This window comes from Sphingomonas pituitosa NBRC 102491, assembly GCF_001598435.1.
Taxonomy (GTDB): Bacteria; Pseudomonadota; Alphaproteobacteria; order Sphingomonadales; family Sphingomonadaceae; genus Sphingomonas; species Sphingomonas pituitosa.
The window spans coordinates 1-56,882 of record NZ_BCYY01000014.1; the positions used below are offsets into that span (position 1 = coordinate 1).

The window sequence follows — 56,882 nt, forward strand, 5'->3', positions numbered from 1 at the left end:
ACAGGATCATCCCCCTCGGGCACATCGCCCGCGAACTGCTCACGGCCACGGCACGATGACCGCGCAACAAGGAGACGGCCATGTACGCCGCACCCATTCCTGAACCCAATCCCGAATCCGAACTGTCGCTCGCCCAGATCGAGGCGACGATCAGCCAGGTCGCCAGCAATCTCGATGCGCGGTTCGTCTCGGCGGGCGAGGCGCTGGCCCAGGCCTATGCGATCGTCGAGCGGCTGGTGAGTGCGCTCGAAGGCGTGACCAACGCGCTTGGCCGCGACGCGGCGGACGCGGCGGTCGAGAACATGCGCGCCACGGCGGATCGGCTGGAGCGGCTTCCCGCCGTGCAGGCGGCGCGCCAGACGGGGCTGGAAAGCATCGCCGCCGGCGCGCGGCCGCTGGCCCACCATATCTCCCAGGTGAAGCGCACGCTCGATTTCCTTCGCATTTGCGGCCTCAACATCAAGGTGGCGGCCGCCGGCCGCAACGGCTTCGCCGACTTCGCCGACACGATGAACGTCCGGCTCGACGTGGGCGAGGAGGAGATCGGCGGGATCGGCATCGAGATCGAACGGCTTACCGCCAGCATCCCCGCGCTGATCGAGGTCGATCGCCAGCTCGCCGCCGAATGCACCAAGGTGATCCCGCAGGTGCCGCGCAAGCTGGCCGCCGACGCAGAAGCGCTGCAGCGCCACCAGGCCGCCGATGCCGCGCGTGCCGCCCGCATCGCCGCCGTCGGGCGCGAGATCCACGGCCGGGTCGCGACCGCGATCGGCGCGATGCAGATCGGCGACATCACCCGTCAGCGGCTGGAACATGTCGCCACCGGGATTCGCACGCTGATCGCCTGGCGCGACGCCGCCGATCCGGCTGCCGCGATCCCGGTGGTCGGCCATATGGTCGCGCTGTTCGCCGCCCAGGCCTCGGACACGATCGAGGCGTTCCACACCGAATCGCAGCGGCTGGCGGAGAGCCTGCGCGGGATCGCGCCGAGCGCGACCCAGCTGCTGGAGATCAAGGCCGAGGGCGACCGCGAACAGAATGGCGACAACAGCGCCTTTCTCGGCGCGCTGGAAAAGAGCGTCGCCGACGTGGCGCAGGTGACCGCGCGCCTGCGCGACGCCGATGCGCGCGCCCAGACGCTGGGCGGCTCGACGTCGGACAGCGCCGAACGCCTCGCGCAGCGGCTGCGGGTGGTCCACCGGGTGAACCATGACGTGCACCTGATGGCGTGGAACACCGATCTTCGCTGCCACCGCCTCGGCGACGAAGGCAAGGCGCTGGCGATGGTCGCCTCGGAAATCCGAGGATTCGCGACGATGCTGGCGACGATCTCGGCCGAAATCCGGCAGTCGGTCGAATCGCTGGTCAGCGCGGTGACCGCGCTGCGCGACCCCGAGGCCGAGCATGGCGGCGACGCCGCCGAGGCGCTGACCGAGTCACTTGCCTGCATCCGCGACGGCGCCCAGCGCATGCGCACGGGCATGGCCGGGCTGAGCGAGGACGCGGCGGCGGTGTCGCGGATCCTGGAGACCACCACCAGCAATGTCGATTGCGAGGCCGCGTTCGGCGACTCGCTGCGCAGCGTGGTGCTGCAGCTCAAGCTGTTCGGCACGCCCTGCGCGGCCCCCGAAGGCGAAGTCGCGGCGGCGCTGGCCGAACTGCTGGATGGCATGGCGCGCAGCTACACCATGGCGCGCGAACGCGAGATCCACCACCGCTTCGCGCTGCCGGGCGGCGCCGCGTCCACGCCGTCGGCCATGGACGACGATGATGACGATGACGGGCTGTTCTGAGCCCGGCACCGCGCCTCACTTCTTCGGCGTCTCTTCCGTTTCGTTGACGTAATCGACAAAGCTGCCGACCAGCGAATCCCACAGCTCCAGGTTCTTCTGGAACAGCGTCGTGGACATCTGCTGGTCCTCGAAGTTCAGGTCGTACTCGATCGCGGCTTCGCCCTGATCGTCCGAATAGACGCGCGCGAAGCGGTGCTTCTGGTTCCAGGCGTTGGCACGGGCGGGCGACAGCTTGTTGGTCCAGCCCGCGTAGAACTGGATGTCCCCGCAGTTGCGGCCCTTCTCGCAGGTCATGAAGAAGATGGTGAACTTGTAGCCCTGCGCACCACTGCGGATGATAGGATCGCCGTCCTTGTCCTTGCTCAGCTCGGCCTTGTAGCCGGCATCCTGCAGCGCCTTGGCGATCGACTGCGGATCGGTGGACTTCACCTGCGCCTGCGCCGGCACCGCGGCCAGCAGGCCGAGCCCCATCAGCACCACCCTCTTCATGCAATTTCCTTCACTGTGTTACGCGAGCGTCGCCCGTATCGCGGAAGCGCGGTGCCTGCCAAGCCTAGCGTCGCCCCAGCCGGCTGCGCTGCGCCTGCTTGCGCAGCGCGCCCGGCATCCAGCGCGCCGCGAACCACAGCTTGCGCGCCGTCCTGCCGACCCGGGTATGCAGCACCGGGCCATGCACAGCCGCCCATGCCGCTTCGGCAACGTCGCCCACCGGCGAAATCTCCAGCCCCGCGCGCCGCACATTCTCGCGGATCAGCTGGTTGGAGCCGCCGGTCGGCTGGTCGAGCAGCGGCGTGTCGATGAACGCGGGCATCAGCGTGCGCACCTTCACGCCGGCGCCCGCCCATTCGCCGTCCAGTGCCTCGGCCAGCCCGCGCACCGCGAACTTGGTCGCCGAGTAGATCGCCGCCCCCGCCGCGCCATAGATGCCCGCCGCCGAGCTGGTGATCAGCATCACCGATCCCGGGGTCGCCGACAGGAGCGGAAAGCCGACATGCGCGCCGTGCACCACGCCGGTGAAGTTGACCGCGATGCATCGCTCCAGGTCGGCCGGGACGGTGGTGGCGAAAGGGCCGCTGGTGCCGATGCCCGCATTGTTGAACAGCACGTCCAGCCGCCCCCCGCTCGCCTCGGCGAAGGCCGCCAGCGCCGCCACCCACTGGTCGCGGTCGCGGACGTCGAGCAGGTGCGTTGTCGCCGCCCCCGCGGGCAGCATCGCTCTCGTTTCCTCGAGCCCCGCGGCGTTGACGTCCGCCAGCCCGACGCGCCAGCCGCGCTGCGCGAACAGCAGCGCCACCGCCCTGCCGATGCCCGACGCGCCGCCGGTAATGAAGATTGCCTGCTGGGTCATGCACCGCTCCCTGTCGCCGCGCCTTTCGCGACGCGTTGCCCGCATCCTTCCGCACCTTGCTGAGCAACGCCAGCAGGATGTTGCGGCGGTCAGGCCCCGGCGAGCAATTCCTCCACCCAGGCGGGGACGAGCGCGCCGGCCGGCCCCATCCGGCTCTCCTCGAACCAGTGGCTGCCGCCGGAGGGTTCCAGGTTCATCTCCAGCGTCGCCGCGCCGTAGTGCCGCGCGGTCTGGACGAAGCCGGCGGCTGGATAGACCGCACCCGAGGTGCCGATCGAAACGAACAGGTCCGCCGCGGCCAGCGCGGCCTCGATCCGCTCCATCTGGTAGGGCATCTCGCCGAAGAACACGATGTCCGGCCGCAGCGCCAGCATCCCGCAATTCGGGCATTCGGTCTCCGGGGGCAGCGCCTCGGCCCAGCCTTCGCGAATGCCGCAGGCGGCGCACAGCGCCGATCGCAGCTCGCCATGCATGTGGAGCAGGCGGGAGGCACCGGCCCGCTCGTGCAGGTCGTCGACATTCTGCGTGACGATCAGCAGGTCGCCCGGCCACGCCGCGTCGAGCCGCGCCAATGCATGGTGCGCAGCATTGGGTTCCACCGTGTCGAGCGCGGCGCGGCGAAGATCGTAGAAGCGGTGGACCAGCGCCGGGTCGCGCGCCAGCGCCTCGGGCGTGCAGACATCCTCGACGCGGTGCCCCTCCCACAAGCCGCCCGGGCCGCGAAAGGTGGCGATGCCGCTCTCGGCGGAAACGCCGGCGCCGGTGAGAATCACGAGATTGCGAAGCCTGGCCATGCCGGAACCCTAGGCCCGCCACAGCAGCGCCGCAAAGCTTGGTTTCTCTGTACGCCTCAAGGATCGGAGACAAGACCATGGCCGTGCTCGCCTTTGCCCTCCTCGCGATCCTCCCGCCGCAACAGGCGCGCGGCCCCGCCGGGGACGACGACGCGACGGGGCGCGCGTCCCGCCCGCTCACCCGGCAGCGCTGCCCGACCCAAACCAGATCCGACGAGATCATCGTGTGCAGGCGCGACGAACCCGATCGCTACCGCATCGGCCCGACGCTTCCCGCCACCGCCCAGCGGCGCGCGATCGACCCCGCGCTGCGCCTTCCCGGCGGCGGCGAGGTCCGGGCGGAGGCGCAGCAGCACAGCGCCGGCATCGCCTCCGTGCCGGCCGCATTCGTGACGCTGCGGATTCCGCTGGGCTCCAAGAAGAAAAAGCCCGGCGACGCGCAAAAATAGTCTCTGTCGTTTGGCCGCAGGATCGTGCAACAGCGCGGGCCATGACCAGCATCGGCATCTACGGCAGCATGGGGCGGATGGGCCAGGCGATCGCCGCCGCCCTTCCCGATTTCGGCGCCCGCCTGGCAGGCGGCACGGACGTGGGCGACGACCCTGTGGACGTGGCGCGCAAGGCCGATGTGATCGTCGACTTCTCGGCGCCCGCGGCACTGGAGGCCAATCTTGCCGCCGCTCGCGCCGCCCGCACGCCGATCGTGATCGGCACCACCGGCCTTGGCGAGCGCCACCACCGGATGATCGACGCCGCAGCGGCGGAAATCGCCGTGCTGCAGACCGGCAACACCTCGCTGGGCATCGGGCTGCTCTCGCGCCTGGTGCAGGAGGCCGCGGCGCGGCTCGGGCAGGACTGGGACATCGAGATCGTCGAGATGCACCACCGCAACAAGGCCGATGCGCCCTCCGGCACCGCACAGATGCTGGGCGCCGCCGCTGCCGAGGCGATGGGTACCACGCTCGCGGAGGCTGGCGTCAGCGATCGCGCCGGCCTCACCGGTCCGCGTGCCGCCGGCACCATCGGCATGGCGAGCCTGCGCGGCGGATCGGTGATCGGCGATCACACCGTGGTCTTCGCCAGCGACGGCGAGCGGATCGAGCTCACCCACCGCGCCGACGATCGTGCGATCTTCGCCAAGGGTGCGATCCGCGCCGCCTTGTGGCTGCCCGGCCGCGATGCCGGCCGCTACACCATGGCCGAGGTGCTCGGCGTGTGAAGAAGGCGCAGGTCGTCGAGTTCTTCGCGCGGCTGGCGGCGGACAATCCGCACCCCGAGACCGAGCTCGAATCGGTCAACACCTACACCCTGCTCGTGGCCGTGGTGCTCTCCGCCCAGGCGACCGACGCCGGCGTCAACAAGGCGACCCGGGCGCTGTTCGCGCACGTCGACACGCCCGAGAAGATGGTCGCGCTGGGCGAAGCCGGACTGAAGGACCACATCAAGACGATCGGCCTGTTCAACACCAAGGCCAAGAACGTCATCGCGCTTTCCGAGGCGCTGATCCGCGACCATGGCGGTGCAGTGCCGGCCGATCGCGACGCGCTGGAGCAGCTGCCCGGCGTGGGGCGCAAGACGGCCAATGTGGTGATGAACGTGGCGTTCGGGCACGAGACCTTCGCGGTCGACACGCACCTCTTCCGCGTCTGCAACCGCACCGGCCTCGCGCCCGGCAAGACGCCGCTGGCGGTGGAGCTGAAGCTGGAAAAGGTGGTGCCGCAGCCCTTCCGGCTGCACGCGCACCACTGGCTGATCCTGCACGGCCGCTACATCTGCAAGGCGCGCACGCCCGAATGCTGGCGATGCCCGGTGGCCGATTGCTGCGCATTCAAGCCGAAGACCCCGGCACCAAAGGCCAGGAAGGCCGCCGTGCCGGCCTGAGCTTTTGCATCGCGCCCTGCCGAAACGGGCTGGCGTTCGGCCGAATGCTTTGCTAGTCGGCCCTTTCCAGGCACCCGTAGCTCAGCTGGATAGAGCGCTGCCCTCCGAAGGCAGAGGCCACTGGTTCGAATCCAGTCGGGTGCACCAGCTTCCCACATCGATGGCATGCAAGAACCGGCTGGCGTTTCGGCTGAAACTTCCGGCGCGCGGCTCAGGCGAGCGTCGGGCCCTGTTCTGGCGCCGATGCGCCGGGGCAGATCGGCCTTACCCCTCCACCCCATGAAAAATCCCCCGGAGGCATGGCCTCCGGGGGACGGGAGCATAGCGTCGTGCCGTGCGGTTACAGGCGCAGCGAGATGCCAGCGACCAGCTGGCGGCCCAGCAGGTCGTAGCCCATGATCGTGTTGCCGCGCAGCAGGCCGATGCGGCTGCGGCTGTCCGGCACGATCGGCGGGTCGCGATCGAACAGGTTGTTCGCGGCGAGACGGAACGTCATGCGCTTGTTGACGTCGAAGGTCAGTGCCAGATCGAACCAGTCATATGCCTTGATGCCGGGGTACGCATCGCGCTTGTCGGCTTCCGGGAGCGCCGGGATGCCGGTGCTGGCAGGCGCATAGGCCGTCATCGGCATGCCGCTGCGGTGCCGCCAGTTGAGCGACACGCTGGCGACGCGGCTCGGCGCCGTCCAGGTGGTGCGGAACTGGTGCGCCCAGGTCGGCATGCTCTCACCGCAACCGCTACCATAATAGCCGGTGCAGTCGCGCGGCGTGATGTCCGGCGCGCCCTGGCTGCCCACGAGCGTCATCAGCGTGCCGTTGAAGCTCATGTCGAGCGAACCGACGTTGCCCAGGCCGACATTATACTGGCCCTGGAAGTCCCAGCCGTGCGACTTGGACCGATAGCCGTTGGTCGAACCGCGCGAAACCCAGCCGGTCGAGGGGCTGGTCGTCGGCGAGCTGGACAGCGTGCCGTCGGCGTTGCGCTTGATGCCACGGCAATAATAGTCGTTGCCGGTGGTGAGGCAGCCGTTGAGCCAGTCGAGCGGGTTGAAGAACTCGAGCTGATCCTCCAGGTCGATTAGCCAGCGATCGACCGATACCGTGAGGCCCTTGACGAAGCGCGGGGTGAGCACGACGCCGAAGGTCTTGGTGTAGGCCGTTTCAGGCCGCAGCGCGAACCCGCCCTCGCGAACGGTGCAGGCATCGTTCGGGCAGATCAGCGTGGCGCTGTTGTAGAGGTTCGTCGGCAGGCCGGTGTTGGCGCACTGCTGCGCCGAGAAACGCGACGGGACGCGGGGGCCGTTCGGGTTTGCTCCGTCGATCTGCGGAGCGCAAGGATCTGCGTAGAAACCCGTGTTCCAGAAGATGTTGGCTGCATTGGCCGCCGCGCCGACACCCGGTGCCGCCTGCGACTTGTTGTACGAGCCGCGGAAGGTGATGTCCTCGACGGGCGACCAGATGCCCTCGATCTTCCAGGTGCCGAACTTGTTGTCCAGGCGGTTGTACTTGGACAGACGATAGCCGGCGTTCAGCTGGAGCAGATGCGTCCAGGACTGGCGCTCGACCAGCGGGGCCGAGAGCTCGACATTGCCTTCCAGGATCGTCTGGGTAGCGCGGCTGTTAGCGCCGCTACCATTATTCTGGCGGAAGACGTCGTTATAGTCCGTACGATCCATCTCGTCGCGATATTCGGCGCCGACCGCGACGGCGAGGCCTTGTTCTGCGAAGGGCGACGTGATCCCGTACTTGCCGAGATCGCCACTTACGGTGCCGACGAACTGCAAGAGGCGCGGAATGCGCTTGGCGATGCCGCCCGAAGCATCCCCGTAGATATAGCGGTTCAGCGCTGCGTCGTTGTTGAACGGCGCGAATGCATTGAACGGTACACAGCTAGGATCCGCACCGTTGACGACCGAACGGCAGGTCGGGCGACCATTCACATTGACCACATCGAGCGCACGGTTAACCTTCGCGAAATCCGCGAAGGGCTCGTCGATCGTTTCGAGCTGCGCACGCGACAACATGCCTGCTACATCATAGGACCAGACATCGTCCAGAACCCGGCCACGCAGGCCGGCGGTGATGCGATAGCCGGCATTGATGTACTGCTGGCGAACCAGCGGCTGCGAATCGAAGCGATAGCGCAGGTCGAAGGTGCCGTACTGGGTCGCCACGCCCGCATTGGCACCGCAAAGCGTCGTTGCCTGGGACGCCGAAAGGAAGGGGTTGTCGCAGTTCACCCGGTACGGATCCGTACCATAGGCACCAAAATTATAGGTCCGATTGAGGATCGTGTTGTACGACTTGTCGCGATACCATAGTACGTTGCTGTACAGTTCGACATGGTCGTCGAGCTGCGCGGTCAGGAAGCCGCCTGCGTTGACGCGGTGGAACGGGCGCTGGAAGGCATGATCGTCATACGGGTTGGCCGAGGTACCGGCCGGGCCGCTGTTGATCGGAATAAAGGTGCCGTTGCCGCTGGGGTTGTTGACCAGCACCTGCCCGGCGAACGCGCCCGACTGCGGAATGATGGTGCCCGCCGGCGTAAACGACGCGCGCGAACAGCCGAGCGGCGAGGTGCGGCTGCTGGTCACCACTTCGCAGACCGCGTTGGAGCGATCGCGCAGGCGGACCAGGCTCGACTCGCGATAGTCGGCAAAGGCGGAGATGTTGACGCGCCCGTCGAACAGGTTGGTGCCGGCGGCGATGCTGACATCGGCGCGGCCGCCGTCGTTCTTCATGCCCAGCGGCGAATTGAAGCCGGCGCGAGCGGCTGCTTCGGTCACCGCGCTGGCGCGGTTGTTGTGGTTGAAGAAGCTGTAGTTGCCGTCGATGCGGATGCCGGAGAAGTTCTTCTTCATGACGAAGTTGACCACGCCCGCGACCGCGTCCGATCCGTAGACCGAAGAGGCACCGCCGGTCAGCACGTCGATCCGGTCGACCAGCGCGTTCGGGATGATGCCCACATCGACCGAGTTGGCCAGGCCGATGCGCATGCCGTCGATCAGCATCAGCGTGCGCTCATAGCCCAGGCTGCGCAGCTTGATGCGCTGGCGGCCTTCGGAGTCGCTGAAATTCTGCTCGGAATTGACCTGGACCTGCGGCAGGCGGTTGGTCACTTCCTCGATCGTGGTCGCACCCTGCGCGGCGATCTCGGCGGCGGTGGTGGTGGCGATCGGCGCGGCCGAACGGTTGTTCAGCCGAACGATGCGCGTGCCGGTGACGATGATCGGGCCACCCGCGTCGTCCTGGCCCGATTCCGCCAGCTTGGCCGAGGCGACCGGATCGCCGATCGAGACCGGCGGACTGTCATTGGTCTGTGCAGCGGCAGGCACCGCCATCAGCGCGGCCACGCAACAACTGCTGGCCCAAACTCCCCTTAACATCATGAAAAAGTCCCCTCTTGCTGACCAAGAATCCAGGACATCCGGCGTGTCGGGAAACCGCCACGCCCCGGGGGGGAAGCACGGTTAGCGGACCACGGCCGCTTCAGATCCCGACAAGCCTTTCCGGACTTGGTTACCAGAAGGTGTCATGCTGGTTTCGTACCCGCAACATACAGGTTACCGAAAAACGCAATTTGGTTACGATATTTTGCGCGCCGTTGCCAAAAGGTTACAATCTGGTCTTATTTCAATCGATTTACGGGGCGCAGCGCTGCGCCCCGTGGCACCAAATCACCCGGACAGACGGCCGAAAGAAGGAGGCCGATCGGCTTTCTCCGCACCAAATCGAGACGGCCTGGCACCCATGGTGAAGACCAGCTCGCCGCCGCGTGCCAGATCGGCATGGCCGATCCAGTTGCGCGTCCAGGGCTTGCCGTTCCAGGTTACGGATTGGACATAGGGCCGGTCCGCAGCATTGCCGACCGCGCGGATGCGCAGGCTGCGCCCGCCGCCCAGCTGCAGCTCGGCACGGTCGAACAGCGGCGAGCCGAACACATAGACGCCGCTCACCGGATCGACCGGATAGAAGCCGAGCGCGCTGAGGATGAACCAGGCGCTGGTCTGGCCGCAATCATCGTTGCCGATCACGCCGTCCGGATCGGCCTTGTACATCTCGTTGCACAGGCGGCGCACCATCGCCTGGGTCTTCCACGGCGCACCGGCATAGGCATAGAGATAGGCGACGTGCTGGTTGGGCTCGTTGCCATGCGCATACTGGCCGACCAGGCCGGAGATGTCCGGCGGAGCATTCTTGGGCAGCGTCGACGGCGCGGTGAACAGCGCATCGAGCTTCGCCTCGAACCTGGCGTCGCCGCCGAACAGGTCGATCAGCCCGTAGACGTCGTGCTGGTTGAGGAAGGTCGCCTGCCAGCCATTGGCCTCGGTATAGTCGCGCTGCTTGTCGGGGTTGTGGCCCAGCTGGATCGGATCATAGTCCTTCCACCAGCTGCCGTCGGTGAAGCGCGGACGCGCGAAGCCGATCTCGGTGCTGATCACGTTGCGATAGTTCTGCGCGCGCTTGCGCAGCGCCGCCGCATCGTCGTGCGCGCCGGCCGCATCGGCGAGCACGGCCATCGCCCAGTCGTCATAGGCATATTCCTGGGTGCGGCTGACCGACTCCCAGATCTCGTCGGCGGGCACATAGCCGAGATCGTAATAGAAGCCGCGGCCGAGCGTGCTGTCGATGTCCGGGAAGGTGCGGTCGAAGGCGCGCGCGCGGATCTTCGGCCAGGCGGCGGCATAATCGGCCTGGATGCACTTGTTGCGCGCTTCCGCCAGCACCGACACGGCGTGCCAGCCGATCATGCACGCGGTCTCGACGCCCTGGAGCGGCCAGACCGGTGGGCCATAGGGGCTTTGCTGGGTCTGGCGGACGAGATCCTGGGTGAAGCGCGCTGCCATGTCCGGACGGATCAGGGTGAGCAGCGGGTGCAGCGCGCGGTACGTGTCCCACAGCGAATAGGTGCTGTAGGCGGGCGCGTCGCTCGGCGCCTGGTGGACCTGCCGGTCGAGCCCGACATAGCGGCCGTCGCGATCGGTGAAGAGCGTCGGCGACAGCGAGGCGTGGTAGAGCGCGCTGGCCATGATCGTGCGGTGCGCGGGCGAGCCGCCCTCGACGCGGATGCTGTCCAGCTCGCGCGTCCAGCTGCGCGCCGCGGCGGCGCGGGTGGCGTCGAACGCCCAGCCGGGCGCCTCGGCCGCGAGCGCCGCCTTGGCCCCCGCGACGTCGACCGCCGAGATGCCGGTCTTGATCTCGATCGGCGCCGAACCCGCATCGTCGAAGAAGAAGGCGACCTTGAGCCGCTTGCCGGTGACGCCGGTAGCGCCCGCAGGCGCGGGCGCATCGTCGTCGCCGAAGAACTGCACGCGGCTCGGCTTGCGCGACAGCTGCATGGCGAAGTGGATGTGCCGCCCCTTGGCCCAGCGATTGACCTTGCGGCTGCCGGTGAGCAGCCCGTCCGGCGAGAGCGCGAGCGACGCGTCCTCGACCAGCGTGCCCTTGTCCCAGCTGTCGATGATCGCATGGGCGAAATCGATCAGCAGGTACCCCTCGCCGGCCGGGAAAGTGTAGCGATGCTGGCCGGTCCGCTCGGTGACGGTCAGCTCGGCGAGCACGCCCGATTCGAGGCGGACGCGGTAATAGCCGGGCTCGGCATGCTCGTCCGAATAATGCTGGCGATAGCCGCCCTCGGGCTTGTCCAGCGTGCCGGGCGTGAGCTTGAGCGGCCCGCGGCGCGGCACCACCAGCACGTCGAGCATGTCGCCGATGCCGGTGCCCGAGAGGTGGGTATGGGAGAAGCCCATGATCGTGGCATCCCCCTTGTGATAGCCCGAGCAGGAGTCCCAGCGGCTGTTGTCGGTATCCGGTCCCAGCTGGACCATGCCGAAGGGCAGCGCCGGACCGGGGAAGGTATGGCCGTGGCCCCCGGTACCGATGAACAGGTCGGGCCGCGCGGCCTGATAGGCGGCGGACCAGGCGGTGCGCGGAAGGGCTGCGGCAATGGCCGCGGTGCCGCTGCCGAGCAGCAATTGGCGACGTGTGGCGATGGTCATGGGCATCGGCTCCGAAGGATAAGAAGGATTAGTATTGACGGGCGAGCAGCGCAGGCCGTCGCCGCTCGAGGTCGAGGATCAGGTCGCCGAACAGCCCGTTGGTCCAGGCGAACCAGGCGCGGGTGAACTTGGCGGGATCGTCCTTGTGGAAGCTCTCGTGCATGAAGCCGGTGCCGCCATGCGTGGTCTTCAGCCAGGCGAGGCACTGGGCGATCACCGCATCGTCGTCGCTGTTCAGCGCATGGGTGATGATCGACATCGGCCAGATCATGTCGAGCCCGATATGCGGCCCGCCGATTCCCTTCGCGGCCTTGCCCTCGAAATAATAGGGGTTGCGGTCGCTCCAGGCGAGGTCGGCGGTGCGGCGGAACAGCGGATCGTCGCGGCGCGCGGCGTCGATCATCGCCAGGCCCGAGAGGCTGGGGACATTGGCGTCGTCCATGAAGATCCAGTTGCCGAAGCCGTCGATCTCATAGGCCCAGACCGTGCCGCCCCTGCCGTCCGGCACCAGCGCGTGGGCATGCAGCGCCTTCTCGACCTCGTCGGCGAGCGCTTCGGCTTCCCTGGCCGCGGCCTCGTCGCCGCGCGTCTCGCGGTGCAGCTGCGCGACCTTGCGCAGCGCCGAGACCGCGAAGAGGTTGGAGGGGATCAGGAACGGATAGACGCAGGCGTCGTCCGAGGGGCGGAACATCGAGTGGATCAGGCCGATCTTGCGGGTCGGCGCGCCATAGCCGCCCATCGGCACGCTGTCGGTCGGCGCCACCGCCTGGCGCTGGAAGTGATAGGGCCCCGGCCCGTTCTTGCGCTGCTGCACGCGGAAGGTCTCGACCGCGAGCTTGGCACCCTGCGACCAGAGATCGTCGAACGGCGTCTTGTCGCGGGTGTGCGTCCAATAGGCATGCGCGATCCGCATCGTGTAGCAGAGCGAATCGATCTCCCATTTCCGCTCGGCGACGCCGGGCTTCATGTCGGTCACGTCGACCTGCGACCATTCGAGGCTCGACTTGGCCTTGGGATCCTTCTCGAACGCGTTGGCATAGGGATCGACCAGGATGCAGCGCGCCTGGCGCTGGATCAGCCCCTGGAACAGCCGCCGCAGCGCGGGATCCTGGCCCGCGAGATGGACATAGGTCTGCGCCTGCGCCGAGCTGTCGCGCAGCCACATCGCGTTGATGTCACCGGTGATGATGAAGGTGTCCGGCCGGCCGTCGAGCGTGCCGATCTCCACCGTGGTGTCGAGGGTGTTCGGGTAGCAATTCTCGAACAGCCAGGCGAGTTCGGGGTCGGCGATGTGCGCCTTCACCCGGGCGATTTCCGCCTCCACCGCCTTGCTGACGAAGCGGCGCTTGGCCGCCGGCGGGCGCTTGCTGACGAAGCCCGCGGCGGCGCGCGCGGCGCCCGGCAGTGCGGCGGCGGCACCCAGCGCCGCAGCGCCTGCCATCAGCGAACGTCGATCGAAATGCATGCCAGTCTCCCCCGCGCTCACTTGGGCGCGCTCATCGAGAAGGGCGCATCGGCCTTGCGCGCCCCCCAGTTCTTGTTCGGCACCGGCCCCATCACGAAGCGCAGCGTGCCGCCGGCCTGCAGCGCCTCGCGCGACAGCCACGGCTTGGTGTAGGCGCGGCCGTTCAGCGTGGCCGACTGGATATAGACATTCTCGGCGCTGTTGTTGGCCGCCTCGATCGTCAGCAGCTTGCCGCCCGGCATGGTCAGCTGGACGTTGCGGAACAGCGGGCTGCCGATCGCATACTGCCCGACGGTCGGCGTCACCGGATAGAAGCCCAGCGCCGAGAAGACATACCAGGCCGAGGTCTGGCCGTTATCCTCGTCGCCCGGATAGCCGTCCGGCGTCGGGGCATAGAGGCGGCGCATCACGTCGCGCGCGTGGAACTGCGTCTTCCACGGCGCGCCGGCCCAGTCATAGAGATAGATCATGTGCTGGATCGGCTGGTTGCCATGGGCGTACTGCCCCATGTCGACGATCTGCATCTCGCGGATCTCGTGGATCACCTGGCCGTAATAGCTGTCGTCGAAGATCGGCGCGGTGGAGAACACCGAGTCCAGCCGGTCGACGAACTTGGCGTCGCCGCCCATCAGGTCGATCAGGCCCTGCACGTCCTGCATCACCGACCAGCTGTAATGCAGCGCATTGCCCTCGGTGAAGGCATCGCCCCATTTGTAGGGATTGAACGGCGTCGCCCACGATCCGTCCTTGTTGCGGCCGCGCATCCAGCCGCTCTCGGGATCGTAGAGCTTGCGGAAGTTCTGCGCGCGCTCGGCATAGCGGCGGGCATCGTCCTTCTTGCCCAGCGCCGCGGCGAGGCGCGACAGCGAGAAGTCGGCGGTGGCGTATTCCAGGGTGCGCGCAGCATTCTCGTTGATGCCGACATCATAGGGCACATAGCCGAGCTGGTTGTAGAGTTCGGCACCCTCGCGGCCGACCGCGCTCACGACATTGCCGTTCTTGTCCTTCGGCCGCCCCTGGCTGGTCGTCGCGTTCTTGACCATCGCCTCATACAGCGGCTCGATATCGAAGCCGCGCACGCCGCTCAGATACGCATCGGCGATCAGGTTCGCCGAGTTGGAGCCGATCATCACGTCGCGATAGCCGGGGCTCGCCCATTCGGGCAGCCAGCCGCCTTCCTTATAGGTGTTGACCAGGCCCTGCAGGATCTCGGCATCGCGCTCGCGGTACATCAGCGCGAACCACGGGAAGACCGCACGCCACGTGTCCCAGAAGCCGTTGTCGGTGTACATGGGACCAGGATGCACCTGCCCATCATAGGGGCTGTAGTGCACCTGCCGGCCTTGGGCGTCGATCTCGTAGAACATGCGCGGGAATTGCAGCATGCGGTAGAGCGCCGAATAGAAGGTGCGGCGGTTGTCGAGATTGGGGTCGGTCACGCGGACGCGGCCGAGCTCCTTCTCCCACGCCGCCTTGGCCTTGGCCTTGGTCTGCTCGAAGCCGTCGCCGCCGATTTCGCTGGCGAGGTTCCGCTCGGCCTGTTCGGGGCTGATGAACGACGAGGCGACCTTTACCTGGACCTGCTCGCCCGCGCGGGTGGCGAAGCTCACCACCGCGCCGACATGGTTGCCCTCGCGCTGCGCGTCGGCGGTCAGCTGCCAGTTGTCGTCCCAGCTGCGGGTGACGGTGAAGTCATGGTCGAACTCGGCGACGAAATAGTTGCGGAAATTGGCCGGCACGCCGCCATGGTTGTTGCGGACCCAGCCGGAGATGCGGCGGCGCGCGCGGTCGATCGTGACGCTCGATCCGCCGGCGAACGCGTCGAGCACGATGTGCGCGTCGTCGGCCTTGGGGAAGGTGAAGCGGAACTGCGCGGCGCGCGCGGTAGGCGCGACTTCCGCCGTCACGTCATAGTCGGCGAGGTAGACGCGGTAGCTGTACGGGTGGCTCTCCTCGGCCTTGTGGCTGTACCAGGAGGCGCGCTCGGCCTCGCGGATCCGCACCGGGCCGGTCTCCGCCATCAGCGAAAACGCGGCATAGTCGTTCATCCACGGGCTGGGCTGGTGGGTCTGCTTGATGCCGTTGATCTTGTTGTCATGGTACATATAGCCCCAGCCGCTGCCGGGCTTGCCGGTAACCGGCGTCCAGAAGTTCATCCCCCAGGGCACGGCCACCGCGGGATAGGTGTTGCCGTAGGACAGCTCATAGGTGGAATCGGTGCCCATCAGCGGGTTGACCAGATCGACCAGCGCCTCGCCGCGATCGGATTGCTGCGCGACGGCAGGCAGCGTGGCGACGCTGGCGAGAAGCGCGAAGGCGGCGGCGCGGAGCGGCTTGGCGGAGAACAGGGGCACGAGGGTTCCTTTGGCTGGGCGCGTCGTCAATGGGGGCGGCGGCGCAGCGGCTCGGGCGCCACGCCTTCGTTGGTCAGCCGGACCGGCTGGATGCTGCCGTCCGGGTTGAAGGTCATCCGCTCGATCGCGAGTTCGCGGTGCTCGCCCTCCCGGTCGGCCAGCGGGCGGCGGTGATAGGCGATGTACCAGCGATCGGTGCCGGGCACGTTGACTACGGAGTGGTGCCCCGCCCCGCGCGCGATCCTGGGATCTTCCTGGAGGATCGTGCCGCGCGGCGTGAACGGGCCCGTGGGGCTGGACCCGGTGGCATAGGCGACGCGGTAGTCGGAGCCCGTCCATTCGCCTTCGGACCACATCAGGTAATAGACGCCCTTGCGCTGGATGACGAAGGAGCCCTCGACATAGCCCGGCGGGGTGATCTCCTTCCAGGTCGAACCGTCGGGATAGGGCAGCACGCGGCGCAGGTCCTTGCTCAGCCGCACCACGTTGCAGTGCCGCCAGCCGCCATAATAGAGATAGACCTGCCCGTCGCTGTCGCGGAACACGAAGGGGTCGATCGGCTGCGCGCCATTGTGGAAGCCGCCGATCAGCGGCTTGCCGATCGCATCGCGGAACGGCCCGCCGGGCTTGTCGCTGACCGCGAGGCCGATGCCGCCTTCTTCCTTGTCGCTCTGGATGTCGTTGGCGGCGAAGAACATGTAATAGCGCCCCTCCGCCTCGATCACCGAGGGCGCCCAGATCGCATAGGCGGCCCAGGAGATTCGCGTCACGTCGAGGACGTGGGAATGCTTGGTCCAGTGGACGAGATCGGGCGAGGAGAAGGCGTTGAAGAAGGTCTGGTAGGCGTAGGAAGGCCGCACGGTCTTGCGCTGCCGGGCCTTTTCCTGCGCGGGCGTGAAACGGCGCGACCGATCGGGGGCACCGTCATCCGCCGAATAGGTGGGGTAGATCCAGTATTGCCCGTCGAACACCCGGATCTCGGGATCGGCATACCAGCCGCGCACGATCGGGTTGGACGCGGAGGCGGCGAGCGGCGCCAGCAGGGCGAGTAGGGCGAGCGCCCGGCGGAGCTTTGATCGCATGCTGGTCTCCTTGGCCGAAACGATAGCCTGGCGACGGACGAAAAAGGAGGCGGGGCGGCATCGGCCGCCCCGCCCGAGGGGGGGTACGATCAGAACTTGTAGGCCAGGCCCAGATAGGCGCGGCGGCCGGCATATTGGTTGCTGATGAACCGCGCGGTGGTGTCGTTGCCCAGATGCGCGCGCTCTTCCGACTTGGTGAGGTTGATCACCGAGGCGGTCAGCTGGAGATTCTCGAAGAAATTGTACGAGGCGTTGAGGTCGATCTGCTCGTACGGATCCGAATAGACGTTCAGGCCCGACTGGATGCCGCCGACCCGTTCGCCGCGACGATTGTACGAAGCACGCAGCAGCAGCTTCTTGTTCTCGTAGAAGATCGAGCCGTTGATCTGCGTCTTCGCGCTGCCGACCAGCGGGGAATCGCCCACCTTCTTGCCGTTCAGGCTGATCTCGGCAACCGAGGTGTCGTTATAGGTGAAGTTCACCTGCGCACCGAGGCCGAAGGGCAGCGTGTGCTGGGCATAGAGCTCGACGCCCTGCGACACGGCGTTGGATCCGTTCGCCTGGGTAGAATATTGCTGCACGGTCACCGTGTTGCCGGCGACTTCGCTCTGGATATCGAGCACCAGCGGCACGATGAAATCCGACACGTCCTTGCGGAACAGCGTGCCGCCCAGCACCGAGCCGCGGTGGAAATACCATTCCACACCGACGTCGTACTGCCAGGCCTTGAACGGCTTCAGGCCGAAATTACCGCCGCTGCCGAACCAACCGGGCCGTGCGCCGAACTGTGCGCGGTCATAGACATAGGCGTCCGAATTGAAGGTCAGCGAACGCGCGCCGGCGAGATCGCCATAGCCCGGCCGTGCGATCACCTTCGACGCCGCACCGCGGAACAGCAGGTTCGGGGTCGCTTCCCACGAGATGTTGAAGCTCGGCAGGAAGTCCGTGTAGCGCTTCGATTCGTCGTTCTGGCTGAACACCTTCACTTCGCGCTGCGCCTGCGGCAGCACCAGGCAGTTGCCGTCCGGCCCCACCGGCGGCGGGGTGAACGGGTTGCCATTGGTGTTCTGGCAATAGTCGTTCTCGTAATAGATCACGTCGGTCGAGACGCCCGACTGCTTGGTGCTCACCACGCGCAGGCCGATATTGCCGCGGGCGTTGTTCACCTTGAAGTTCGCCTGGGCATAGCCGGCCCAGATCCGCTCCTTGATGTCGTAGCGGTTCTCCGGCTCCGGCACCCGCACCGGGCCGTTATAGGTCTTGTTCAGATAGGCGAGGTAATTGTCCATGTTGAACGCCGGGAAGACGCTCGTCGTGAACCCGCCGGCGATGTTGCCGATCGGCTGGCTCAGGAAGAAGGCCGGCTGGGTGACCGCGGCGCCGGCGGTATCCTGGTAGCGGACCGTGTTGGCGGCATCCGAATACCATTCGAAGCGGCCGGTCTGCCGCTCCACCTTGCCCTCGCGCCACTTCGCGCCGACCTGAATCGAGTCGATGAAGCTGTCGAACCGGCGGGTCAGGTCGACCTGCGCGTATTTCTGCTCGATCGCGCTGTTGGTGTAGCTCGAGCCGGTCGAGCCGAGATCGACCTGCGAGATGCCCTTCATCAGGTTCTGCTGCACCTCGGGCGAGAACTGCATGTCGACCGACTGGTCGGTGAAGCTCCACTGGCTGAGCATGTTGCCGTTGACGCGGTTGGCAAGGCCGTTGCCGATCACCAGCCGCGGCTTGGCCTGGGCGAAGAACTGGAACGAGGGCCCGCCGGTCGCACGCGTCTTGCCGCCGGCGAACGACACGGTCAGCCGGTCGCGGGTGAAGTCGCCGTGCAGGTCATAGGTGTTGGAGACGGTCTTCTGGCGGGCATAATAGCTCTGCATCGCCGGCGTTTCCATCGTGCAGGGCGTGTTGCCGGTGCGGCAGCCGGTGCCATCGGTCGGCACCTGGAACGTGGCCGAGGTCAGGATCGTGCCGCTCTTGTCGAACTTGGCGCCGGTGAAGAAGTCGCCATAGCCCCATTCCGGAATCTTGATGAGGTTGGAGACGTTGTCGCCGTTGAGCTGGAAGCGGAAATAATTGGCGGTGAGGTTCAGGCCCTCGAAGGGCTGCCACTGCGCGGTCGCCTGGATGCCCAGCCGCTTACGCTTCTCGATCAGCACGGTCTCGTCGACCGACTGCGGCGCCCAATAGCCGTTGTAATGCGTGCCGCTCTGGGTGGTCACGCCGTCGTTCCAGTAGGAGATCGCATCGTCATTGGCGAAGGTCTTGCCGTTGACGTCGGTCGCCTGTTTGGGGTTGTTGGCGTCGGTCCACCAGTGCCAGCTCTCGGTGGCGGCAGTCAGCGTGCGGTTGGTGCGGACCTGGTAGGTGGCACCGAGCAGGAAGCCGAGGGTCTTGCCCTCGTTGTGCCAAGACAGCAGGCCGGAGACGCTGGGCTCCACCTTCTTGGTGACGTCCGAATAGGTCCCTTCGACCTGGACGTTGCCCGACCATGGCTTGAGGTCGAACGGCCGACGGGTGTGGTTGATGATCACGCCGCCGACACCGCCCTCGTCCAGCCGCGCTTCGGACGACTTGAACACCTCGACGCTGCCGATCAGGTTCGCGGGCAGCAGCAGATAGTTGAAGCTGCGCGAGGGATCGCCCGAATCGGCCGAGGCGATGAAGTTGCCGTTGAGTTCGGTGAGGGTGAGGTCGGAACTGAGGCCGCGGATGCTCACCCGGCTGCCTTCGCCGCCGTCGCGCTCGATGACCACGCCGGGCACGCGCTGCAGCGCGTCCGCGACGTTCTTGTCGGGGAACTTGCCGACATCCTCGGCGGTGATCACGTCGACGAACGCATTGGCGTCGCGCTTCTGGGCCAGGCTGGTTTCGATCGAGGCGCGATAGCCGGTAACGACGATGTCGCCTTCGCTATCCCCCGGCGCGGCATTCTGCGGCGCGGTGCTGTTGCCCGCCTGCGGCTGCGTGGTCGTCGCCTGTGCAAATGCCAGACCCGGCAGTGCGGCGCACAGGCTGGTGCCGAGCATCAGCTGGCACAGCAGCCGCTGGCGCGCGGAAGCCGACGAACGGAACAGATTCCCGTGAGACACGATCCTTCTCCCTGCTTTCACCTGAGGGCCCCAGGCACCCCATGGTTCTTTCTGACCGCGATGTCAGACGTGAGCTCGCGGTTCTTGCGGTTGGGTGTCGCAATAGAAAAACAAATTGTCAATTAAATGGGAACGGCGATTGTTGCTTTTTAGCAACGCTCGTCAACAAACTGATTTCGCTAGGTAAACGTTGTCAGCTTCTGATCAGCGCCTGGGAGACGCGGATCGCGGGATTTTGAAATGCTGCGCAACATGACGGCGTGGAAGACAGGCTTGGACCATGCGGCCCTGCCCGTGGAAAGAACGCGTCAGGCGACGACCAGCCGGTAGCCGACGCCCGGTTCGTTGACGATCAGCTGCGGCCGGCCGGGGTCCGCCTCCAGCTTCTGGCGCAGGTTGCGGACGACGATGCGCAGATAATCGAGCTGCTGGATATGCGCCGGGCCCCAGACGTCGCGGAGCAACTGGCCGTGCGCGATCACCCGGTCGGGATGCGCGGCGAGGATCGCCAGCACGCCATATTCCTTGGGCGCCAGATGCACCGCCTCGCCATCGCGGCGGACGCGGCGGTGGACGAGATCGATCTCGATCGCGCCGACCACCAGCTGCTCACGTTCGGCCGATCCGGCAATCCGGTGGCGTAGCGCAGTGCGTAGCCGCGCCAGCAGTTCCTCGGTATCGAACGGCTTGGTGCAGTAATCGTCGGCGCCGAGATCGAGCGCGGCGACCTTCTCGCTGGTCTCGGTGCGGGCCGAAACGACGATCACCGCCGCCCCGCCCGCCTTGGCCTGCTGGATCAGCTCGATCCCGTCGCGGTCGGGCAGGCCGAGATCGAGCAATACCGCATCGGGCCTGTCGATGCCGAAGGCGGCGATGGCCTCCCGCGCGGTCGCCGCCTCGATCACCTGGTGGCCCGCGCGGACGAGCGCCCCGCGCAGCAGCCGCCGGATATGGCTGTCGTCCTCGACGATCAGGACCTTGGTTGCGCTCGCCATGGCTTCGCTTAGCGAGCACCGCCCTGCCGGTCGAGCGCCAGATTGAGCGCGAGCACGTTGACGCGCGGCTCGCCGATCAGGCCGAGCAGCGGGCCCTGCACGTTCGCCTCTACCAACTGCGCGACGCGGTCGGGCGCGATCCCCCGCGCCCTGGCGACGCGCGTCACCTGGAAGCGCGCTGCAGCCGGGCTGATCTCCGGATCGAGCCCCGAGGCGGAGGCGAGCAGCAGGTCGGCCGGCGCATCCGCGCCCAGCCGCTTCTGATCCGCGGTGACCCGGTCGATCAGCTTCTTGCTCGCCGGCCCGAGGTTCGATCCGCTCGACGCGAGCGGGTCATAGCCATTGCCGGCGGCCGAGGGACGTCCCTGGAAATAGCGGTCGCCGGCGAAGCTCTGGCCGAGCAGCATCGAGCCGCGCAGCGTGCCGGCATCGTCGCGCACGAGCGAGCCGTTGGCCTGGGCGGGGAACAGCAACCGGCCCGCGCCGGTCAGCACCAGCGGATACACGATACCCAGCAGCGCTGCGAAGACGAGGGTGAGCAACAGGGCCGGGCGAAGGCCGGAAACGAGATCGGAACGCATGGCGGATTCCTCCTCAGAAGCGGGTGGAGACGCCCAGATAGACCTGGGCATCGGGGGTGGCCTGGTTCAGGCCGAAATTGGCGCCGAGATCGAGTTGCAGCGTCGGGCGCAGCAGATAGGTCGCGGCGATGTCGGCGGAGGTCTGGGTGACGTACGCCGCCGGATCGAAGTTGCGGGCGACCCAGAACTCGCCGATCAGCGTGAACTTCGACGTGATCGCCTTGCCGAGATTGGCGGTGCCGACTAGCTGGGCATGGTGGCCGTGCCCGTCGCTGTCGGCGAGGATGTCGCCTTCGGGCCCGAAGGTGAGCGTGAAGCCCCGGGGCAGCGCGATGTTGACCGGCACGATCACGCCGCCCTCGGTCTCGCCATTGCCGATGCCGGTCTTGGCCGTCGGGATCTTCACGAACGGCAGCAGCGCCACCTGCACCGTCGACGCCGGATCGCTGAGCCGCTGCTTCACCCGCAGCGTGAGGTCGCCGACGCCGTGCAGCGTCTGGGTGCCCGTGGCGGTGCGGGTGCGCGCCGATGCATAAGGGGCAATGCTCGCCTCGATGTCGGTCAAGCGGGTAAGTCCGTATTTGAGCGTCGGGCTGGTGTAGAGGATCGTATCGACGCGGGTGTCGCCGCTGTCGCTACGGGTCCAGTTGAGCATGTCGGTCTCGAGCTGCACCATGCCCTCTGGCACCGTGCAGGCGAAGTTCGACTTGGTTGGGCGGTCGGTACACAGCGCCGGCGCGGCCGGGGCCGCTGCCGCCGGGGCGGCAGGCACGCTGTCCTGCGCAAAGGCAGGGGCGGCGGCGACGGTGAGCGACGCGAACGAGAGAAGCGTACGGAACATGGGTTCTCAAATCCTCAGGCGAGGTGGAGGCCGGCGACGGCCAGATCGATGAGCTTGATGCCGATGAACGGCGCGACGAGGCCGCCCAGGCCGTAGATGGCGAGGTTGCGGGCAAGCAGCGGGCCCGCGCCCATCGGCTTGTAGGTGACGCCCTTCAGCGCCAGCGGCACCAGGAACGGGATGATGATCGCGTTGAAGATCACCGCCGACAGGATCGCGCTGTTCGGGCTCGACAGCCCCATCACGTTGAGGATGCCGAGCCCCGGATAGAGCGCGACGAACATCGCCGGGATGATCGCGAAATATTTGGCGACATCGTTGGCCACCGAGAAGGTGGTCAGCGCGCCGCGCGTCATCAGCAGCTGCTTGCCGAGGCCGACGATCTCGATCAGTTTGGTCGGATCGCTGTCGAGATCGACCATATTGCCCGCCTCGCGCGCCGCCTGGGTGCCGGTGTTCATCGCCACGCCGACATCGGCCTGGGCGAGCGCGGGTGCGTCGTTGGTGCCGTCCCCACACATCGCGACGAGCTTGCCGCCCTGCTGTTCCTGGCGGATCAGCGCGAGCTTGTCCTCCGGCGTGGCCTCCGCGAGGAAGTCGTCGACGCCCGCCTCGGCGGCGATGGCGGCGGCGGTGAGCGGGTTGTCGCCGGTGATCATCACCGTGCGGATGCCCATCCGGCGCAGCTCGGCGAAGCGCTCGCGCACCCCCGCCTTCACCACGTCCTTCAGCGCGACGGCGCCAAGCAGGCGACCGTTCCGCGTCACCGCCAGCGGGGTCATGCCGCCGCGCGCGATGCCGTCGGTGATGCGCTTGAGTTCGGCGGCCCCGGCGGCGTCCGGATCCATCTTGAGGATCGAATCCACCGCGCCCTTGAGGATCACCGTGTCGCCCTGCCGCACGCCCGAGCTGCGGGTCTGCGCGGTGAACGGGATCACTTCGGCCGCGGCATCGAGCCTGGTGTCGAACGCGAACTTCTCTCGGCCGAGCGTCACGATCGAGCGGCCCTCGGGCGTCTCGTCTGCCAGGCTGGCGGTCAGCGCCGCTTCGGCCAGCGCACGTTCTTCCACGCCGGTCAGCGGGTGGAAGGCGCTCGCCTGGCGGTCGCCGATGGTGATCGTGCCGGTCTTGTCGAGCAGCAGCACGTCGACGTCGCCCGCCGCCTCCACCGCGCGGCCGGACTTGGCGAGCACGTTGAAGCGCACCAGCCGGTCCATGCCCGCGATACCGATCGCCGACAGCAGCGCGGCGATTGTGGTCGGGATCAGCGTGATCAGCAGCGCGGCCAGCACCGCCACCGGGATCGCGCCGCCGGCATAGGTGGCAAAGGCCGGGATCGTGCCCACCGCGATCAGGAAGATGATCGTCAGGCCGACGAGCAGGATGGTCAGCGCGATCTCGTTCGGGGTCTTCTGGCGTTCGGCACCTTCGACCAGCGCGATCATCCGGTCGAGGAAGCCCTTGCCGGGATCTTGCGTCACGCGAATGATGATCTTGTCCGAGATGACGCGCGTGCCCGCGGTGACGGCCGAGCGGTCGCCGCCCGCCTCGCGGATCACCGGCGCGCTTTCGCCGGTGATCGCGGCCTCGTTGACCGAGGCGACGCCCTCGACGACTTCACCGTCCGCCGGGATCAGGTCGCCAGTCTCGACCAGGACGAGGTCGTCACGCTCGAGCAGATGCGCCTCGACCTTGCGCCAGGTCTCGCCGACGCCGGTCAGCTTCTTGGCCTCCAGCTCGGACTTGGTGGCGCGCAGCGACGCCGCCTGGGCGCGGCCGCGGCCCTCGGCCAGCGCTTCCGCAAAGGTGCCGAACAGCACGGTGAGCCACAGCCAGACGATCAGCTGGATCTGGAACCCCACCGGCAGCGGCTCGCCGCCGAGCGCCAGCAGCACCGTGAGCAGCAGCGCCGCGATGGCCGTGGTGAACAGGATGGGGTTGCGGATCAGTTCGCGTGGGGAAAGCTTGCGGAACGCGTCCCCGACGGCCGGGCCGATCAGCTCGGCCGCGAAGATGGACTTGGGTGCAGACATTGCTTGTCGTCCTCAGAAGAGCTGGCCGCGGAGCAGCGTGACGTGATCGGCGATCGGCCCCAGCGCCAGGCTCGGCAGGAAGGTGAGCCCGCCCAGGATCAGGATGATGCCGACGAGCAGCCCCACCCACAGCGGTCCCGTGGTCGGGAAGGCGCCGACGCCGCCGGCGGCGTGCTTCTTGGCGGCAAGACTGCCGGCAATCGCCAGCACCGGCACGATCACGAAGAAGCGGCCGAGCCACATCGCGATGCCCAACATCGCGTTGTAGAAAGGCGTGTTCGCCGAGAGGCCGGCAAAGGCCGAGCCGTTGTTTCCGGTCGCCGAGGTGAAGGCGTAGAGGATTTCCGAGAAGCCGTGCGGTCCGCTGTTGGCGATGCCCGCCAGGCCGGCCGGCATCACGGCGGCGATCGCGGCACCGCCCAGGATGCACAGCGGCAGCACGGCGATGGCGAGCACCGCCAGCTTCACTTCGCGCGCCTCGATCTTCTTGCCGACATATTCGGGGGTGCGGCCCACCATCAGCCCGGCGACGAACACCGAGAGAATGGCGAACAGCAGGAAACCGTAGATGCCCGCGCCGACGCCGCCGACGACGATCTCGCCGAGCTGGATGTTGAACAACGGGATAAGGCCGCCGAGCGCGGTGAAGCTGTCGTGCATCGCGTTGACCGCGCCGCACGACGCCGCCGTGGTCACCACCGCGAACAGCGCGCTGCCGACGATGCCGAAGCGGGTTTCCTTGCCCTCCATGTTCGCCCCGGCGACATGGATCGCGTGGAGCGCCGGGTTGCCGGCCGATTCCGCCGCATAGGTGACGGCGACGCCGCCGAGGAACAGCACCGCCATCGCGGCGAGGATCGCCCAGCCCTGGCGGGTGTCGCCCACCGCCTTGCCGAAGGTCCAGGTGAGGCCGACGCCGACGAGGAAGATCGACAGCATCTGCACCAGGTTGGTCAGCGCGGTCGGGTTCTCGAACGGATGCGCCGAATTGGCGTTGAAGAAGCCGCCGCCGTTGGTGCCCAGCATCTTGATCGCTTCCTGGCTGGCCACCGGGCCCAGCACGATCGTCTGGCGCGCGCCTTCCAGCGTGGTCGCGTCGATGCTGCTGGCCAACGTCTGCGGCACGCCGCAGGCGATCAGGAACAGCGCATAGACGATGCAGGCCGGGATCAGCAGGTACAGCGTGACGCGGGTGAAATCGGCCCAGAAATTGCCGATCCCGCGCGCTTCCTTGCGGGCGAAGCCGCGGAACAGCGCGAAGGCAATGGCGATGCCGGTCGCGGCCGAGGTGAAGTTATGGAGCGTCAGCCCCAGCGCCTGCGACAGGTTGGAGAGCGTCGATTCACCCGCATAGCCCTGCCAGTTGGTGTTGGTGGCAAAGCTGATCGCGGTGTTGAACGCGCCGTCGGCGTTCATGCCGGCGAGCCCGCGCGGGTTCCACGGCAGCACCGCCTGCAGGCGCAGCACCGCATAGGTCAGCAGCGCGAGGGCGAGGTTGAACAGGATCAGGTGCAGCGCGTAGGTGCGCCAGCCCTGCTCGGCGTTCGGATCGATGCCGCCGATGCGGTAGATGCCGCGCTCGACGGGGCCGAGCACGCGGTGGAGCGGGGTGCGACGACCTTCGTAGAGCGCGAAGAGCCACAGGCCCATCGGCTTGGCGGCGGCGGCCAGGATGGCGACGAACAGGGCGATGAAGCCCCAGCCTTGGAGTGTCATGCGGCCCTCCTCAGAAACGCTCGGGCCGCAGCAGCACCGCGACCAGATAGACGAGCAGCGCGAGCGCGGTCGCGCCGGCGAGGATCAGATGCAGGCCCATGGGATCAGGCCTTCACGCACAGCTGGACGAAGGCCAGCGTCAGCAGGAACAGCCCGCCGAGCGCGGCGAGCCAGAGGATGTCGGTCATGGGGTTCGGCCCTTGGTTGGCGCCGCCGGGTAGCGGCCTGGCACGCGATCTAGGTCCGAGGGCCGTTAAGCTTCGACGGCGAAAGCCGGGCGCCGGCATTAAGATTCCATATAGTCGGGCGGCTCCCCGTGGCGCGGCGCGGGACGGGGCACTAGGAAAGGCGGCAATGAACGACCGCCCCAACCCCGACGCGCTGCTGCGCGAAGCCCGTCGCGCGGCGCGCGGCCGGCTGAAGATCTTCCTCGGCGCGGCCCCCGGCGTGGGCAAGACGTTCGAGATGCTCCGCGAAGGCGCCGAGCGGCTGCGCGGCGGCAAGGACGTCGTTATCGGCGTGGTCGAGACGCACGGCCGCGCCGAGACCGAGGCGCTGGTCGCTCCCTTTGAAGTCCTCCCTCGCAAGGCTGTCGAGCATCAGAGCCACCGGCTCGAGGAGATGGACATCGATGCAATCCTCGCCCGCCGCCCGGCGCTGGTGCTGGTCGACGAGCTCGCCCACACCAACGCCCCCGGCTGCCGCCACCCCAAGCGCTGGCAGGACGTCGAGGAGCTGCGCGACGCCGGCATCCATGTCTACACCACGCTCAACGTCCAGCATGTCGAAAGCCTCAACGACGTGGTGGCCAGCGTCACCCGCGTGCGGGTGCGCGAGACCGTGCCCGACGCGATCTTCGACGATGCCGAGATCGAGCTGGTCGACCTGCCGCCCGACGAGCTGATCGACCGGCTGAAGGAAGGCAAGGTCTATGTGCCCGCGGAGGCCAGCCGCGCGCTCGGGCATTTCTTCTCCAAGGCCAACCTCTCGGCGCTGCGCGAAATGGCGCTGCGCCGCGCGGCGCTCAGCGTCGACCGGGCGATGCTCGATCATCTCGATGCGCTGGCGGTGCCAGGCACCTTCGCGGCCGGCGAGCGCGTGCTGGTGGCGATCAGCGAGTTGCCCGGCGGCGACGGGCTGGTGCGCGCGGGCAAGCGGCTCGCCGATGCGATGAAGGCACCCTGGCAGGTGGTGTTCGTCGAAACCCCACGTGCCGAACGCTTTCGGCCAGAGCAGCGCCGCCGCGTCGCCGATACGCTGCAGCTGGCGAGCAGCCTGGGCGCCACCGTTGCCACCATACCCGCCGCGACGGTGATCGACGGGCTTCGCACCCACCTCACTGGCATGCGCGCTACCCAGCTGGTGATCGGCCGGTCGCGCCGCAGCTGGTGGTTCGAGCTGCGTCACGGCTCGGTGGTCGAAACCATGCTGCGCGCCAGCCAGGGCGTGGCGGTGCATGTCCTCCCCGCCGCCGAGGAGCGGGTGCGCGAGCGGCGCGCGCCGGCCCTGCCCGTGCTCGGCCGCTGGCAGGAGCACGCCGTCGGCATGCTCGCCGTGGCGCTGACGGTGATCCTCGGCCGGCTCACCCTGCCGCTGATCGGCGGGGGCGGGACCGACCTGCTGTTCCTGCTGCCGGTGATCCTGATCGCCTTCCGCTCGGGCTTCGGGCCCGGCGTGTCGACGGCGATGATCGGCGGCCTCGCCTATAACTTCTTCTTCCTGCCGCCGCTCTACACCTTCACGATCGGCGAGCCGCAGAGCGTGCTGACCTTCTTCGTGCTGACCGGCATCGCGCTGTTCACCGCCAACCTCACCGGCCGGCTGCGCGCGCGGGCGACGCTCGGCACCCGCAGCGCACAGGAAAATGCCGCCGTCGCCGCCTTCGGCCAGGCGCTCGCCCGCGCCTCGGACCCGGAGACGACGAGCCGGGTGGTGTGCGAGGAAATCGCGCAGCTGCTCGACGTCGCCGTGATCCTGCTCGTCCGCCGCGAGGGCACGCTGGCGCGGGTCGCCAGCTATCCCGAGGATGCAGCCCCGATGGGCGCGGTCGACCATGCCGCCGCCGAATGGGCGTGGAGCAGCGGCGAGGCCGGCGGCGTTGGCACCGGCACGCTGATCGCCGCCGACTGGCAGTTCCACCCCTTGCGCACCAGCCTGGGCGTGCTCGCGGTGATCGGCCTCGCCGCGCCGGACGGCCGCGAGCCGATCACCGCCGATCGCGCGCTGCTGCTTTCCACGCTGCTCGGCCAGGCCGCGCTTGCGCATGAACGGCTGCGGCTGGAGCAGGACGTGCGCGAAGTCTCGGTCCTGCGCGAGCGGGACCGGCTGCGCGCCGCCCTGCTCTCCTCGATCGGCCACGACCTGCGCACCCCGCTCACCTCCGTCGCAGCGGCGGTGGACGCGCTCGCCCATGCCCATCCCGATGAACCCGCCACCGCCATCGCGCGCGCCGAGGTGACCCGGTTGCGGCGCTTCCTCGACAATCTGGTCGACATGGTGCGGATCGACGCCGGTGCCGTCGCGCTCAACCTCGAGCCGATCGACCTGACCGACGCCGCCGCCGCCGCCGTGCACGACCTGCGCGACGTGCTCGCCGGCCGCGAGCTGGTGCTGCGCGTCCCCCCCGACCTGCCACTGGTCCGCGCGGACCCCAGACTGCTGCACCACATCCTGCTCAACCTCCTGTCCAACGCGGCGGTGCATGGCGGCAACGGACCGATCGAGATCCTCGGCGAGCGTCGCCCGGACGCGGTGCGGCTCGCGGTGCGCGACCATGGCCCCGGCCTTCCCCCGGGGCAGGAAGCCACCATTTTCGAGACGTTCGCACGCGGCGCCGGCAGCGATCGCGCCGGCGGCAGCGGGCTGGGGCTAGCCATCGCCAAGGGGTTTGCCGAGGCGATGCACGCACCGATCCGCGCCGCGGATGCGGAAGGTGGCGGCGCTGTCTTCGCGATCGACCTTCAGCCGAACTGAGGCATCCGGCGCAGCAGTTCGCACGAAAACATCCAGATTCGAGGTCGTGCATCCGGATCGGACTTGCCATGCCGCACATCAACCAACATGGTGCTGGTGCAGTTTTCGCAGCGAAATGCGGGGCGTGGGGGCAAGCGACATCGATCTGGCGAGGCGGTTCGCCCAACTCTTCGCATGCAGCGAAGCGGTCGCGGCCGAGCTGGCCGCGGCGGCGGTGCCGCGTCGCTGCCCGCCGGGCGCCACCGTCATTCACCAGGGCGAGACGTCCGGCCGCGTGCTGGTGCTGCTGGAAGGCCATGTCCGCGCAGCGATGGTGACGCTGGACGGCCGCGTGCTCCAGGTGGCGGAATATCACCCCGGCGACATTTTCGGCGGCGTGGACCCGGGCCGTGAACAGCCGACGGACTGTACCGCCACCATGGCCACCCAGATCGCCAGCTTCGCCACGGCCGAGTTCTACGCGCTGGCGGAGCGCCATGCCGGTGTGGGCGTGGTCCTGGCGCGCACGATGGTCCGGCAGTTCTCCGCACTCAGCCAGCTCGTCTCCGCCCGCCTGACCCTGTCGGCCAATGGCCGAGTCCATGCCGAGCTGCTGCGGATGGCGCGCGAACAGGACGGCCGCTGGATCCGGCCGCTGCCCGTGCTGTCGGACCTGGCGCTGCGCGTGCAGACGGCGCGCGAGACCGTCTCGCGCGCCGTTTCCGCGCTCGAGCGGCGCGGCATCGTCCAGCGGCACGAGGACGGGCTGGAGATCGTCGCCCCTGCTCGCCTGGAAGCGCTTATCGTGTGAAGCGCGGCTTCAGCGCGTAGAGCGTGGTCGGCGCCTGCCCGGCCAGCGCGATTTCCCCCACCAGCTCTGCCCGCCCGGCGTCGGCCTCGCAGGCCGCCAGGCTCGCGGCAAAGGCCTCGCTGGCGAAGGTGGCACCGGGCGTCGTCACGCCCAGCATGCGCTCCGCGAGGTCGAAGGCGCTGCCCAGCAGCACCGGCGCGCCCGTCACCGGATCGTCGATCGCAGTGGCAAGGCCGATGTGCAGCGCCTGGCGGAGCGGACCGCTCGCGCCCAGCGCCGCCGCAAGTCGCACCGCGGCGCCATAGGCCTGGCCGGTACCCTCGAACGCGATCAGCAGGCGGCGCGCGCCCCAGCGCACGGCAAGCGGCGGCGAAGTGCGGAGTGCCTGGTGCAGCGCCGGCAGGCGGCCGGCGACGTCCCGGTCGAGCGCGGCGAGGTCCTCGCCTTCGCTGCCGAGCAGGTCGACGGCAAGTACAGCAACGATCTGCGGCGCGGTGCGATCGGCCCCGTGCGGCGTGGAGGACGCGCCCAGCGGCAGCAGGTGCTGGCGCCGTCCGGCCTTGCGCCACAGGCCCCCGGCATGCGCGCTCTGCCCCACCTCGTCGACCGAGGCGGGCCCGAGCAGCAGCTGGACCGCTTCCGACTGGAGCAGCCCGGCATGCATCGTCGCCCGCCCCATCGCGACGAGATCAGCCAGCCGGACCGAGGGCATGAAGGCCGCCGGACTCGCCTCGCCCATTTCCTGGACGCTGGCGGCCTCCCCAAGGGCAGCTTCGAAGCGTTCCACCCAGTCCTCGCCGTGCGGACGCACCGAGCGATCGACGAAGGCCCTGACGTCGCCGGGCAGCACCACGTGCAGTTCGGCACCGCGTGCGATCAGCCGCTCGGCGATCAGCAGGTCGGCCCCGGCGGCGAGCGCGCCATAGCCGAAGCCCACCCGCTCCTGCTCCAGCAGCGCATCGATCGAATCGGAAAGCGCCGCCACATCCTCGGGCAGCCGCATATGGCCGGCGAAATGGAGGCTGCGCGGCGGGCGATAGGCATCGAGCCATGCCGCCGATACGCCCTGCTCGGCGAGGATCACGCCAAATTGGCGCAGCGTCGAGGCATGGTCCTCCCAGGCGAGCGGCGCCGCGCCGATCGCACGGGCGAGCGCGGCTTCGGCGGCGTCGCGGTCGCCGGCGAGCAGCAGCGCCTCGGCCTCGGTCGCGCCGAGCCAATAGGGGGTTTCGTCGGGAACGCCGGCCTGGAGCAGTTCCTGCACGTCGGCGGCGAGCGCCCGGCTGCCCGCTATGTCCCCGGCGATCAGCGCGAGCGTCGCCGCGTTGATCAGGGGGTATGGGGCCGGTGCCAGCTGCGCCGCCGCGCTATAGGCGGCGGCGGCTTCGCGGGCATGCTGCCGCCGGGCCTCACCGGCGAGCAGCAGCGCCTCGTCCTTGAGGAGCCTGCCGCGCAGGCTGAGCACGGCGGGATCGTCCGCGACGCGATCATACCCCGCGTCGCGAAACATCCGCCAGGCGAGATCGAGCGCACCGGCACGCGCCTGGGCCGTTATCGCTAGCACACTCGATGTCATCCGACCTGACATACTCCTATGGTTGCAACGAACTTCCGCTCAGTTCCCGTCACCGGGCTCCGGCGGCTGAGGCGGCTTCGGCGGCTTCGGCGAACCGTGGCTCCCCTGATTTTCCACTTCCGGATCGATAATCGTCGGCATGCGCATATCTCCTTGCAAGAAATCAACGTAAAGATTGAGCCCTTCGCACGTCTTACGGTGCTGGGGATTGGTGACGGATTCAACGAAAAACCCGACAGCATTAATCCTGCCCCGATCGTCTAGAAGCGGAAAGGCACGGCGATACTTCCCGTCTGGGTATTCGTGCTTTGTGCTGACATATAGGCTATTCGGTGTATATTCCCAGAAGTCGCCGATCAGCTTGAAAATGACGCAACAAGGCTCGCGTACGACGATATCCAGCGGCGTAGGGGGCGGCGTCGTCAGCCCGGCGAGGCCAGGCTTGATGTTCGGCGCTGCCACGACGAAGTCACGAACGATCTGGGTGAAGTCCTCCTCAACGGAGACCTCCTTTCCGTTACCGAATTCGTCGACGTCCTCAAACCCCTGAATATGAAACTTCAGGTTACCAAGCGGATACCCACCCTCGCTACTGGCAAATATCTGATATCTCTTGACCAAGCGAATGTAAGACGGCGGATAAATTGATAACGGGAACTGACCGTTCATTTATGCTTCCCCTCAATTAGGCTAATCTCAGCCTCCATCTCCGCCAATCTAATTGCGAGTTCTTTATTTTCCGTATCTAGTTCCGTCATTGTACGGAGGTCGGCAATCGCAGCGCGCATGTGACGCGCCGCCATTTCCCAATCGCCATGTCGGCTCTCCATCTTGGCCAAGGCTCGCTCCGCCCAGATCAAAATGCGGCGGTTACGCGCGTTCTGCGAATCTCGAGCTACCAAGCGCTCGATCAGAGCAACCTGCTTTCGCCGAATTTCAAGCGCCGCATCTAAATTCCCGGCTTCGAAATGCGCGTCTGCAAGCCACCCCTGTCGATTGGCAACCTCCCGCCAGCGCGCCTCCGAGCGCGGCTCACGCTGTGACATTGTTTCGGCTACACTTAGCGCTTCCAGACACAGCGGTATGGCTGCGCGGGCCTTTTGCTGCTCCAACCGCAGCGCGCATAAATTGCCAGCGGCATAGGACACCTCTTCCGCACTCCGCGGGTCAGCCGAATCGAGCGCTATCAACCGATGCGCCAGCGCGGCATAGGCCTCGAAGTGCGGCTCGGTTGCCGAAAGTTCGCCTGCCTTGAAGTGCAGCAGTCCCAGGTAGAACTCGCTCTGCGCATGCGCGAACACGATGTCGTACTGATTCGGCTCGCGATCGATCAGCGCGTGGGTGATGCGGTTGGCCTGAAGGAAGGCCGCGCGGGCGCGGGCGGTCTCCTTGGCCTCCATCGCATCCTCGCCCATCGTCATGATCGCGCGGGCGCGGCGGGCGAGGACGTCGGGGGGCAGCGTCGCCAGATCCTGCTCGCCATAATAGCGCAGCGCGCGCGCATTGACTTCCCGAAGCACGTCGAGCCGACCGACCTCTTTCAGCCGGCCCCGCAGATCGGTCAGCATGAACTCCACCAGCCCCTCCGCCTGGGCACGCCGAGCCTCCGCCTCCCCGCGGGCTCGCACGGCCAGGATCGCCAATCCAACCATGGCTAGCAGCAAAAGAATCGCCAAGGCCGTGACGGCCGTCACGCGCCGCACCCGAGCTTGCGCGTCGCGCTGCACCAGCGCGTCGAGCGGCACCCCCACCGCGCCAGCGACCAGCTTGAGCAGCGCCAGCCGCTTGCCGTCCTTGCCCTCACGGAAATCGGCGGCGAGCGGCTCGGTCTCCGCGCCGTCCGCGGTGCGCCGCAGCGGCAGCGGCAGCGCCTCGGCGGGCTCGCCGTCGAACAGCGCGGCGAGCACCGGGCGATCGGGATGGAGTTCGCGGAACAGCGCGATCTCGCGCGCCACCCATTGCGAGGCAGCCCCCGCGGGCGTGCAGATGACGATCAGGCAGGCGGACTCGGCCAATGCGGCGCGTACCTCGGCGCTGAGGTCGCTGGCGGCAGACAGTTCGTCGAGGTCGCGGAAGATGCGGCCCAGCCGGCGCGGCACCGGCCCGAACGCAGCCTCGCGCCCGACCAGCTTGGCGGGAATGCGATAGCGCTCCAGCGCGCGGTGCAGCCAGCGCGCGCGGGCGCGATCGGCATGGTTGTAGCTGATGAACGCGCCGTACCGCGCGCTCGCGCCCGTTTCTGCTGTTGTCACGCGGTCCCTTCCCCGGCCGCGACTATCTCAGAGCGCCGGAAGACGGGCAAGTGCCTCGAGCCTGCGCCCGCCCCTGTACCTCCAGCCCCTGTACCTCCCGCCCCTGTACCTCCAGCGGGGTTGCGGCGGGCTCCGGCGAGGCATAGCTGGAGCTCCATGACCGACTCCGTCCTTGCATTCGCCGATGCGCAGCTCGACGCCAGCATCGAGCGCCTCGCCGCGCTGATGCGCGTGCCCTCCATTTCCACCGATCCGGCCTATGCCGCAGACTGCCGCCACGCCGCCGAGCAGCTCGCCGCCGAGCTGACCGAGATCGGCTTCGACGCCCGGGTCGCCGACACGCCCGGGCACCCGATGGTGGTCGCGCACCATGACGGCGACGGGCCGCATGTGCTGTTCTACGGTCATTACGACGTGCAGCCGGTCGACCCGATCGCGCTGTGGACCCGCGATCCGTTCGATCCCTGGATCGACACGCGTGCAGACGGATCGAAGACGATCGTCGGCCGCGGCGCCTCGGACGACAAGGGCCAGCTGCGCACCTTTATCGAGGCGTGCCGCGCCTGGAAGCAGGCCGAGGGCCGCCTGCCCTGCCGCGTCACCATCCTTTTCGAGGGCGAGGAAGAATCGGGCTCGACCAGCCTCGAGCCGTTCCTCCATGCCCATGCCGAGGAGCTCAAGGCCGATTTCGCCCTGATCTGCGACACGCTGATGTGGGATCGCGATACCCCCGGCATCACCATCGGCCTGCGCGGCATGGCCGCCGGCCAGGTGACGGTGCGCGGACCGTCGCGCGACCTGCACTCGGGGCTGTACGGCGGCGCGGCGCGCAACCCGCTCCAGCTGCTCGCCGGGATCCTGGGCGAGATGAAGGATGCCGACGGCCGCGTGACGCTCGACGGCTTCTACGACGGCGTGCCGGATACCGATCCGGTGGTGCTGGAAAGCTGGAACAAGCTCGGCTTCGACGCGGCCGAGTTCCTCGGCGAGATCGGCCTGCGCGTGCCGGCGGGCGAGAATGGCAAGACCGTGCTGGAACAGGTATGGTCGCGGCCGACCGCCGAGATCAACGGCATGTGGGGCGGCTATACCGGCGAGGGCTTCAAGACGGTGATCCCCGCCGAAGCGCATGCCAAGGTGAGCTTCCGCCTCGTCGGCACCCAGGATCCGGACAAGGTGTGGGATGCGTTCCAGGCCCATGTTCGCCGCCGCCTGCCCGAGGATTGTTCGGCCACGTTCGAGACGCGCGGCCCCGGCAGCTTCGCGATCAGCCTGGCGAGCGACAGCGGCCCGCTGGCGGCGACGCAGGGTGCGCTCGATGCCGAATGGGGCAAATCCGCGCTGCTCGGCTGCGGCGGGTCGATCCCGGTGGTCAACTCGATTCGATCGATCCTGGGCATGGACAGCGTGATGGTCGGCTTCGCGCTGCCCGACGACAACATCCACTCGCCCAACGAAAAGTACGAGCTGAAGAGCTTCCACAAGGGCATCCGCTCCTGGGTGCGCATCCTCGGCGCGCTGGGCCAGACGACCGGAGTCGTGCGCGCCACGGTTGCGGCCTGACGCCCATTGACGCCGGCGAACGGAAGCGGGATAGCAGACCCATGGTTCCCCTTTCGTTCGCCGGCCACGACTTTCGCGCGCTGCCAGAAGGCGCGCTCTACTGGCCGGCCCGGCGGGCATTGCTCGTCGCCGACCTGCATTTCGAGAAGGCGAGCTGGTTCGCACTGGGCGGCCAGATGCTGCCGCCCTACGACACGCTGGCGACGCTCGCCGGGCTGACAGCGCTGGTCGAGCGGGTCGCGCCGATCGAACTCTGGTGCCTGGGCGACAGCTTCCATGACGTCGAGGGCTGCGAGCGGCTGCCCGCCGAGGCGCGCGCGATGCTGACGGCGTTGACGTGCAGGCTCGCCTGGCACTGGATCACCGGCAACCATGATTCGGTGCTGGTCGACCATTGCGGCGGCACCGTGCACGAGGAAGTCGAGGTCGAGGGACTGGTGCTGCGCCACGAAGCCGAAGCGGGCGAGACGCGGCCGGAGCTGTCCGGCCACTTCCACCCCAAGCTGCGGCTGACGGTGCGCGGCCGCCACGTCGCGCGGCGTTGCTTCGTGGCGACCGGGACCAAGCTGATCCTGCCGGCGTTCGGCGCCCTCACCGGCGGGCTGGATGCGGGACATCCGGAGATCGTGCGGGCCGTGGGACCGGGTGCGGAGGCGCTGGTGGCGACAGAGCGCAAATTGCTGCGGTTCCCGCTAGCGGCGTGACGCCCCATCGCGTCACCGCCTTCGAGAACAAAGGGGATTTTCGTGGTCGCGACCGTGCTCGGCGTCAGCGATTGCCGAATCGCTTCCACAACTTGGGATAGCGTCGCGCCAGTTCGCCTGCGTTCTCGTCGAAGGGGACGCCGCTTGGCTTGTCGCTGAAGGCCGCGCGCGGGCCGAGCGGCATCGCGTTCGGATCCCTGCCGGTCTTCTCCGCCCAGACCTCGCTGGCGGCATAGGCGAAGCGCTCGAACTCGAGCTCGCCGCTGCCATCGTTCGCCACGGCCGCAAGCGCGTCTGGGTCCGCTTTCACGGCTTCGAAGACTTTTCGACCCCGCGAGATCAGCCAGCATCGGAAATACTCGAAGCCGTCATCCGAGGCTCCCCCGTTCGCCACATACGCGGCACCCCACAGGTTCCAGGAATAGGATTCCCGTAGGACGCGGGTGAACAGCTTCTCGAAGTCCACGATCTGCTCAGGGGTTAAGCGACGCAGACTGGTGCGCAGGTCGTCGAGCTGCGCATCGGCGCTGGCGGCCAGCGCGGAATGGTCGACGAGCATCCAGAAATCATCCACCCCGAGAGGGCCGGGTTTGATGTCTACGAGCTGCGGCTCGGGGCGACCGAAGGGAAGCTCCGCGCGGCCCCGAAATGCACCGGGGCCGAAAATCGATACGAGCGCAGCCGCCAATACCACCACTGCTATAAGCTTGTGCATAGCGCCGCCCCCACGCAAGTTTTCCCCGGAGGAAGCGGGTACGCACAAGCCGCCCTGGCTGCAACGGAGGTCACCGTCGGACGGTTACCCGCGCTCCGCAGCGGTCCGGGATCCCCGACGCCCCCTTACGAACACTTCACATCACCCGACCCGATCTTGCTCACCTCGCACGTCGCGCCGCCGCGCAGCTCGACGTCGCCCGAGCCGAGGATCGAGACCGAAGCCGGACCGCCGACATTGGCGCGCACGCTGCCCGAGCCTGCAATCGAGATGTCTGCGCGCTTGGCGGTGAACTGCTGGCCCTTCAGGTCGCCTGCCCCGGCGACGGAGAGGTCCATCTTGTCCGCACGCCCCGCCAGCGTGATATTGCCGGATCCCGCGATCGACAGCGACGCCTCTTCCGCCGCCATCGCCGCGATGCTGAGGTCGCCCGATCCCGCGACCACCCCTTCGAACTTGCCGACGGCGCGGTCCACCTGCATCGTGCCCGATCCCGCGACGGTCGCGTCGCGCAGCTGCGGCATCACGATGTGGATCCGTGCCGCGCCGCCCTTGTCCCACATCACCCCGGCGCGGTTCTTGCGGCCCACGTTGAGCGTTTTGCCGTCGAGGCGGATGTCGAGCTGGTCGAGCACCGCAGGTTCGCCTTCCGCCTGGACCGAGAAAGTCGGGCCGGTGCGTACGTCGACATCGTCCGAGCCTTTCAGCGCGACGCCGGTGAAGCCCGTGGCGGCGAAACTGCGGCTGGTGCCGGTACCGCTGGCCTCGACCTTGGTACCCTTGCTGTCGCCCCAGCTGGCGTGGCAGGCAGTGGCAATGGGCAGCAGTGCGAGGACGAGCAACGGACGCATGTCGAATCTCCCGATCGTGTATTGTTACCATAATACACGATCGGACTGGTACGAAAAGGGGGCGCGAGCCTTTGGCTCCGCCCCCTCTTGATCCGACCCTTCGGGTCCGCGCCTCAGGCGGGAACCTTGTCCTTGTTGTGGATCGCTGCGGCCTTGCGCAGGATGTCCAGGATCTTTTCCAGCGCCGCCGGCTCGTCGATCTCTTCCATCGCGGCCAGCTCGCGGGCGAGGCGGCTTGCCGCGCCTTCGAAGATCTGGCGCTCGGAATAGCTCTGCTCGGGCTGGTCGTCGGCGCGGAACAGGTCGCGGACCACTTCGGCGATCGACACGAGGTCGCCCGAGTTGATCTTGGCTTCATATTCCTGGGCGCGGCGCGACCACATGGTACGCTTGACCTTGGGCTTGCCCTTCAGCGTATCGAGCGCTTCGCGAAGCGTCTTGTCGCTGGAAAGCTTGCGCATGCCCACGCTCTCGGCCTTGTTGGTCGGCACGCGGAGCGTCATCTTCTCTTTTTCGAAACGCAGGACGTAAAGTTCGAGCTGCATTCCAGCAATTTCCTGCTTTTGCAGCTCGATCACACGGCCTACGCCGTGCTTGGGGTAAACGACATAATCGCCGACATCGAAGGACAGCGCCTTGGCAGCCATGTGCGAGGAACCTTTCGTGAATTACCGGCCCCGGTTGGATTGCGGATCCCGCCCAGGCGCGCGGGACGCGGCGGACGAGGGAACACGGGGCATACGCTAGCGTCTCCGGGCGAAGGCGAGTCTTTCAACCTTCGTCGGGCGCTCTTTAACACGCTCGTAATAAAATTACCAGTGAAAGGTCATGCGAACGGCGCATAAATCCATGCGCCGTGCACCATTTCGGGCCCGTCGAGGCTGGCGGCGCTCGCCGCCGGGCAGGTCAGTCGCCCGAACCGGGGTTCGGCGAGAAATATTTGTCGAACTTGTCGGTTTCGGCCTTCATCGCATCGGCGTCGGCCGGTGCTTCGCCCTTGGTGGTGATGTTGGGCCACTGCTCCGAATAGGTGCGGTTCAGCTCCAGCCACTTTTCGAGGCCGTTTTCGGTATCGGGCAGGATCGCCTCGGCCGGGCATTCCGGCTCGCACACGCCGCAATCGATGCATTCGCTCGGGTTGATGACGAGCATGTTCTCGCCCTCATAGAAACAGTCGACCGGACAGACCTCGACACAGTCCATGTACTTGCACCGGATGCACGCGTCGGTGACGACATAGGTCATTGGGAAAACGGTCCTTGGTTGCGAACGATCAATGCGGGGGTCCTGCTATGCGCGGGCGGGGCCCACGTCAATCGCCGGACATGTCCTGAACGCCGCGATCGGTGACGAGATCCTCATAGCAGGCCCGTGCCTCGCCCGGCGGGCCCCGCCGGATCGGCAGCGCCTCGACCCGCAGCACCCGCACCCTGCCCTGGATCGGGAAGGCGAGGATGGCGCCGATACGCACGGAGGCCGAGGAACGCTCGACCCGGCGGCCGTCGATGCGCAGCAGGCCCTTTTCGCACAGCGCCTGCGCGGCGCTGCGCGTCTTCACGATCCGGGCATACCAGAGGAAGCGATCCAGCCGCATCGCCGGGCCATGGCCGACGGGCGCCTCAGCCATTGCGGAGCGCGGCCAGCGCCGCAAAGGCGTTGCCGGGCACCGGGACCGGCTTCGGCTTCACCAGCGGCGTCAGCCCCTGCCAGATCCAGCGCTGCGGCGCATCGCCATCGCCGCGAGCGGTGCGGAAGCCGAGCTGCGCCATCAGCCGCGCGATCGTCTCGGGCTTGAGGCCGATCGAGGTGGCGAGCGCCGGATCGGGGGCGAAGGGCTTGCGCCCCTGCCGCGCCTCATGGGCGGCGCAGGCGATCCGCTCGACCAGATCCACGCGTACCGCCTGCGCGCCGAAGGGGCGGAAGCCATGGACGAGATCGGCCCCGGCGGCATCGCGCGGCAGCACGACGGCGGCATCGGGCGGACCGCTTTCCAGCGCGAGCAGCGCACGGCGGCGCGCGGCGGCGCGCGGCTTGAGCAGCGAGGGGGCGAAAATATCGAGCGTGCCGATCGTGATGCCGATCCGGCGCAGCCGGTGCCGGGCAGGTCCGTCCAGCGCCTCGATCATCACGCCCGCCGCGCGGCGGGGGAGCAGCCCGCCCTGTTCGAGCAGCGCATTGGCCAGCGCGCGCAGCGGCGCGCCGGCGGTTTCCTCCCGCGTGATCACATCGAGCTTGGCGAGCACCGGCAGGTCGCCCGCGACGCGTTCGGCGAACCAGCGCTCCAGCCGCGCCTGCACCGCGGCCTTGGCTGGCGGATCCAGCACGTCGAGCGCGCGATCGAGCTGGACGCGCGGCCGCACCAGGTTCGCGCCCGGCTTGAGCAGTGCGACGTCGTGCCCGCGCCAGTAAAGCGCGGTGCCGACCTGCGAGAGCTCCGCATCGGTCGCCGCGGCCAGCGCCGCGCCGCGCCGACGATATTCGCCCGCCAAGCGCTTCTCGGCAGCGGCGAGCAGCATGCGCTTGTCCCCGGCGCGCGCCTCCGCCGCGACCTTGAAGCGGAAGCCTTCCAGCGTGCCGAGCGGATGTTCCTCCACGCTCACCTCGCCTTCGGGCCCGATCGTCACCGGCAGGGTGGACGCATCGGCACCGATCTGGCGCAGCAGCACCGTCGTCCGCTTGTCGACGAAGCGCTGGGTGAGGCTGGCGTGGAGCGCATCGGACAGCTTTTCCTCGATCGCCCGCGTGCGCTCGGCCCAATGGGCGGGCTCTTCCAGCCAGTCGGCGCGGTGGGCGATATAGGCCCAGCTGCGCGCCGCGGCGATGCGACCGGCCAGCGTCTCGACGTCGCCGCCCATATTGTCGAGCCGCTGGATCTCGTCGGCGAACCATTGGTGCGGCACATGGCCCCGCCCTTCGGAGAGATGCCCGAACAGCCGCCCGACGAAGCGCGCATGCGGATCGACGCCGAGCTTGCGGAAATCGGGCAGTCCGCACGCCGCCCACAGCCGCGCGACCATGCGCGGATGGCGCACGCGAGCGCGGACCCAATCTTCCTCGGCGAGCCGCTTGAGCACCGCGAGGTCGGTCGCCTGCGGTGCGGCGCGCAGCACCTCCGCGTGCGGTTTCCGCTCCAGGCTACCGATCAGCGCTTCGATGCTGGCGAAGTCCGGCTCGCCCTCGCGCCAGTAGAGATGCTCGAGCCTGGGCACCTGATGGCCTTCGATCGCGAGCACTTCCTCGGGCGTGAAGGCGCTCGGCCCCTCCTCGTGGAGCGCGCCGAAGGTGCCGTCCTTCTGGTGGCGCCCGGCACGCCCGGCGATCTGCGCCATCTCCGCGATGGTCAGCCGGCGCTGGCGCCGCCCGTCGAACTTGTGGAGCGAGGCGAAGGCGACATGGTGCACGTCCATGTTCAGCCCCATGCCGATCGCGTCGGTAGCGACGAGGTAATCGACCTCGCCCGCCTGGAACATCGCCACCTGCGCGTTGCGGGTGCGGGGGGAAAGCGCGCCCATCACCACCGCCGCGCCGCCGCGCAAGCGCCGTAGCGCCTCGGCTACGGCATAGACTTCCTCTGCCGAGAAGGCGACGATCGCCGAGCGGCGCGGCAGGCGCGAGAGCTTCTTGGCGCCGGCATAGCTGAGCGTCGAGAAGCGCGGCCGGCCGACGATCTCCGCCTCCGGCACCAGCGCCTTGAGCATCGGGCGCAGGCTGTCCGATCCAAGGATCATCGTCTCCTCGCGACCGCGCGCGCGCAGCAGGCGATCGGTGAAGACATGGCCGCGCTCGGGATCGGCGCCGAGCTGCGCCTCGTCGAGCGCCACGAACGCGGTTTCGCGCTCCAGCGGCATGCTCTCCGCCGTGCAGCAGAACCAGCGCGCCTTGGGCGGCAGGATCTTCTCCTCGCCGGTGATCAGCGCGACTTCGGTCGGCCCCTTCATCCGGACGACGCGGTCGTACACCTCGCGCGCCAGCAGCCGCAGCGGGAAGCCGATCATGCCGCTGGCATGGCCGCACATCCGCTCGACGGCGAGGTGGGTCTTGCCGGTGTTGGTAGGGCCCAGCACTGCCGTGACGGGCGAACGGGCGAACTGGCTCATGTCGTTTTCCAAGATCGGCGCCCGCGACGCATTAGGCAACTCCTTGCCGCCGCTTTTCCACCACTTCCTGACGGTGCACCCGAACCGGCCGCTTTGCCGCGCCTTCCGCACGGGTCGCCGCGTCCGAAGGCCGGTGCCGCCAAACTTAATTTGACTTTAAGGGCACGAATCCAGAGTGATTCGATGGACGCGCTGCTTCTTGCCGCGCGCAATCGGGTCTTAGGGGCAGCACCGCTTGTTCTTTCGCGACGATCATGGCTCGGGCCTCGCCGGTGGCGGCGGCGGCCTGGCGCGCGCGATCCCCGCGGTGGTGCCGGGGCGGATCGGCAAGCGGCTCGCGACACTCGACCTCGTGCCCGATCTCGGCGCCGATATCGGTTCAGCCACCTGGTTTCGCGGTGCCGCGACCTGCGCCGCGCTGTGCGCCGCCACCTGGATGCTGTCGCCCGGCTTCGACCGGCCGATCACCGGCATCGCGCCCGCCCCGCTGACCGGCGAGACCGAACAGGCGCAGCAGGCCCAGGCGATTGCGCCGCTCGCCAAGGGATCGCGCACCGGCATCCATGTCGCCGCGACCGGGCTGGTCAAGCCGCTCACCGATACCCCCGAGCGCCCGATCATCGAGCATGAAGCCCGGCTCGGCAGCGGCACGATGCTGCGCGGCGTGCTGCAGCGTTCGGGCGTGGGCGAGGCGGACGCCGGCATCGTCGCCAGCCTCGTCTCCGGCGCGATGCCGCTCGGCCAGATCCAGCGCAACACGGTCCTGGAAATGACGCTGGGGCGCCGCACCGACACGTCGCAGCCGCGCCCGCTCGAAAAGCTCGCCTTCCGCGCCGCCTTCGATCGCCGGATCGAAGTAGTCCGCACCGGCGCCGCGCTGGCAATTCGGTCGATCCCGATCGCGATCGACCGCACGCCGCTGCGCGTGCAGGGGCTGATCGGATCAAGCCTCTACCGCTCCGCCCGCGCCGCCGGCGCGCCGGCCAAGGCGGTGGAAGGCTTCCTGCGCACGCTCGCCACCCGCGTCTCGGTGTCGAAGCTGGGATCGTCGTGCAGGTTCGACCTGATCCTCGGCCAGGCGCGCGCCGCCACCGGCGAGGTCCAGTACGGCCAGCTGATGTATGCCGGCGTCACCGGCTGTTCGAACGGCGTCCAGCTCGCCCCCTGGGAGAGCGACGGCAAGACCGAATGGTTCGACGCCAGCGGCACCGGCAGCAAGACCGGCATGATGACGATGCCGGTCAATGGCCGCTTCTCCTCCGCCTTTGGCATGCGGATGCACCCGATCCTGGGCTTCACCCGCATGCACAAGGGCATCGACATCGCCGCGCCCTATGGCTCGCCGGTCTATGCCGCGGTCGATGGGGTGGTGCGTGTGGCGGGCGGTGCATCGGGCTATGGCAACCTCGTGCGGATCGATCATGGCGGCGGCTTCGCCACCGGCTATGCGCATCTCAGCAAGGTGATGGTCCGCCCCGGCCAGTCGGTGCGCAAGGGCCAACAGATCGGCCGCAGCGGCAATTCGGGCCTGTCGACCGGCCCGCACCTCCATTTCGAAACCACGCGCAACGGCCAGGCGGTCAATCCGCGCGCGGTATCGTTCGTTTCGGTCCGCCGCCTGACCGGCGGCGCACTCGGTGCGTTCCAGGCCAGGCTGCACGGCCTGATGGCGGTGCCCGTCGGGCACGGCGCGCAGAAGGAAGACGCCGACTAGGCCTTACCGCCCCTGCGACCGCCAGCGGCGGATCGTGCGCTCCAGCATCGCCTCCTCGCCGCCCACCTCGCGCCACAGCTCGGAAAAGAGCGGATCGTCCGACGCGGGCCGCTTGCCCGGCTCCAGATCGTCGAACAGCAGCCGCACCGGCGTCGCCACGCCCTCGCCCACCGCAATGCACTCGCGGTTCCGCAGCGCCGGGATCGCATCGAGGAAGCCCCGCGCACCTTCCGGCATCGCCGCGCGGACGAACGCCTGGTCGCGCTCGTTGTTGAGCCGCATCGACAGGATGGTGCCGCATTGCGAGAGCACGCCCTCGGCCAGGTCGGACGGGCGCTGGGTGATCAGCCCCAGCGACACGCCGTATTTGCGCCCTTCCTTGGCGATGCGGCTGAGGATCCGCCCCACCGACGAGCCATCGGCGTTGCGCTCGTTCGGCACGTACCGATGCGCTTCCTCGCAGACGAGCAGCACCGGCCGCTTGGCTTCCCCGCGCGACCAGATCGCATAATCGAACACCATCCGGCTGAGCACCGCCACCACCACCGCAGTGATCTCGTTCGGCACTCCCGACACGTCGATGATCGAGATCGGCTTGCCGTCGCCCGGCAGGCGGAAGATGCGCGACAGGAACGCTGCCATCGTATCCGCCACCAGCATGCCGGAGAACATGAAGGCGTAGCGCGGATCGCCCTTCACCTCGTCGATCTTGCTCTTGAGACGGAGGTACGGCGCCGTGTCCGTCGCCTTGTCCATCTTGCCCATTTCGAGCGTGAGCGTGTTGGTGAGGTCCGAGAGCAGGTACGGCACCGGGGCGTCGACGGTGAGCTTGCCGATCTCCTGCCCGATCCGATTCTTCGAGCGCGCGGCCAGCAGGCATTTGGCGAGGATGTCCGCATCGACCTGCCGATCGCTGCCCGCGCTGGTGAGGAATACCTCGCAATGTTCCTCGAAGTTCATCAGCCAATAGGGCAGCTGCAGGTTCGACACGTCGAACAGCGCGCCGTTGTGCTGGAAGGCGCTGCCATATTCGCCGTGCGGATCGATCATCACCACATGGCCCTGCGGCGCCAGTTCGCAGATGCGGTGGAGGATCAGCGCGGCGGAGGTCGACTTGCCGGTGCCGGTCGAGCCGAGCAGCGCGAAATGCTTGCCGAGCATTGCATCGACATACAGAGCCGCACGGATGTCCTTCGTCGGATAGACGGTGCCGATCTCGATATGCGGGCGATCGTCCGCGGCGTAGATCTGGCGGAGATCGGCGGTGGTGACCGGGAACACCTCGGCCCCCGGCGTCGGGTAGCGGGTTACGCCGCGACGGAAGCGGTAGAGCTTGCCGGTCAACCGCTCCTCGTCCCCCTCGCCGAGAAAGTCGATCGCCGCCGCGACGCGGGCGCCCGAGGGATCGAGCCGCGCGGTGCGGATGCTGGCGATCAGCCACGCGCTGCCGACGCGGATCTTGACCTGCGCGCCGACCTGGCCCGCATTGGCGAGCGCGGCATCGTCGCTGCCGGCCATCGCATCGAGTTCGGCGAGATCGAGCAGCACCTGGCTCGAGGCGCCGGCGATCTCGAACACCGCGCCGATCGCGCGTGCCGCGCCCGGCACGCGTCCGACCGGCAAGCCGCCGCCCGTCGCTTCACTCTCGAACCCACCGACGCGAAACTGGCCTTCCATCGTGCATCCCCCAAAAAGGCGGAGGCAGCATGCGCGCGCGGGGGTTAAGGTTGCGTGTCCAAGCGCGTCAGAAGCGCCGCCAGAGCGCGCCCGCCCCCCAGCCGAACAGGAACGAGACGCCCACCGCCACCAGGCCATAGACGATGGCGTGGCGGTCCGCGCTGGTCGCGACGAACCGCTCGAAGCCCGATTTGCGGATCTCGATCGGCCGCACCGCCGCCGCCAGCACGCGGCCGTCGCGGATCAGGAAGGTCTCTGCAGTGAAGCGCCCCACCGGCACGCGCGCCGGGATGGTGAGCCGCGCACGGTAGAGCACGCCGCCGGTGATCTCCACCGCGCCCGGCGCCTCGTAGAACAGCCCGCTGCGCCGCTTGAGGTCGACGAAGCCGCTGTCGAAGCGCTGCTGGATCTGCGGCGTGGCGCCCGAAGCTGGCGAAAGCTGGAGGCTGTCGAGCCCGAGTTCGTAGATCGCGCGGGTCCGCTCGTCGACCAGTCGGCGGATCGGTCGCGACGAGGCCATCGCGTAGAAGCTCGGCGCCGAGCGGTAGCGCATCTGCGCGGCGTTGACCCAGATGCCCGCGACCTTCGACTTTTCGCGGACCACCACCGATTCGGTCGGCCCCTTGATCACCACGACGATATCCGCCGGCCGCTCGCCCTCGCCCGGCGCGCGGCCGCCGGGATAGAGGATCGCGCCGAACAGCAGCAGCTCGGCGCCGGTGAAGCTGTAAGCGATCTCGATATCGCGCTGGGAAACGTCGGGCACCAGCTCGGGCTTGGCCTGCCCCATCAGCAGGGGCGCGAGCAGCACGAGCGCCCAGGCGCGTCTCACGCCGCGGCGACCGAATAGAGCGCGTCGGGCCGCCAGGCGAGCCCCGCCAGCATCCGCGCCGCAACCAGCAACACGATCACCGCGAGCAGCAGCCGCAGATATTCGGGCTTGGCCCTGGCGGCGAAGCGCGCCCCCAGCTGCGCACCGACCACCGACCCCAGCAGCAGCAGGATCGCCAGCACGATGTCGACCGCCTTGGTGGTCGTCGCATGGACCATCGTCGCCACCGCGGTGGTGAACAGCGTCTGGAACAGCGAGGTGCCGACCACCGTCTGCGTGCCCATGCCGAGGATGTAGAGCATCGCCGGCACCAGGATGAAGCCGCCGCCGACGCCCAGCAGCATCGTCAGCACACCCACGAACACCCCGAGCAGCAGCGGCGCGAGCGGCGAGATGTAGAGGCCAGAAGCGTAGAAGCGCCAGCGGAAGGGCAGCGCGGCGACGAGCGGATGGTGCCGCCGCTTGCGGGCCTTGGGCGGCCGCGCCCCGCGCGACACCCGGATCGCGCCGACCGATTCCTTGCCCATCAGCCCGCCGATCGACCCGAGCAGCACGACATAGAGCACGCCGATCACCACGTCGATCTGGCCGCTGGCCTGGAGCAGCTTGAACAGCCAGGCACCGAGCAGGCTGCCGAGGATGCCGCCGGTGACGAGCACCGCCCCCATCTGCACGTCCACGCCCTTGCGGCGGAAATGCGCGAACACCCCGGAAACGCTGGCGCCGGTCACCTGGCTCGCCGCCGATGCCGCCGCCACCGTCGGCGGGATGCCGTAGAAGATCAGCAGCGGGGTGGTGAGAAACCCGCCGCCCACGCCGAACATGCCCGAAAGCAGGCCCACGCCCAGCCCCAGCGCCACGATCACGAGCGCGTTGACCGACAGGTTGGCGATGGGAAGGTACAGATCCATGCGGACCAAGACCTAGCCGCTTTGTGCCGGATCGGGAAAGGGCGAAGGTGCCGATTCGCATGGCGGCCGGATCAGAAATCGCTGCCCAGCGTCAGCGCGATGCCCGAGCCGGGCCGCGCGCTGACGGCGATACGCTGCCGCCAGTCGAGCGCGACGCGCGCGTGGAACGCCCCGATCGGCAGCGGGGCAAGGATGGTGGGCCCGATATCGAGCCGCTGCGGACCGCGCTGGGCGGCGCCCCAGACACCGATGCCGATCGCCGGCGCGGCAGCCCGAGCCGGCATGACGGCGCGGGTCAGCCGCAGCGCGCCGTCGGCATAGGGCTCCAGCCGGTTCCGCAGAATCATGCCGGCCTGGCCATAGGCTTCGAGGCGGAAGCCCGCGGCTCCGCGGTCCAGCCCCATGACGACACCGACGCCCGGACCACCCCGTCCGCCATCCAGCCCAAATCGCTGCTCGACCGACAGCCGCAGGGGCGCAGCGAGCGGCTGCCACTCCAGCCCCAGCGCAGCCTCCGCGCCCGCCCCCCGCATCGGCCCGGCGATACGACCGAACGCCGCTACCCTTCCTCTGGAGTCCAGTGCTCGCAGCAGCCGGAGACCATATTGGCTCCCGCCGAGCTGCCCCACCGCCGGTGCCGCGCCGATGCCCTGGCCCGGTCGAAGCGCGAGCCAGGCGCTGCCGCTCCATCGTCGTCGGGCGCCAGGAAGCGCCGGCGCCGCCGGCTGCGGCGGCAGCACGGCATCCACGGCCCGCATCGATGCAGCGCCGGCCCCCTCCGTCTGGTCGGCCGAGGACACGGGCTCCGCACGAGACCAGGGCAGCGGGGTGCGTGACGCGCTTGGCCCGAGCGGTCCGCCCGGGCGGTGGCCGGCGAGAAGCGCCGGTGCGTCGGCAAGCGCCATCCGGACCGTCGCGCGGATGGCGGGCTGCGGAACGAAGATGCCGGGGGCCACCGGGGTCGTCAGCGGCAGGTGGACCCCGGTCGTCGGCGTCCCGGACCCCAAAGGCCACAGCATCGCCAGCCGCAGCCCGATCCAGCCCAGTGCCACCGTGCCGACGAACCGCAGCGGGCGGCCTCGGCCGGCGCGGCTCATGCCGCTGCCAGGCCCAGGTCGAACGGGGATGCGGGAAACTGATGTGCGGTCTTGTCCCAGCGGAGTGGACCGCCGGCGAGCAGGCCGATATAGATCCACAACGCGCGCCGGGCCGCGAGCAGGGCGATATAGTTGGCCACCACCATGCGCGGCCCGGCCCACCGCCCCTCCCGCCAGCCGTGCAACCGGGTAACGAGCGCCGTGCGCATCGTCAGCCGCCAGGCCAGCAGCAGCAGGTTGAGAGCGACAAGTTTCTGCAGCAGCACGTCCTGCGCCGGGGACGGCACCCCGAAGATACAATGGCAGAGCAGCGACAGGCCCCAGCACAGCAGTGCGGCATAGGCGATGGCGAGCACCGGCATCGACAGCGCCACCCGCCGGTCACGCATCCGCATCCAGTGGTCCCCCAGATCCCAGCGGCGCCCCCAGCCCGTCCGGTCCCACCCGGCAAGCGCGATTCCCGCCATCCAGCGCGCCTTCTGCCGCACCGCTGCGTGCACCGTGGCCGGGAAATAGGCGCGCACGGCTACCGGTGCGCCCCCCGGCGCTTCCGGCACGCGCACAAAGGCGCTGCGCGCACCCATCGCACGCAAGCTGAGGCCGAGCTCATAATCCTCGGTGAGGCTGGTCGCATCGAACGGCACGCCGCGCGCCTGGGCGATCTGCCGCAGGACGTCGCAACGGATGGCGCAACCGACCCCCGCAAGCGGCAGGCTCGCCCCCAGCATCTGCCGCACGAGCAGCGTCGCGCCGTGCGACTGCGCGAATTCGTCGAGATAGTGGCCGGACACCAGCCGCGATCCCGGCTGGCACAGGGGCGCCACCGGCAGCTGCACTGCGGCATGCGAATCGATCCAGCGGGAATAGACCGCGAGCTCCTGCGGATGCACCACGTCCTCCGCATCGTGCAGGACGATCGCAGTGAAGGGATTCCCTTCCACGGCTTCGTCCCGTTCCAGCGCCGCCCAGAGCGCGTTCAGGCAATCGGCCTTGGTCGTGGGGCCCGGACGGGGGCCTATGACGAGCCGCACCCGCGCATCCGCTTCGGCGACCATGGCCACTGCGGCGATCGTCGCGAGGTCGTTGGGATAGGTCCCGACATAGATGCGATAGGGACCTGCCGCCCAGCGGGCGAGCATCGCACGCAGCATCTGGCCGATCACCGCGGATTCGTCCCAGGCAGGCACGAAAATCGCGAAACGATGCGCGACCGAATGGCCGCGCCCGACAGACCCGTGGCGCCGCCGATGCCGCGCACCGGCACAATAATAAAGGAAGAGCAGGTCGACGAGAAAATCGTCCACTCCGCCCAGCGCAATGAAAACCGCAGCGAACAAGGTGAGTTCGCGCGTAACGGCATCGACAATGTTCAGAGTCATCAGCACTCCCCCCCGGGCGATGCATCCGATTCGGATATCCTCATGTTTGCGATGGAACGCAGCCAAGGCAACCCGAACAATTCAGGAACTTGGCAAATCGCGACGCAACCCTCGATGGCGACGGCATTTTTCTGCCAAATGATTGCGCCGATCCGGATATGATTTCCGTGGAACCGCGGCCAGGTTCTGGCGTTCTCCGCACGCAACAGATCCTTTGGATAACCCGCAACCTGGAAACGGCCGCACCGACATCGTCGGTGCGGCCGCTTTTTTGTTTACCAGTAGAAGCCGGGCAGGACCCGGATCACGGTGCCGCGACGGGTGTCGATGAGCAGCACGTCGTTATAATGGCGCACCCAGCTCTGATAGGCGCCGGGCCGCGGCAGGTGGTAGCGCCAGGGGTCGCCGATCACGTAGCGCGGATCGTAATAGACGGTGCCGATGCGCGCACCCGGCTGGAAGCGATAGTAGCGGAACGGTGCCCGCCAGTCGCCGCGGGCATAGAGGCCGCGGTTCCGGTCGCGCCAGCTACGCCAGTCATTGTCCGCCCAGCGCCGGTCGCGGTCGCGCAGGTCCTCGCGATATTCGCGGTGCGCCTCGCGCACGTCGCGGCGTTCCTCGCGGACGCGACGTGGGTCGCCGGACCACTGGGCGCGGCGCAGATCGTGTTCGGCATCGCGAATGTCGCGGCGATCTTCGCGCAGTTCGGCACGGGACTGCGCCATCGCGCTTGCCGGCACCAGCAGCGCAGGCGCCGCGATGGCCGTCAGCAGGGCGAAGGGTACGAGCTTCTTCATATGCTTCTCCATCCTGATCGAACCCGCCGGTCCGAAGGCCGGCTTGGGAGGATCCATGAAGAAGCTGCGCTGAACCACCCGCGAACGACCCGGTCAGCCGAATGAAAGGAAATTACGGGCCGGTGTTGCCGCCACCACCGGCGCCCGCACCCGGCGCACCGACGGTGCCGATATTGCCGAACAGATCCGAGAAGAAGCTGCGGCGGCGCCCCAGCGTCGGCGTCGTCTTGCCATAGGGATCGATCGACGCGGCGAGCTCGACACCGGTCTGGTCGATCGCGGTGACATTGCCCGCGGGATCGAACCGGATGCGCAGCGTGGTCTGCGTCTTCACCGCCGGATTGCGGAACGCGAAGTTGCTGCTGTCACGCGAGACGTAGAACCACTCGCCTTCGTTGAACTGGCTGGTGAAGCTGGGATGGCCCAGCGTCTGCAGCACCGAATCGCGCGTATCGACGCCCGGCTGCACCGAGGCGACCAGATCGTGATCGACGACATAGCCCTGATGCGTCCGCACCGGCGTACAGGCGGTGGTGCCGAGCACGACCAACAACGCGGCGGTGCCGAGCGTGCGAACGGGAAGCGACATCAGGTTCTCCAGGCAAACACATGCGACCCCCGGATTGCATCGCGGGCCGAAGGCCTCAATATGCGGCAAAATGCGGCCAAACAAGGTCGCGACAGCGGAAGGCACGAACAACGGCGATGCGAATGCTCCAGCGGCTCTTCGGCCGGCCCGATCGCGGCACCGCGCCGCAGCTCTATGCGGGCGTGGTGGCGCGCGGCCGGGCGCCGCACTGGTACACCGAGGGGGCGGTGCCGGATACGGTGGACGGCCGGTTCGACATGATCGCCGCGGTCCTCTGCATGGTGCTGCTCCGGCTGGAGGCAGAACCGGCCGGCATCCCGGTCAGCACCGCGGTGGCGGAATGCTTCATCGAGGACATGGACGGCCAGCTGCGCGAGATCGGCATCGGCGACATCATCGTCGGCAAGCATGTCGGCCGGATGATGGGCATGCTGGGCGGCCGGCTGGGCGCCTATCGCAGCGGCCTGGCCGAGGGCGACCTCGCTCCCGCGCTGGTCCGCAACCTTTACCGCGGCGAGGCGCCCTCGCCCGCCGCCCTCACCCATGTCGAGGCGCGCTTGCGCGCCTTTCGCGATGCGCTGGCGGCGATGCCGATCGCGCGTGTGATCGCAGGAGAAGTTCCCGAATGACCGACCCCGAATTTTCCCGCCCGCACCGGCTCGACCAGATCGGCGCCGGCGAAAGCGACGTCCAGATCACCGCCGACGAGGGTGAGCGCGCCGCACTCAGCCGCCGCTTCGGCCTGAAGGCGATCGAGAAGCTCGACGCCGTCTACCACCTCCGCCGCGACGCGCAGGGCGTGGTGGCGCGCGGCCATCTTTCCGCCCGGCTGACGCAGGCCTGCGTCGTCACCGGCGATCCGCTGCCGGCCAAGGTGGAACAGGATTTCGCGATTCGCTTCGTGCCCGAACCGGCCGCCGCGGGCGAGGACGAGGTGGAACTGACCGAGGACGAGTGCGACACCGTCTTCTATAGCGGCGGCACCATCGATCTGGGCGAGGCCGCCGCCGAGACGATGGCGCTCGAGCTGGATCCCTATCCGCGCAGCCCGCGGGCCGCCGAGGCGCTGCGCGCGGCGGGGGTGAAGGGCGAGGACGAAGCAGCCCCGGTCAATGCGCTGGCCGGCCTGAAGGATCTGCTCGCGAAGAAATAGTGCGGGGCCGGGCAGGCCCGGTCCGCTCCTACTCCATCGTAGCGCGCCACTAGCCCCACAATCTATGCGGTTCAAAGGTTGGAGGCAGGGCTGCCGTGCGCGGCGATTAGAGCGTCAGCCAATCATTGCGCGCGGCGATGAAAAAGGGTGCCGACGCGCTGATCATCGCCAGAATTCCAAACAGGCTCGGCACCAGCCAATAGAGCGCCGGGAAAGTGATCGATGCCCAACCCGCCGCCGTCATCGCCCCAACGCCGCGCGGCGGTGGGGCATTACGCGATCGATTACGCGGGCATCGCAAGCGCTCACCGGCCCGTGCCGATTCCTCGCGCCAGCAGCTGTGCCACCACGTCGGCAATCGCCTCGGGCGGCGTACCTTCGTCCCACACGCTGTAGCGCAGTCCCAGAAACACGTTCATCCCCATGATCGCCCAGGCATGGATCTCCCCCACATCGTCGCGCACCTCGCCGCGATCCGCGGCAGCGCGCAACCGTGCGGCGATGCGCTCGGCGGTGCTCGCATAATGGTGCCGGAAGCTGGCGGGATCGACGAACTCGGCCTCGTCGACGATGCGGTAGATTTCCTTGTGGGTGCGCGCGAAGCGGATGAAGGCGAGCAGCGCCGCTCGCTCGGCATCGATCTGGTCGCGGGCGCCGCGCAGCGCAGGGCCGACATGCTCGCGCACCTGCTCGCTCATGTCGCGGACCAGCGCGCGGAACACCGCGTCCTTCGAATCGAAATAAGTGTAGAAGCTGCCCAGCGCGACGCCCGCCCGCCGCGTGATCCCGCTGATCGAGCCTTCGTGGAACCCCTTCTCGCCGAACTCGGCGGCGGCGGCATCCAGAATCGCGCGCAGCGTTCGCCGTCCGCGCTCGGTGCGCGGCACCTTGGCATCGCCGGACACCCCCTCGCCCGCCGCGCGGGAAGTGGCCGATCCGCCACGCTCCTCCGCCTTCATTCGCCTGCCCTTTCATTCCCAAGTTGAAACCCGGTTCAGGTTTCAGTATAGCGTCCTGCAACGGCTTACAACCCGCGTTCAAAGATGGGTTGCACCAGGGGAGGATTACCATGTCACGGCACGATTCCGTTCGTATCGCCCTGCTCGCGAGCGTGGCGCTGCTGGCCGCCACACCCGCCTTCGCGCAGGACAGCGAGGCCGCGGGCCAGACCGCCGAAGCCGCGCAGGCGCAGGACGGCGAGATCATCGTCACCGCCCGCCGCCGCGCCGAAAGCCTGATCGACGTACCGATCGCAGTCACCGCGATCAGCGGCGCGCAGCTGAACGCGGCAGGCGCGCTCGACATCACCGACATCGCCCAGTCCGCGCCGAACGTCTCGCTGGAGGTGTCGCGCGGCACCAACAACACGCTGTCCGCCTTCATCCGCGGCGTCGGCCAGCAGGATCCGGTCGCCGGGTTCGAAGCGGGCGTGGGCCTCTATCTCGACGATGTGTACCTCAATCGCCCGCAGGCAGCCGTGCTCGACATCTACGACGTAGAGCGGATTGAGGTGCTGCGCGGTCCGCAGGGCACGCTCTATGGCCGCAACACGATCGGCGGCGCGGTGAAATACGTCACCAAGCGCATCGCCACCGATCCCGCGCTGCAGGTGCGCGGCACCTATGGCACGTACAACCAGGCCGATCTGGTCGTCAGCGGCAGCGCCCCCATCGGCGACACCGGCCTCAAGGTGAGCGCCGCCGGCGCGCGGCTGAGCCGCGGCGGCTTCGGCACCAACCTCACCACCGGGCAGGACAATTACAACAAGAACCTCTGGGCCGCGCGCGGCACGGTGGAATACGAGCCGAGCAGCAGCGCCTTCTTCCGGGTCTCCGGCGATTATACGCATGACAAGAGCAACACCCGCGGCGGCCACCGGCTGATTGCGGGCATCGTCAGCGGCACGCCGGTACTGATCGACAAGTTCGATTCGCAAGGCGGGCTGGTCACCCCGCGGCAGGACGTGAAGGCCTGGGGCATCACCGGCCTCGCCGAGCTGCACGCCGCCGACTGGCTGACCTTCCGCTCGATCACCGCCTATCGCAAGGACGACAGCGCCACCCCGATCGACTTCGACGCGCTGCCGGCCGTGCAGGTCGACGTGCCGGCCTTCTACAACAACAAGCAGTTCAGCCAGGAGGCGCAGCTGCTGGTGGATACCGGCGGCCTTTCCGGCCTGCTCGGGGTCTATTATCTCGATGCCAAGGCGAAGACGGTGTTCGACGTGCGGCTGCCCGGGGGCGTGACCGCGCTGACCTTCGGCGACGTGAAGACCGACACCGTCGCGGTGTTCGGCGATTTCACCTACGACGTGACGCCAATGTTCAGCGTCTCGGCGGGCGGCCGCTATACCTGGGACCAGCGCCAGTCGCGCGTGCTGCGGCAGACCTATCTGGGCGGCGGTTCGCCCACCTTCGGCGGCACCGGGACGCTGTTCGCCACCACGTCCGATTTCCGCGGCAGCGCCGATTTCAAGAAGTTCACGCCGCGCGCCTCGGTCAGCTTCAAGCCGAGCAACGACCATACGCTCTACGCAAGCTGGTCGAAGGGCTTCAAGGGTGGAGGTTTCGATCCGCGCGGCCAGACGACCGCCTGCCGCACGCCTACGGGCGTCCCCTGCACCCCGGCGCAAATCTATGACTTCATGTCGTTCGACCCCGAGACCGTGACCAGCTACGAAATCGGCTACAAGGCGTCGCTGTTCGATCGCCGGCTGAGCTTTGCGCTCGCGGCCTTCCATGCCGACTACACCGATGTGCAGGTGCCGGGTTCGATCGGCACGACGATCAACGGGCAGCAGAGCTTCATCGGCATCACCACCAATGCCGGCAAGGCGCGGATGCGCGGTGTGGAGTTCGAAGGCAATCTGGTCGCCGCGCGCGATCTCGGTGCGCCGGGCGGCACGCTCAACCTCAACTGGTCGGTCGGCTATCTCGATGCGCGCTACCAGCGCTTCATCGATTCGCGCGGCATCGACGTCGCCAGCCGTCGCCGCATCCAGAACACGCCGGATGTGACCGCCAGCGGCACCATCGGCTATTCGGTGCCGGTGGGCAGCGAAGGTCAGGTGGCGGCGAGCTTCACCGCGTCGTATCGCAGCGCCTCGCAGCAGTTCGAGCTGCGCACGCCGATGCTCGACCAGCCGGGCTTCACGCTGTTCGACGCGAACGTGAACTGGGACATCACCAAGAAGCTCTCGCTCGGCGTCCATGGCCGTAACCTGTTCGACAAGCGCTACATCGTATCCGGCTACAACTTCCTCGCGCAGAATCAGGATACCGGCGATTTCCTGCGCACGCCCGCCGGCGCCTATATCCCGACGCTGGGCACCGAAGGCGTGCTGACCGGCTATTACGGCAATCCGCGCCAGGTGTTCGTGACCGGGACGGTGAAGTTCTGAGGAGCCAAGTCCCCCTCACCCTTCCCATCGCTGGCGCGATGGGCCCCTTCCCTCTCCCACAAGGGGAGAGGGAGTTTCGACCCCGCTCCCTCTCCCCTTGTGGGAGAGGGAGGGAGCGCCGAAGGCGCGGAAGGGTGAGGGGGACTCGCGATAGGGCTACCACCACCGCCGCAGCCAGCGCACAAAGGACCCACCATGCCCCCGCACCCCACCCGTGCCGCCGCCCCGCGCGGCCTCGTCCTCGCGATGCTGCTGCTGGTCTATATCTTCAACTTCCTCGACCGGCAGATCCTCTCCATCCTCGCCCAGCCGGTAAAGGCGGACCTGGGGCTGGACGACGGGCAGCTCGGCATGCTCGGCGGCTTCGCCTTTGCGCTGCTCTATTCGACGCTCGCCATCCCGCTGGCGATGCTGGCCGATCGCACCAGCCGCAGCTGGGTGATCGCGGTGTCGCTCGGCGTGTGGAGCGCGTTCACCGCGCTGTGCGGCACGGCGCACAGCTTCACCACCATGTTCCTGTACCGGCTTGGCGTCGGCGTCGGCGAGGCGGGCGGCGTCGCGCCCAGCTACGCGCTGATTGCCGATGCCTGGCCGGCCGAGCGCCGGTCGCGGGCGCTGTCGATCTACTCGCTGGGCATTCCGCTCGGTTCGGCGGGTGGGGCGCTGCTCGGCGGCTATATCGCGCAGACGGTGGAATGGCGCACCGCCTTCCTCGTCGTCGGGCTGCTCGGCCTGCTGATCGCACTGCCGTTCAAGTGGATCGTCCGCGATCCCCCACGCGCGGCGCCGGCCAAGGACGCGATCCCGCTCGGCCGGGTGTTCGGCATCCTTGCCGCCAAGCCGAGCTTCTGGCTGCTCGCCTTCGGCGCGGCGGCGGGATCGATGTGCGGGTACGGCGTCGCGTTCTGGCTGCCGAGCCTGATCCTGCGCAGCTTCCAGCTCAACCTCGCGCAGGTCGGCCAGTTCTTCGGCGGGCTGCTGCTCACCGGCGGCGTTGCCGGAATCCTGCTCGGCGGCTGGCTGGGCGACCGGCTGGGGCGACGCAACCGGAAATGGTACGCACTCGCGCCCGCGATCAGCTATGTCCTCGGCCTGCCGCTGTTCGTGGCGGGCGTGCTGGCGCAGAGCTGGCAGGCCGCGTTCCTGCTGTTCCTGGTGCCGCAGGCGCTGGTCTATGTGTGGCTGGGACCGGTGCTGACCGCCGTCCAGCACCTCGTGCCGCCGCAGATGCGCGCCACCGCCTCGGCCTCGTTCCTGCTGATCAACAACCTGATCGGGCTGGGGCTGGGCAGCTGGGTGATCGGCCTGCTCTCGAAGCAGCTTGCCCCCACCTATGGCCCGGCCGACGGGCTGCGCTACGCGATCGCGGCGGGGCTTAGCCTGTACCTGGTGGCGGGCGTGCTGATGGCGCTGGCGAGCCGGCGGCTGGCGGCGGACTGGGTGGAATAAGCGGGCGATTCCCGCTCCCGCATGGTTACTTCTATAATAACCACATGAGCTATACCCCGACCGACCTCGTCAAAGCCGAGAAGAATGTGGTGCTCGCCGAGCGCCACATTGCCGCCCAGCAGGAAGTCCTCGCCATGATGCGCGCCGCCGGCAGCCCCACCGAGGGCGCCGAGGAACTGCTCGCCAAGTTCGAAGCCGATCGCGGCCGTGCCGAGCGGATCCGCGACTGGATCGCCAGCGGTCTGGGCGAACGCGGGCGCGAGCCGCAGCGCGTCGCCGCGTAAGCAATTGTCATCCCGGCGGAAGCCGGGATCCAGTCGCCACTCCGCCGTCGCAGGAGCCCTGACCTAGACCCCAATGGATTCCGGCTTTCGCCGGAATGACGGAGGGGCG

General features: G+C 68.2%; 49 protein-coding genes and 1 tRNA gene. 16 read left to right on the forward strand and 34 right to left on the reverse strand.

What is annotated here, in order from left to right; genetic code table 11:
* The first annotated feature begins 80 nt into the window (after positions 1-80).
* Positions 81-1,793, forward strand: coding sequence for a hypothetical protein (locus SPI01S_RS12315; RefSeq protein ID WP_066722649.1), 1,713 nt, complete (start codon positions 81-83; stop codon positions 1,791-1,793).
* Positions 1,794-1,808: 15 nt separating this feature from the next.
* Here the strand turns inward: SPI01S_RS12315 and SPI01S_RS12320 are convergent, their stop codons facing one another.
* The 3 genes from SPI01S_RS12320 to SPI01S_RS12330 form a co-directional block, all read right to left on the reverse strand.
* Entirely contained in the window at positions 1,809-2,282 is a 474-nt protein-coding gene (locus SPI01S_RS12320; RefSeq protein WP_066722651.1) for a YbjN domain-containing protein, read from the reverse strand.
* Positions 2,283-2,346: 64 nt separating this feature from the next.
* The gene (locus tag SPI01S_RS12325) at positions 2,347-3,141 is read right to left on the reverse strand and encodes an SDR family oxidoreductase (RefSeq protein WP_066722654.1); all 795 of its coding nucleotides are present in this window, start codon (positions 3,139-3,141) and stop codon (positions 2,347-2,349) included.
* Between the two features lie 89 nt (positions 3,142-3,230).
* A complete protein-coding gene (locus SPI01S_RS12330; protein WP_066722658.1) occupies positions 3,231-3,935 on the reverse strand; it encodes an NAD-dependent deacylase in 705 nt (234 codons plus the stop codon).
* A 77-nt stretch (positions 3,936-4,012) separates the two neighbouring features.
* Here SPI01S_RS12330 and SPI01S_RS12335 point away from each other — a divergent pair, with 77 nt between their 5' ends.
* The 4 genes from SPI01S_RS12335 (at position 4,013) to SPI01S_RS12350 (ending at position 5,963) form a co-directional block, all read left to right on the forward strand.
* Entirely contained in the window at positions 4,013-4,384 is a 372-nt protein-coding gene (locus SPI01S_RS12335; RefSeq protein WP_066722662.1) for a hypothetical protein, read from the forward strand.
* A gap of 41 nt (positions 4,385-4,425) precedes the next feature.
* Positions 4,426-5,154, forward strand: coding sequence for a 4-hydroxy-tetrahydrodipicolinate reductase (gene dapB, locus SPI01S_RS12340; RefSeq protein WP_066722664.1), 729 nt, complete (start codon positions 4,426-4,428; stop codon positions 5,152-5,154).
* The gene (gene nth / locus SPI01S_RS12345; protein WP_066722666.1) at positions 5,151-5,816 is read left to right on the forward strand and encodes an endonuclease III; all 666 of its coding nucleotides are present in this window, start codon (positions 5,151-5,153) and stop codon (positions 5,814-5,816) included. The genes dapB and nth overlap by 4 nt, the downstream gene beginning before the upstream one ends.
* Positions 5,817-5,886: 70 nt before the next feature.
* Positions 5,887-5,963, forward strand: a tRNA-Arg gene (locus SPI01S_RS12350).
* A 193-nt stretch (positions 5,964-6,156) separates the two neighbouring features.
* Here the strand turns inward: SPI01S_RS12350 and SPI01S_RS12355 are convergent.
* From SPI01S_RS12355 to SPI01S_RS22290, 13 genes are all read right to left on the reverse strand, one after another.
* Entirely contained in the window at positions 6,157-9,168 is a 3,012-nt protein-coding gene (locus SPI01S_RS12355; RefSeq protein WP_245653578.1) for a TonB-dependent receptor domain-containing protein, read from the reverse strand.
* A 324-nt stretch (positions 9,169-9,492) separates the two neighbouring features.
* Positions 9,493-11,814, reverse strand: a complete 2,322-nt coding sequence (locus SPI01S_RS12360; protein WP_066722669.1) for a GH92 family glycosyl hydrolase — start codon at positions 11,812-11,814, stop codon at positions 9,493-9,495.
* A 28-nt stretch (positions 11,815-11,842) separates the two neighbouring features.
* Positions 11,843-13,279, reverse strand: coding sequence for a glycoside hydrolase family 125 protein (locus tag SPI01S_RS12365; protein WP_066722679.1), 1,437 nt, complete (start codon positions 13,277-13,279; stop codon positions 11,843-11,845).
* Positions 13,280-13,296: 17 nt separating this feature from the next.
* On the reverse strand, positions 13,297-15,633 hold the full coding sequence (locus SPI01S_RS12370) for a GH92 family glycosyl hydrolase (RefSeq protein WP_157084670.1): 2,337 nt from the start codon (positions 15,631-15,633) through the stop codon (positions 13,297-13,299).
* Between the two features lie 26 nt (positions 15,634-15,659).
* On the reverse strand, positions 15,660-16,715 hold the full coding sequence (locus SPI01S_RS12375) for a glycoside hydrolase family 43 protein (protein WP_066722683.1): 1,056 nt from the start codon (positions 16,713-16,715) through the stop codon (positions 15,660-15,662).
* Positions 16,716-16,804: 89 nt separating this feature from the next.
* Positions 16,805-19,804, reverse strand: a complete 3,000-nt coding sequence (locus SPI01S_RS12380; RefSeq protein ID WP_245653579.1) for a TonB-dependent receptor — start codon at positions 19,802-19,804, stop codon at positions 16,805-16,807.
* A 308-nt stretch (positions 19,805-20,112) separates the two neighbouring features.
* Positions 20,113-20,799 carry a response regulator gene (locus tag SPI01S_RS12385; protein ID WP_066722687.1) on the reverse strand — a complete coding sequence of 229 codons (687 nt, stop codon included), beginning with the start codon at positions 20,797-20,799 and terminating at the stop codon, positions 20,113-20,115.
* A gap of 8 nt (positions 20,800-20,807) precedes the next feature.
* Positions 20,808-21,380 (reverse strand): potassium-transporting ATPase subunit KdpC, encoded by a 573-nt coding sequence (gene kdpC, locus SPI01S_RS12390; RefSeq protein ID WP_066722690.1) that lies wholly within the window; start codon positions 21,378-21,380, stop codon positions 20,808-20,810.
* Positions 21,381-21,393: 13 nt separating this feature from the next.
* Positions 21,394-22,221 (reverse strand): transporter, encoded by an 828-nt coding sequence (locus SPI01S_RS12395; protein WP_066722693.1) that lies wholly within the window; start codon positions 22,219-22,221, stop codon positions 21,394-21,396.
* Positions 22,222-22,235: 14 nt separating this feature from the next.
* On the reverse strand, positions 22,236-24,254 hold the full coding sequence (gene kdpB, locus SPI01S_RS12400) for a potassium-transporting ATPase subunit KdpB (protein ID WP_066722695.1): 2,019 nt from the start codon (positions 24,252-24,254) through the stop codon (positions 22,236-22,238).
* Positions 24,255-24,266: 12 nt separating this feature from the next.
* Positions 24,267-25,970 carry a potassium-transporting ATPase subunit KdpA gene (kdpA, locus tag SPI01S_RS12405; protein WP_066722696.1) on the reverse strand — a complete coding sequence of 568 codons (1,704 nt, stop codon included), beginning with the start codon at positions 25,968-25,970 and terminating at the stop codon, positions 24,267-24,269.
* A gap of 10 nt (positions 25,971-25,980) precedes the next feature.
* Complete coding sequence (kdpF, locus tag SPI01S_RS12410; RefSeq protein ID WP_066722698.1) at positions 25,981-26,070, reverse strand: K(+)-transporting ATPase subunit F; 90 nt, start codon at positions 26,068-26,070, stop codon at positions 25,981-25,983.
* Positions 26,071-26,074: 4 nt separating this feature from the next.
* On the reverse strand, positions 26,075-26,257 hold the full coding sequence (locus SPI01S_RS22290) for a hypothetical protein (RefSeq protein ID WP_157084671.1): 183 nt from the start codon (positions 26,255-26,257) through the stop codon (positions 26,075-26,077).
* A 67-nt stretch (positions 26,258-26,324) separates the two neighbouring features.
* Between SPI01S_RS22290 and SPI01S_RS12415 the strand changes: the two genes are divergently transcribed.
* Both SPI01S_RS12415 and SPI01S_RS12420 read left to right on the forward strand, forming a co-directional pair.
* Positions 26,325-28,943 (forward strand): DUF4118 domain-containing protein, encoded by a 2,619-nt coding sequence (locus SPI01S_RS12415; protein WP_066722700.1) that lies wholly within the window; start codon positions 26,325-26,327, stop codon positions 28,941-28,943.
* Between the two features lie 124 nt (positions 28,944-29,067).
* Complete coding sequence (locus SPI01S_RS12420; protein WP_218017611.1) at positions 29,068-29,733, forward strand: Crp/Fnr family transcriptional regulator; 666 nt, start codon at positions 29,068-29,070, stop codon at positions 29,731-29,733.
* Here SPI01S_RS12420 and SPI01S_RS12425 read toward each other — a convergent pair.
* From SPI01S_RS12425 to SPI01S_RS12435, 3 genes are read right to left on the reverse strand one after another with little or no spacing between them, the layout of a single operon-like run.
* Positions 29,723-31,297 (reverse strand): tetratricopeptide repeat-containing protein, encoded by a 1,575-nt coding sequence (locus SPI01S_RS12425; protein ID WP_066722707.1) that lies wholly within the window; start codon positions 31,295-31,297, stop codon positions 29,723-29,725. The two genes, SPI01S_RS12420 and SPI01S_RS12425, sit on opposite strands and share 11 nt — an antisense overlap.
* 51 nt (positions 31,298-31,348) lie before the next feature.
* Positions 31,349-31,978 (reverse strand): nucleotide synthetase, encoded by a 630-nt coding sequence (locus SPI01S_RS12430; protein ID WP_066722710.1) that lies wholly within the window; start codon positions 31,976-31,978, stop codon positions 31,349-31,351.
* Positions 31,975-33,561 carry a toll/interleukin-1 receptor domain-containing protein gene (locus SPI01S_RS12435; RefSeq protein WP_066722714.1) on the reverse strand — a complete coding sequence of 529 codons (1,587 nt, stop codon included), beginning with the start codon at positions 33,559-33,561 and terminating at the stop codon, positions 31,975-31,977. The genes SPI01S_RS12430 and SPI01S_RS12435 overlap by 4 nt, the downstream gene beginning before the upstream one ends.
* Positions 33,562-33,717: 156 nt before the next feature.
* Here SPI01S_RS12435 and SPI01S_RS12440 point away from each other — a divergent pair, with 156 nt between their 5' ends.
* Positions 33,718-35,124, forward strand: coding sequence for a M20/M25/M40 family metallo-hydrolase (locus SPI01S_RS12440; protein WP_066722717.1), 1,407 nt, complete (start codon positions 33,718-33,720; stop codon positions 35,122-35,124).
* Positions 35,125-35,165: 41 nt separating this feature from the next.
* On the forward strand, positions 35,166-35,828 hold the full coding sequence (pdeM, locus tag SPI01S_RS12445; protein WP_066722721.1) for a ligase-associated DNA damage response endonuclease PdeM: 663 nt from the start codon (positions 35,166-35,168) through the stop codon (positions 35,826-35,828).
* Between the two features lie 64 nt (positions 35,829-35,892).
* Here the strand turns inward: pdeM and SPI01S_RS12450 are convergent, their stop codons facing one another.
* The 6 genes from SPI01S_RS12450 to SPI01S_RS12475 form a co-directional block, all read right to left on the reverse strand.
* A complete protein-coding gene (locus SPI01S_RS12450; protein WP_084253439.1) occupies positions 35,893-36,543 on the reverse strand; it encodes a DUF4240 domain-containing protein in 651 nt (216 codons plus the stop codon).
* 125 nt (positions 36,544-36,668) lie between these two features.
* Positions 36,669-37,394 carry a head GIN domain-containing protein gene (locus tag SPI01S_RS12455; protein WP_066722726.1) on the reverse strand — a complete coding sequence of 242 codons (726 nt, stop codon included), beginning with the start codon at positions 37,392-37,394 and terminating at the stop codon, positions 36,669-36,671.
* A 113-nt stretch (positions 37,395-37,507) separates the two neighbouring features.
* Positions 37,508-38,041 carry a CarD family transcriptional regulator gene (locus SPI01S_RS12460; RefSeq protein ID WP_066722729.1) on the reverse strand — a complete coding sequence of 178 codons (534 nt, stop codon included), beginning with the start codon at positions 38,039-38,041 and terminating at the stop codon, positions 37,508-37,510.
* Positions 38,042-38,300: 259 nt separating this feature from the next.
* Positions 38,301-38,639, reverse strand: coding sequence for a ferredoxin FdxA (gene fdxA, locus SPI01S_RS12465; protein ID WP_066722732.1), 339 nt, complete (start codon positions 38,637-38,639; stop codon positions 38,301-38,303).
* Between the two features lie 67 nt (positions 38,640-38,706).
* Complete coding sequence (locus SPI01S_RS12470) at positions 38,707-39,021, reverse strand: RNA-binding S4 domain-containing protein (protein ID WP_066722735.1); 315 nt, start codon at positions 39,019-39,021, stop codon at positions 38,707-38,709.
* Positions 39,014-41,491, reverse strand: a complete 2,478-nt coding sequence (locus tag SPI01S_RS12475; RefSeq protein WP_066722738.1) for a helicase-related protein — start codon at positions 41,489-41,491, stop codon at positions 39,014-39,016. The genes SPI01S_RS12470 and SPI01S_RS12475 overlap by 8 nt, the downstream gene beginning before the upstream one ends.
* Before the next feature lie 235 nt (positions 41,492-41,726).
* On the opposite strand from SPI01S_RS12475, the gene SPI01S_RS12480 reads away from it, so the two are divergent.
* Positions 41,727-43,205: a M23 family metallopeptidase gene (locus tag SPI01S_RS12480; protein ID WP_066722741.1), complete on the forward strand. Its 1,479-nt coding sequence runs from the start codon at positions 41,727-41,729 to the stop codon at positions 43,203-43,205.
* A gap of 3 nt (positions 43,206-43,208) precedes the next feature.
* Here the strand turns inward: SPI01S_RS12480 and SPI01S_RS12485 are convergent, their stop codons facing one another.
* The 5 genes from SPI01S_RS12485 to SPI01S_RS12505 form a co-directional block, all read right to left on the reverse strand.
* Positions 43,209-44,882, reverse strand: a complete 1,674-nt coding sequence (locus SPI01S_RS12485; RefSeq protein ID WP_245653580.1) for an ATP-binding protein — start codon at positions 44,880-44,882, stop codon at positions 43,209-43,211.
* A gap of 67 nt (positions 44,883-44,949) precedes the next feature.
* Entirely contained in the window at positions 44,950-45,672 is a 723-nt protein-coding gene (locus SPI01S_RS12490) for a TIGR02186 family protein (protein WP_066722947.1), read from the reverse strand.
* Positions 45,673-45,710: 38 nt separating this feature from the next.
* Entirely contained in the window at positions 45,711-46,625 is a 915-nt protein-coding gene (locus tag SPI01S_RS12495; RefSeq protein ID WP_066722744.1) for a sulfite exporter TauE/SafE family protein, read from the reverse strand.
* Between the two features lie 71 nt (positions 46,626-46,696).
* Positions 46,697-47,722 carry a hypothetical protein gene (locus SPI01S_RS23055; protein WP_066722754.1) on the reverse strand — a complete coding sequence of 342 codons (1,026 nt, stop codon included), beginning with the start codon at positions 47,720-47,722 and terminating at the stop codon, positions 46,697-46,699.
* Complete coding sequence (locus tag SPI01S_RS12505; RefSeq protein ID WP_245653587.1) at positions 47,719-49,041, reverse strand: glycosyl transferase family protein; 1,323 nt, start codon at positions 49,039-49,041, stop codon at positions 47,719-47,721. The genes SPI01S_RS23055 and SPI01S_RS12505 overlap by 4 nt, the downstream gene beginning before the upstream one ends.
* Between SPI01S_RS12505 and SPI01S_RS23060 the strand changes: the two genes are divergently transcribed.
* Complete coding sequence (locus tag SPI01S_RS23060; protein ID WP_245653588.1) at positions 48,937-49,263, forward strand: hypothetical protein; 327 nt, start codon at positions 48,937-48,939, stop codon at positions 49,261-49,263. The two genes, SPI01S_RS12505 and SPI01S_RS23060, sit on opposite strands and share 105 nt — an antisense overlap.
* A gap of 113 nt (positions 49,264-49,376) precedes the next feature.
* On the opposite strand, the gene SPI01S_RS12510 is transcribed toward SPI01S_RS23060, so the two are convergent.
* Both SPI01S_RS12510 and SPI01S_RS12515 read right to left on the reverse strand, forming a co-directional pair.
* Positions 49,377-49,898 carry an RcnB family protein gene (locus SPI01S_RS12510; RefSeq protein ID WP_066722953.1) on the reverse strand — a complete coding sequence of 174 codons (522 nt, stop codon included), beginning with the start codon at positions 49,896-49,898 and terminating at the stop codon, positions 49,377-49,379.
* Between the two features lie 112 nt (positions 49,899-50,010).
* The gene (locus SPI01S_RS12515; RefSeq protein WP_066722756.1) at positions 50,011-50,487 is read right to left on the reverse strand and encodes an outer membrane protein assembly factor BamE; all 477 of its coding nucleotides are present in this window, start codon (positions 50,485-50,487) and stop codon (positions 50,011-50,013) included.
* Between the two features lie 116 nt (positions 50,488-50,603).
* Between SPI01S_RS12515 and SPI01S_RS12520 the strand changes: the two genes are divergently transcribed.
* On the forward strand, positions 50,604-51,116 hold the full coding sequence (locus SPI01S_RS12520; protein ID WP_066722758.1) for a ubiquinol-cytochrome C chaperone family protein: 513 nt from the start codon (positions 50,604-50,606) through the stop codon (positions 51,114-51,116).
* Positions 51,113-51,640 (forward strand): YceD family protein, encoded by a 528-nt coding sequence (locus tag SPI01S_RS12525; RefSeq protein ID WP_066722760.1) that lies wholly within the window; start codon positions 51,113-51,115, stop codon positions 51,638-51,640. Before SPI01S_RS12520 ends, SPI01S_RS12525 begins: the two co-directional genes overlap by 4 nt.
* Before the next feature lie 106 nt (positions 51,641-51,746).
* Here the strand turns inward: SPI01S_RS12525 and SPI01S_RS22295 are convergent, their stop codons facing one another.
* Together SPI01S_RS22295 and SPI01S_RS12530 are read right to left on the reverse strand one after the other, a co-directional pair.
* A complete protein-coding gene (locus tag SPI01S_RS22295; RefSeq protein ID WP_157084672.1) occupies positions 51,747-51,884 on the reverse strand; it encodes a hypothetical protein in 138 nt (45 codons plus the stop codon).
* A gap of 61 nt (positions 51,885-51,945) precedes the next feature.
* Entirely contained in the window at positions 51,946-52,599 is a 654-nt protein-coding gene (locus tag SPI01S_RS12530; RefSeq protein ID WP_245653581.1) for a TetR/AcrR family transcriptional regulator, read from the reverse strand.
* A 110-nt stretch (positions 52,600-52,709) separates the two neighbouring features.
* On the opposite strand from SPI01S_RS12530, the gene SPI01S_RS12535 reads away from it, so the two are divergent.
* The 3 genes from SPI01S_RS12535 (at position 52,710) to SPI01S_RS12545 (ending at position 56,773) form a co-directional block, all read left to right on the forward strand.
* The gene (locus SPI01S_RS12535; protein WP_066722762.1) at positions 52,710-55,040 is read left to right on the forward strand and encodes a TonB-dependent receptor; all 2,331 of its coding nucleotides are present in this window, start codon (positions 52,710-52,712) and stop codon (positions 55,038-55,040) included.
* 195 nt (positions 55,041-55,235) lie between these two features.
* Positions 55,236-56,489, forward strand: a complete 1,254-nt coding sequence (locus tag SPI01S_RS12540; protein ID WP_066722764.1) for a spinster family MFS transporter — start codon at positions 55,236-55,238, stop codon at positions 56,487-56,489.
* Positions 56,490-56,533: 44 nt separating this feature from the next.
* Positions 56,534-56,773, forward strand: a complete 240-nt coding sequence (locus tag SPI01S_RS12545) for a hypothetical protein (protein ID WP_010545023.1) — start codon at positions 56,534-56,536, stop codon at positions 56,771-56,773.
* Positions 56,774-56,882: the final 109 nt, after the last annotated feature.

Excerpts from the sequence above, each read along its gene's own strand:
- SPI01S_RS12440 (WP_066722717.1), top strand. The coding sequence starts at position 33,718 with ATGACCGACTCCGTCCTTGCATTCGCCGATGCGCAGCTCGACGCCAGC.
- SPI01S_RS12535 (WP_066722762.1), top strand. The coding sequence starts at position 52,710 with ATGTCACGGCACGATTCCGTTCGTATCGCCCTGCTCGCGAGCGTGGCG.
- SPI01S_RS12485 (WP_245653580.1), bottom strand. The coding sequence starts at position 44,882 with ATGGAAGGCCAGTTTCGCGTCGGTGGGTTCGAGAGTGAAGCGACGGGC.
- SPI01S_RS22290 (WP_157084671.1), bottom strand. The coding sequence starts at position 26,257 with ATGCCGGCGCCCGGCTTTCGCCGTCGAAGCTTAACGGCCCTCGGACCT.
- SPI01S_RS12520 (WP_066722758.1), top strand. The coding sequence starts at position 50,604 with ATGCGAATGCTCCAGCGGCTCTTCGGCCGGCCCGATCGCGGCACCGCG.
- SPI01S_RS12470 (WP_066722735.1), bottom strand. The coding sequence starts at position 39,021 with ATGGCTGAGGCGCCCGTCGGCCATGGCCCGGCGATGCGGCTGGATCGC.
- SPI01S_RS23055 (WP_066722754.1), bottom strand. The coding sequence starts at position 47,722 with ATGAGCCGCGCCGGCCGAGGCCGCCCGCTGCGGTTCGTCGGCACGGTG.
- SPI01S_RS12315 (WP_066722649.1), top strand. The coding sequence starts at position 81 with ATGTACGCCGCACCCATTCCTGAACCCAATCCCGAATCCGAACTGTCG.
- SPI01S_RS12335 (WP_066722662.1), top strand. The coding sequence starts at position 4,013 with ATGGCCGTGCTCGCCTTTGCCCTCCTCGCGATCCTCCCGCCGCAACAG.
- SPI01S_RS12365 (WP_066722679.1), bottom strand. The coding sequence starts at position 13,279 with ATGCATTTCGATCGACGTTCGCTGATGGCAGGCGCTGCGGCGCTGGGT.
- SPI01S_RS12455 (WP_066722726.1), bottom strand. The coding sequence starts at position 37,394 with ATGCGTCCGTTGCTCGTCCTCGCACTGCTGCCCATTGCCACTGCCTGC.
- SPI01S_RS12325 (WP_066722654.1), bottom strand. The coding sequence starts at position 3,141 with ATGACCCAGCAGGCAATCTTCATTACCGGCGGCGCGTCGGGCATCGGC.
- SPI01S_RS12395 (WP_066722693.1), bottom strand. The coding sequence starts at position 22,221 with ATGTTCCGTACGCTTCTCTCGTTCGCGTCGCTCACCGTCGCCGCCGCC.
- SPI01S_RS12450 (WP_084253439.1), bottom strand. The coding sequence starts at position 36,543 with ATGCACAAGCTTATAGCAGTGGTGGTATTGGCGGCTGCGCTCGTATCG.
- SPI01S_RS12490 (WP_066722947.1), bottom strand. The coding sequence starts at position 45,672 with ATGGGGCAGGCCAAGCCCGAGCTGGTGCCCGACGTTTCCCAGCGCGAT.
- pdeM (WP_066722721.1), top strand. The coding sequence starts at position 35,166 with ATGGTTCCCCTTTCGTTCGCCGGCCACGACTTTCGCGCGCTGCCAGAA.
- kdpB (WP_066722695.1), bottom strand. The coding sequence starts at position 24,254 with ATGTCTGCACCCAAGTCCATCTTCGCGGCCGAGCTGATCGGCCCGGCC.
- SPI01S_RS12320 (WP_066722651.1), bottom strand. The coding sequence starts at position 2,282 with ATGAAGAGGGTGGTGCTGATGGGGCTCGGCCTGCTGGCCGCGGTGCCG.
- SPI01S_RS12545 (WP_010545023.1), top strand. The coding sequence starts at position 56,534 with ATGAGCTATACCCCGACCGACCTCGTCAAAGCCGAGAAGAATGTGGTG.
- SPI01S_RS12540 (WP_066722764.1), top strand. The coding sequence starts at position 55,236 with ATGCCCCCGCACCCCACCCGTGCCGCCGCCCCGCGCGGCCTCGTCCTC.
- SPI01S_RS12430 (WP_066722710.1), bottom strand. The coding sequence starts at position 31,978 with ATGAACGGTCAGTTCCCGTTATCAATTTATCCGCCGTCTTACATTCGC.
- kdpC (WP_066722690.1), bottom strand. The coding sequence starts at position 21,380 with ATGCGTTCCGATCTCGTTTCCGGCCTTCGCCCGGCCCTGTTGCTCACC.
- SPI01S_RS12360 (WP_066722669.1), bottom strand. The coding sequence starts at position 11,814 with ATGACCATCGCCACACGTCGCCAATTGCTGCTCGGCAGCGGCACCGCG.
- SPI01S_RS12525 (WP_066722760.1), top strand. The coding sequence starts at position 51,113 with ATGACCGACCCCGAATTTTCCCGCCCGCACCGGCTCGACCAGATCGGC.
- SPI01S_RS22295 (WP_157084672.1), bottom strand. The coding sequence starts at position 51,884 with ATGACGGCGGCGGGTTGGGCATCGATCACTTTCCCGGCGCTCTATTGG.
- SPI01S_RS12510 (WP_066722953.1), bottom strand. The coding sequence starts at position 49,898 with ATGAAGAAGCTCGTACCCTTCGCCCTGCTGACGGCCATCGCGGCGCCT.
- SPI01S_RS12330 (WP_066722658.1), bottom strand. The coding sequence starts at position 3,935 with ATGGCCAGGCTTCGCAATCTCGTGATTCTCACCGGCGCCGGCGTTTCC.
- SPI01S_RS12385 (WP_066722687.1), bottom strand. The coding sequence starts at position 20,799 with ATGGCGAGCGCAACCAAGGTCCTGATCGTCGAGGACGACAGCCATATC.
- SPI01S_RS12530 (WP_245653581.1), bottom strand. The coding sequence starts at position 52,599 with ATGAAGGCGGAGGAGCGTGGCGGATCGGCCACTTCCCGCGCGGCGGGC.
- SPI01S_RS12460 (WP_066722729.1), bottom strand. The coding sequence starts at position 38,041 with ATGGCTGCCAAGGCGCTGTCCTTCGATGTCGGCGATTATGTCGTTTAC.
- fdxA (WP_066722732.1), bottom strand. The coding sequence starts at position 38,639 with ATGACCTATGTCGTCACCGACGCGTGCATCCGGTGCAAGTACATGGAC.
- SPI01S_RS12375 (WP_066722683.1), bottom strand. The coding sequence starts at position 16,715 with ATGCGATCAAAGCTCCGCCGGGCGCTCGCCCTACTCGCCCTGCTGGCG.
- kdpA (WP_066722696.1), bottom strand. The coding sequence starts at position 25,970 with ATGACACTCCAAGGCTGGGGCTTCATCGCCCTGTTCGTCGCCATCCTG.
- SPI01S_RS23060 (WP_245653588.1), top strand. The coding sequence starts at position 48,937 with ATGGCCGCGCCCGACAGACCCGTGGCGCCGCCGATGCCGCGCACCGGC.
- kdpF (WP_066722698.1), bottom strand. The coding sequence starts at position 26,070 with ATGGGCCTGCATCTGATCCTCGCCGGCGCGACCGCGCTCGCGCTGCTC.
- SPI01S_RS12475 (WP_066722738.1), bottom strand. The coding sequence starts at position 41,491 with ATGAGCCAGTTCGCCCGTTCGCCCGTCACGGCAGTGCTGGGCCCTACC.
- SPI01S_RS12495 (WP_066722744.1), bottom strand. The coding sequence starts at position 46,625 with ATGGATCTGTACCTTCCCATCGCCAACCTGTCGGTCAACGCGCTCGTG.
- SPI01S_RS12415 (WP_066722700.1), top strand. The coding sequence starts at position 26,325 with ATGAACGACCGCCCCAACCCCGACGCGCTGCTGCGCGAAGCCCGTCGC.
- dapB (WP_066722664.1), top strand. The coding sequence starts at position 4,426 with ATGACCAGCATCGGCATCTACGGCAGCATGGGGCGGATGGGCCAGGCG.
- SPI01S_RS12515 (WP_066722756.1), bottom strand. The coding sequence starts at position 50,487 with ATGTCGCTTCCCGTTCGCACGCTCGGCACCGCCGCGTTGTTGGTCGTG.